We start from the raw sequence: 47,044 nt of genomic DNA, 5'->3' as shown, positions 1-47,044 counted from the left end.
TGGGGACGGCGGCCGGGGGTGTCCAGGGCGCGCCGCGGAAGGCGTCGATCATGGCTTTCAGTTCGCTCTGGCCGTGTTTGCGGCCGCTGACGAGGTAGCTGTAGACGGTGAGCCGGTCGCGGGTGGCGGTCTCGGAGGTGAGCCGGCCGGAGATGTTCTCCTGGGTCCGCCAGGGCCTGAGATCCCTCTCACTGATGTTGTTCGTGGGCCAGACGCGCAGGTCACCGACGAAGCGGAGCACGTCTTCCTCGCGGTCGCGCAGGCACTCGAGCAGGTTGCGGGCGGGTGGCTGTTTCCCGCTGGCTGCCCGCGGGACGCTCGCGAGGCCGACCTTGACGGCGTCGCGGAACTCGGTGACCCCGACCAACACGGCGGCGAACGGGATCCGGGCCAGGCCGGCGGCACGCGCCTGGTTCCAGGCGTGGACCAGCCCACGAAGGGCCCGCTGAGCCTGCTCGGGCCATGCCTGGTCGGGGTAGGACTCCCGCGCATCCTCAAGATCCCTAAGAAGGTGCGCGGCGCACAACTGGTGCCCACCGATGGTCACGAACAGCACCGCGTCGCCAGCCGGGTCAGCGGCGTCCAGGGCAGGCTCTCGACTACCGTCAGAAGCGGTGCGCCGGGAAGTCTGGTCGGCAAGATCTGACCCCTTCCCGGAAGGATGCCGCATGACGGTGCCCCGTGGCCGCACGCCCCGCCTGTTCGCCCGCGGTTCGTGGCCTGAGGCCAGGCGGATCGTCGACATCCTGCGCCAGGAGACCGTCGGGGGTGTGCTGCTGCTGACCGCGGCCGTGGTCGCCCTGGGCAGACACCTACGAGTCGCTGCGTGGCCTCTCGGTCGGGCCAGGATCGCTGCATCTGGACCTCACCCTGGCCCAGTGGGCCTCCGACGGCCTGCTCGCGGTCTTCTTCTTCGTGGCCGGGCTGGAGCTGAAATCGGAGTTCCTCGCCGGGGATCTGCGTGACCCCCGCCGCGCGGCAGTCCCCGTCGCGGCGGCGGTCGGCGGCGTGATCGTGCCAGCCGTGCTGTTCACCGCCGTGAACCTGCAGGCGGGCCAGGGCGCCGCCCGCGGCTGGGCGATCCCGACGGCCACCGACATCGCGTTCGCACTGGCCGTGCTCGCGGTCATCGGCCGGCACCTGCCATCCGCGCTGCGGACGTTCCTGCTGACGCTCGCCGTCGTCGACGACCTGCTGGCCATCACGATCATCGCGGTGTTCTACACCCATCATCTCGACCCGCTCCCGCTGATGCTCGCCACCGTCCCGCTGGCCCTGTTCACCGCGCTGGTGCAGCGGCGGATCAGGTCGTGGTGGCTGCTGCTGCCGCTGGCGGGAGCGACCTGGGCACTGGTACACGCATCCGGGGTACACGCCACGGTCGCGGGGGTGCTGCTCGGCTTCACCGTCCCGGTGCGCGGCCGGAACAGCGGACCCGGACTGGCCGGGCAGTTCGAACACCGCTGGCGTCCGCTGTCCGCGGGAGTAACGGTCCCGGTGTTCGCCTTCCTCGCCGCGGGAGTGCCCCTCGGTGGCGGCAGCGGACTCGCCCAGACGCTGACCGGCACCGTCGCCGTCGGGATCATCCTCGCTCTCGTGATCGGCAAACCGGTCGGGATCTTCGCCGCCGCGTACACCGTCGCCCGGTTCACCCGCGCCGACCTCGACGAGAACCTGTCCTGGCTCGACGTCCTCGGGCTCGCCCTGCTCGGCGGGATCGGTTTCACCGTGTCCCTGCTCATCGGCGAGCTCGCCTACGGCGAAGGCAGCCTCCGCGACGACCAGGCGAAGGTCGCCGTCCTCACCGACTCTTTGCTCGCCGCCAGCCTCGCCACGCTCGTGCTGCGCGCCCGAACCCGCACCCACCGGCGGATCCGCGAAGCCGAAACCACCGACGTCGACCGCGACGGCACACCCGACATCTACCAGACCACCGCGACGTGAGCCGACGCAGGAAACATCGCCGGCAGCATGACCTGACCTCCGCCGGCTGTCAAAAAGTTTGACAGCAACACCGGTTTTCCGTTCCGTTCCTACCGAGACCCCTATCCCCGGCGTCGCGGGCTGGACAGCGCCTCGGTGGCCTGGTGCACGGCCGCGAGGCCGGGTTTGACGTAGCGCTGGACGGAGCGCAGCGACCTGTGTCCGGTCTTCGCCATGATCACGTTGGCGGAGGTGTTGGCGTCGCCGAGGTGGGTGGCCGCGCTGTGTCGGAGCTGGTGGAGGCGTAGGCCGTCGCCGTACTGGCCGAGCAGGATCCGGGCCCGGTCGTAGCCGAGGCGGGCCCGGCCGGTGTCGGGGCACAGGTCGCGCGGGTCGGTCGTCGCGCGCCGGTGCGGGCCGGGCCGGTGGGCGGAGAGGAATAGCGGGCCGCGGGTCCGGCCGGCTATCAACCGGGGTAGCAGATGGGCGGTGTCGGTGCCCCAGGTGATCCACATGGTGTCGCCGCCCTTGACGACAACCCGGGCCTGCTTGTTCGGCAGGTCGAGGTCCTCGATGTTGAGCGCGAGGACCGCGGAGGCTCTGCTGGCGGACTCGTAGAGCATCCGCCACAGCGTCTTCTCCCGCAGCGGGACGTCACGGCGGCGGCAGAGCCGGTCGATGCGGGTCCGGGAGACGGCCTTGGTGTCGTCGGCGGGTTCGCGGCGCCGCTCGGCGGCCGCGGGCACCGCCGGGGCGGTCCAGTGCCGCCGGGTCGTGCACCAGCCCAGCCAGGAGCCGACCGCGGCGCGGTTGCGGTTCCACGTCGTCGGCTTCGCAGCGCCCCACAGCTCGGCCAGAGCGTCGCCGATGTCGTCGGCGACGAGGTCGGCGAGCGCTTGGTCCGGGCCGAGGAGTTCGGCGACCCGGTCGAGCACGTTCGTGTAGGCGCGCAGCGTGTGCGGATTGCCCCTGACCGCCGGCGCGTCGAGGAACGCGTCGACGGCGGCGCGCACCGTCGGCCCGCCGGCCGGGCCGGGTCCGAGTCGGCGGGCGTCGAGCTGGGTCACCGTCGCCGCCATACGGCTCCGCCTCCGTCGTCTCGGTCGACCTACCGGATAACGCGCGCGAGTCGTGTCCTCGCGGTCGCTGCGTTTCCGCTGGCCGCCAAGGCCCGGCGTGGATCAAGTTACCGGATAATGGTCCGTTATCCGGTAGAGCGACTGGATCACCGGAGCGACGCGTCCAACTGACAGATCAGTTCTCCGACCCGCCCACCGCCACGCGGGGCGACCGGGTAGCGCCTCAGGACGTCCACCACCACGGGACGCGCGAGGACCCGCGACTGCGCGATGTGGTCGGCCCCGACGGTGGGATCGTCTCCGGCGGCGAGTTCGAGCGCTCGTGCGGCATGAGCTGCCGCTCCGAGGATGTGCTTGACCTGAGTAGCGTGTGCCAGGGGATGGAGGAACGCCGCTCCGACCGCGTGGCCGGCCGCGCGCGCAGCGTCGCTCGCCGCAGCCTGTCCTGCCTCGCGGGTCTCCTGAGCCGCCCGGTGTGCCGCCCACGAGCTGTCACGCATCGCCTTGGTCCGCTCGGCTCCCTGCGCGAACACCTGCGCAGCGTCGATCGCAGCTCGTGGGCGCCGATCGTCAGGGCGTTCACGTTCGAAGACCGCCAACGCGGGCCGCGCGCACGCCGCCGCGTAGCGGGGTGTCGGTAAGACTCGTGTCATCAGGTACATGGGATTGAGTTCGCCCAGTTCGCTGCCTGACCGCCCTCGCCCCCTTCGATCACCCTGACCGAGGGGGCGGGACCGGCTGGTCGGGTAGCAGCTCGGCGAGCGCGGTCCGCACAGCGGCCCGGCTCACCCCGTGCGCGCGTGCCAGGGCCGCGATCGAGGTGCCCTGGTCACGGAACTCCGAGCGCACCTCCTCGAGCCGGGCGCCGGCCAGTGCGGGCGGCCGGCCGCGGTAGCGGCCTTCGGCCTCGGCGGCGGCGATCCCCTCGGCGGTCAGCTCGTTTTGCAGGTCGCGCTGGAACTGCCCGACCGCGATGATCACGTTGATGATCAGCGCCGTCGTCGCGTCATTGGCGGCCAGGTCGTGGAAGTTCGACAGTGGCCCCGACAGGACCCGCAGCACGACGCCGCGGGCCTGGCACCAGTCGCGTACGGCGTGGATGTCGACCAGGCCGCGGCAGAGCCGGAACAGCTCCGACACCGTGAGGGTGTCGCCGGGGTGCGCGGCGGTGGCGATCCGGGTGAACGCGGGCCGTTCCAGCGCGGGGATCTTGGAGGTGGTTGCCGGGTCCTCGAACAGCAGCACGCCCGTCGCCGGGTGGAACCCCTCGGCGACGCCCCCGGTCCGTACCAGCAGGCCGGCCTCGGTGAGGATGTGCCGCTGCTGCAGCAGCGACTGGCTCGCGGTGGACGAGCGGGAGTAGACGATCCGCACCGGGTGCTCCTCGGGAAGGACGCACCCCCGTTCTAGCTGTCGGGAAATCCTGTCGTCAATCCGCGCCCGGAATCGGCCGCCCGGCGTGGCGTTTCATCCACTGCTGTTCGGTTTTTCGGGCTGTCGGGGGCCGAGTCGGCGGCCTGTCGGGAAACCGTCTAATCCCGACACCTCTCAGTGTGGGCGCTGTGACTGAGCACTTCAGGTGGCGTGGTCCGCCAGACCGGGCGCCAAGGTGCTGCGACTCCTCTGGCGTCAGGGACAAGCGCCACGAGATGATCATCTCTATGGCGGATGTGATTTTCTTCGATCTGGACGGCACCCTGGTCGATCATCGAAGCGCGGTCTTGGAAGCGATCGGTCAGATCGTCCAGGCCGCGCCGAACGCGGCGGCTCCACCGGAGGAGCTGGTGACGCTGTGGTGGACGCTGGAGGGGCGCCACATGCGGGAATACCTGGCCGGTCAGTGCTCCTTCGCTGAGCACCACCGACGCAGGCTCCGTTCCTTCCTGCCGATGCTCGGCGAGCCGGTTCCGGAAAGTCCCGGTCTTCTGGACGCCTGGATCGCCGACCGCTACCTCACCGTGTTCGAGGAGTCCTGTGCGAGGTGGGTACGGCGGCGGCGATCACCGTCCGATAATCGCCGCCGGAACTGCCGCGACGTCGCTCTCGCGTCGCTCACGACTGGCCGTCGCCAGACGAGCCCGCAGGGTCGTTCAGGGCCTGCGGCCGTGGAAGGTACGGCGCAGGTCGCTCACCCAGGCGTCGGGATTTTCCCAGGGGATGAAGTGGCCGCCGTGGTCGTGGGCGTTGACGTTGACGTGGTTGAACCAGTCGGCCTGCGAACCGGTCTTGAACGCCTGGACGCGCTCGCCCGCCGTGTGGATGCCGGGCGGGTTCTCATAGGTGACGAAGGTGAGGCCGACCGGGGCCTGCACGACTGGGGTGCGGTCGTGGGCGGGGGCCCAGGGGTAGCGGTTGGCGTTGGTGTAGTAACGCATCGACGTGGCGATGGAGTTGTTCACCCAGTAGATCGTGGCGTGGGTGAGCAGGTCGTCCTTGGTGAAGACGGACTCGACGTCGCCGCCGTTGTCGCTCCAGGCGTTCCAGCGTTCCAGCAGCCAGGCGAGCAGTCCGGCGGGTGAGTCGCTCAGCCCGTGGGCCAGGGTGGCGCCGTCGAGCATGTGCACGGCGAGGTGGGACGCCGAGCGGTGGTCCAGCTCGATGATCCGGGCGCGGACGTCGGGGGGCTGGTCGTCGGTGAGGGGCCGGTTCCGGGCGAAGTCCCAGGCGCGGGGGCCGGTGAAGAAGTCGAGCGGCAGCCCGGAGCCGATGTGGATGCCGTACAGCTCGTCGGCGTACTTGTGGCCGAGCTGGCTGGAGACGATCCCGCCGATGTCGCAGCCCCCGGCGGCGTACTTCTCGTATCCCAGGGTCTCGGTCATCAGGGTGTGCCAGAGGTCGGAGACCTTCCAGAAGTTGACGTCGGAGAAGCCGGTGAGCGGGCCGGGGAAACCGAAGCCGGGCAGGGATGGCACGAGGACGTCGAACGCGTCGGCGGGGTCACCGCCGAACGCGGCCGGGTCGGCGAGCGGGTCGATCACCTTCGACCAGTGCCAGAACGTCCACGGCCAGCCGTGGGTGAGGATCAACGGGATCGGGCGGGGGCCGCGGCCGGGCCTGCGCATGAAGTGCACCGGGACACCGGCGACGCTCACCTGGTAGTGCTCGTAGGCGTTGATGGCGGTCTCTGCCTTGCGCCAGTCGTAGCCGTTCCTCCAGTAGGCGACAAGCTCACGCAGATAGCTGTCCGGGACGCCGTAGGACCAGTCCTCATTCCCCTCGTCCAGCGGCGGACGGGTCTGTGTGAGACGGGCGCGCAGGTCATCGAGGACGTCGTCGGACACATGGATCGGGGCGGGCTCCAGGGGGAAGGCGTGCAGGGGTGTCATGGCGTGATTCTCCTGCTGGATGGCGGGAAGCGGTGTCGTCGGCCTGAGCGACGCGGCGTCTGCTCTACCGACGCCAGGCGAAGGAACACCGCGGTGAGCTGCTCCATGCCCGCATACCGCGCTCGCCCCGACCACCTCACCGCGCACGGCCTGAACGCCATCGGATCAGCGCTGGTCAGCCGTATCCGCCCGATTTTCGGCGGATACTTCGGCGACCCCGGTACGAGAGGAAGATCCGCCCATGTGGGGAACGCGTCGCGATCAATCGGCCCACCCGCGCCTGTCGATGTCCACATCGCCGGCGTGCATCCTCCCCTCGGACACCGCACCTCCTGGCTGCGAAGTCACTCAGGGCTGAGCCGGTCTGAGCTGGACGAACAGGCTTTCGGCGTCGGCGCACAACGTGTCGCCGTCGAACAGACGACCGGTGAGAAAGAGTTTGCGGCCCTCGACCCGGTCGACCGTCGCGTCCAGGCGCAGCGGCACGTCGACACGGGTCAACGAGCGGAAGGTGACGTTCACGTACACCGACCGGGCGAAGGGCCGCCCCGTGTTGGCCAGCATGGCCAGCGCCTCGTCGAATGCCAGTGGTAGGGCACCGCCGTGGACCGCCCCGTTCAGGGTGAGATAGTGCCGTCCGAACGTCACCCGGCCCGAGGCCCGCTCGCTGTCGCGGACATCCCAGATCAGGGCGGGTGCCATCGTCTGGCCGCGGCCGGGGAGATCCAGACGGAGCCCCGTCGCCCTCGCGGACTCCGGCACGGTGAACGGCGCCAGCCGGGTGCTGATCCGCGCGAACTGATCGGCGACCTGTGTCAACCACCTCGGACGGCGGCCGAACACCGGCGAAGGCCCGCAGGTGCAGGCCGTCGGGCTCACCGGAACCGCAACCGAAGCACCGCACATAGTGCGAGGGCAGTTCCACTCCTGCGGCGGGGGCCTCGGGGTGCCGTTCCGGCACTGTCAGATCCGGCGGGAGGTCCGCACGGTACTCCGTCACGCGACGGACATTACCGAAACACCTGCTGCTCGGCCTACTCGGTGAGGACACCCGGGGCGGCAACGACCTACTCACCCGACTCGGGGCCGGTTCCCCGAGCCGGCCCCGTGGGCGGTGAGGGTGGCCACGGTGCGGGCTTCGACGCGGCGTGCGTCGTGACGGAACCTGCCCGCATGACGCCGGCGCCCGTCGACGCGCTTCGTGTGGACGTACACCGTCCGGGATCGTTCCACTTGTGTGATCGTTCTACAGGCGGCGACTGCTTGGACTGCTCCGCGCCGCCGCCCTGGCCAGGCGCGTTCTGGTCTTCGTCCCGGTTCCCCAGAGGAGGATCATGTCGGGTGTAGCGATCATGATGTGGCTCGGGCTTCTAGCGCTCGCGGCTCTGAACATCTACGGCAGAGTCAGGAACGGTCCTCCCTCGGACGAGAAGTGGAAGAGGGACCAGCAGGCCTATTGGGATACCCGCGACTCCAACAGGCGGCAGGACGAGCAGTACCGGCAGATGAAGGAGCGGTGGCGCCGGGGGTACTGAGCGACAGCATGATCGTTGCGGGAAGCCAGGACTGCGCCGGCGTGGTTGCCGAAAGTTCGATCGTTACGTGACGACCGTGCTGGCGGGTCGATCAACGTTGACAGTGTCGTCCGCGGCCGTCAGGACCACGTTGCCGAGATCCGAGGGCAGGTCGTGGCGGATGGCCAGCCCTGCAAGATCCGGATGCTGCTCCTGCAGCAGGTCATGGACCAGGTCTGCGGTGATCTTGATCTCGGAGTCGGTCATACGAAGCCACGCTACTGGGGCAGGCGCCGACTCTGGCTCCGCTCGTGATCCGCGACTGGCTAGCTGCCCGAGCCGGTAGCCGACGGCGGTACCTCGACGACAAAGAACAGGAAGTTGGGATTGGTCGAAAGGTCCTGGAAGCCGTCCGGGAACAGCTCACGGGCGGCCGGGTCGGGCTGCGGCTCGCTGATGACGCCGAAAGACGCGCTCCGGCCGCGGTCTGGAGGGATCGGCGTGATCAGTCCAGTCGGCGGGCCCTGTCGGTCGCTCTGAGACCGTCGAGGGTGAGCGACAGCAGCCGGTCTGCGGTGACACCGTCGGGGACGGCTGCCGAGGCCTGCTCGCATGCCCAGGCGAGGCCGCTGACCAGGGTGAGCAGCTCGAGGGCGGCCAGGTCGGAACGGATTTCCCCGGCGCGCTGTGCCCCGGCGAGCAGGGTCGAGCCTGCCGTGCGCATGGCCGCGCAGGCGGCGTGCAGCTCGGTCGAGGTGTCGCGCAGGGTCTGCATCAGCGTGGCGGTGAGCCCCCGGTAGGCGCTGGTGAACTCGACGAATTCACCGAGCCAGACGGTCAGCGCGGTGCCGGGGGCCGTGGTGGCCGCGAGTTCGTCGGCTCGCGCGGTGAGGCGGTCGAACCGGTCGTGCAGGACGGCTTCGAGCAGGGCTTCCCGGGACGGGAAATGGCGGTAGAACGTGCCGGTCCCGACGCCGGCCCGCCGGGCGATGTCTTCCAGGGACGCCCCGGTGCCGTGTTCGGCGAAGGCGAGGCGCGCCTGTGCCAGCAGCCGCTCGTAGTTGGCCCGGGCGTCGGCACGCAGGGGCCGCGCCCTGGTCGCACCGCTCACCGCTGATCCCTCCCCCGCCTGAGGACCGGAGGCTACCTCCACCCCGCACACACATGCGGAGGCAGTCTCCTGTTACGGTGGCGTCCGCTTACAGGAGGCAGCCTCCGGTTTGGTCGGGGGTGGTGGAGGGGAGCAGTGGTGGCGGTAGCGGAGACCCGGCGGCAGCTGGGCAGGTTCGGGGTGTGGGTGGCCCCGTTCCCCTTGCTCGAGACGTCGGTGGCGGTGCAGCGCGCACAGTTCGCCCGGATCGAACATCTCGGGTACGGCTCCCTGTGGAGTGGGGAGACGCCGCCGGGTGCGCCGACCGGGGGCCGGGAGGCGTTCACCCAGCACGGGTTGATGCTCGCCGCGACCGAGCGGATCGTCGTCGGTACGGGCATCGCGAACATCAGCACCCGCACGGCGGGTGCGATGCACACCGGTGCCGCGACGCTGGCCGAGGCGTATCCCGGCCGGTTCGTGCTCGGTCTGGGCGGCCAGTCCGGTGACCGGCCCCTCACCCGTCTACGGGAGTATCTCGACGCGATGGACCAGGCCGCGCGGGCGTTGGCGCAGCTGCCGGCTCCGGCCTATCCGCGTGTTCTCGCCGCGCTCGGGCCACGCGCCCACAGACTGGCTTCCGATCGCGCCGACGGCGTGCACCCGTTCCTGCAACCGGTGGCGCACACGGCGGCGGCCAGGGCGGCCGTGGGCCCGGACCATCTGGTGATCCCCCACCAGGCCGTCGTGCTCGACACGGACGCGGACACGGCCCGGGCACGGCTGCGGGCGGTTTTCGCTCTGGGTGTGGGCGCCTCGGACTCGCCTTACACCGTGCACTACCGGCGGCTCGGCTACAGCGAGGCGGACCTGACCGGGCAGCGCAGTGACCGGCTGGTCGACGACGTCCTGGCCTGGGGTGACGAGGCTGCTGTCGCGGCCCGGCTGATCGCGCATCTCGACGCCGGTGCCGATCATGTGCTCGTGCACCCGTTCGCGGCGGACCTTCCCGCGGCGGTCGACCAGCTCGAACGGCTCGCTCCCCTGTTGCGCGAGGCAGCCTGACCGACCGCGGACCCGACGGTGCACGGACGCGGATCGCCTTCGCGACGTGCGGGTGATCTACACCTTCGACGGCCTTCGACGGCAGGTGACACCGGGCCGGGAACGGCTGGCTGGTCAGGGGAGATCGGCGGCGAGGACCACCAGGTCGTGGCGCTGCCAGGCGATCCTGGCCCGGAAGCCGGCAGCGTGCAGCCACCCGATCTGTTCACGCGCGCCGCTGGGCTTGTCGTGGGCGGCGTTGGTGGGAGTGCGGGCGTCCCGGGGATCGTCGGGGACGACCACATCACCGAGGACGAATCGGCCGCCTGGGCGCAGGACGGCCGCGACCCGCGTGAACAGGTCCGCCTTTGCGGGGCCGTCGAGGTGGTGCACGGCCAGCGCGGACACCACCAGGTCGAACGGGCCGGCTGGCAGCGGGTCCTGCAGCCGGCTGACGTGCAGGTGGGCGGTGGGTAGCCGCGCCCGGGCCCGGTCGAGCATCGCCGCGCTCTCGTCGAGGGCTACCAGGTCGGCGTGACGACGTCCGGGAGGCGACCGCGACGAGTAAGAGCCAGCTGTTCCACTACTTCCCCGGGGGGAAGGAGGAGCTGCTGCTCGCGGTCGCCCGTTTCGAAGCCGACCGGGTGCTCGCCGACCAGCAGCCGCAGCTCGGTGCGCTGACGTCGTGGACGGCGTGGGCCCAGTGGCGGGAGAAGGTCCTGGACCGGTACCGGGCACAGGGCCGCAGCTGCCCGCTCGGTGGGCTGCTCACCCAGGTCGGCCGCGCCACCCCGGGCGCGCAGGCGGTGATCGGTGAGCTGATGGACCAGTGGGAGGCCGAGCTGGCCGCCGGGGTCCGCGCGATGCAGCGCGCCGGGGAGGTCGACGCCGGTCTGGATGCCGCCCGGGAGGCCGCGGCGCTGCTTGTGCCGGGGTGCAGGGTGGGGTGCTGATGCTGATGTCGACGGGCCGGATCGGCTACCTCGAGGCGGCGCTCGACGTGGGGGTCGACCGGCTGCGCCGGCCGCGGGGCGGTGTGGAAATGGTTGGCGTGGGCGTGCGGGCCGCGGCCAGGATTGCACGGTGATCGAGGACTTTCCCGACGGTGGCGGCTTTCCCGATTCTCCCGCTGCTGGCCGAGGCGCTGCCGCTGGCCGCGACTGGGGAGGGGTAGCCGGTCCTGGACGCGGTGCGCTGGTTGCCGGAGCTGGTCGGGCGGCGGCGGATCCGCCAGCATCCGCGTTCACCGCAAGAAGGCCCAGCACTAGAAGTCACTCACCAAGCGGGGCAGGTCGCCGACCTGCCCCGCTTGACTGCGGAACGGCGGATACCGCGATCCGCTGCACCGCTGGGCCCTCGCGGTGACCGCAGCCCCAAATTTCACCCAGTGCTACATGTCGGTTGGTCGTAGCTATCCGAAGGCCGACTACAGAGAGCTACTTGCCATTTGGTTCGCCATTCGTTAACGGCACACAACCGCCGCACCGTCAGTTCGACCTGCACCGGCTGGTCGCCGACCGGAGTGTCGGCCAGGCACCGGTCGCAACTGCTGTGTACACGACCCGACGAGAACTCGCAGTCTGGACACGAGACGCTGCCGTCACGAGTTCTGGCGATGATGTGCACCACACCGCTCTCCGTGAACACCCGCTCCACCAGTACCGCCCTGAGGTGCGGAAACAACACCGCGACGAGGTCATCACACCGCACCACGGTCCCAGACTACGTTCAGTCACGATGCCAGAACCTCGGTGATCGTCCTGACGGAATGTGTTCCAGATCCCAGTTGTCACTGACACAGCCAGATGGGCCTTCTCGGTGTGGTCGGTCAAGGCAGGATCTCGACGTACCCGTCGGTTCCGTGCACGCGGATCCGCTGCCCGTCCCGGATCAGCCGGGTGGCCTGCTCCACGCCCACGACGGCCGGCAAGCCGTACTCCCGGGCGATCACTGCGCCATGGGTCATCAGGCCGCCCACCTCCGTCACCAGGCCTACGATTCCGACGAACAGCGGCGACCAGCTGGGGTCCGTGAAGGTCGTGACCAGGATGTCGCCCGCTTCGAGATCGGCCTCCGCCATGTCAAGGATGACGCGGGCCCTTCCCTCGATGGTCCCGGCGGAAACCGGGAGGCCGATCAGGGCGCCGGCCGGCACGTCGTCGCGCTGGTACGCCCCGGTGACGGCCTCACCATCCGATGTGAGCACCCGGGGCGGTGTGAGCGCGTGGTACGACCGGAACGCGTCCTTGCGCTGCTGGATGAGCTGGTCATCCACCTGGTTCGAGCGCACGACGTCGTGGAGTTCCTGGAACGTGAGGTAGAAGATGTCCTCCTTCTCAGGAAGCACGTTGGCCTGCACGAGGCGCTCGGCCTCCTCCAGCAGGGCCTGCTTGTAGACGAAGTAGCGACTGACGATGCCGTACTTCGGGTACTCCCGGTACCCGATGAAGGTTCTGACCCGGTCGATCATCCGCTTGGCCTCGTCGGCTTTCTGGTCCCCGTCCGGTAGGGCCCGCAAGCGTGACAGCACGTCCTGTTCCTTCTTCTGCGCCTTCTGCCGCCCTTGCTCGAAGCGCCGCTCGGCGGCGCCCGGCTCGAAGTTCCTGACGTTGTTGAGGATCACGGGCACGAGCGTGGTGGGGCGCTCGCGCCAACGTGGCCTCGTGATGTCGATCTCGCCGACGCAGCGCATGCCGTACCGGTCGAGGTAGGCCTCTATGGCGTCGCGCGCTTCGGTCCCGCCCGCGAGCTTCGCCAGCTCGTCCAGGAAACCCTCGTCCTCGACGCCCTGCAGGAACGCCACCACCTCCGACTGCGGGCGGATCACGTCCGCGACATCGAGCAGCGCCAGTCCCATCTCCGACGTGACGTTGTCGGGGACGGACAGCGTTAGCGTGTCAGCCGCGTTCTTCTCGCCCAGCCACTCCTGCAGCTTGTCGTTGAGCCACCACGTGGCCTCCATCCCCGCCATGATCGCCTGAAGGTTCAGCGGATCACTGAGGACTCGCTTGTGCTCCTCGAAGGCCTCCAGCAGGAAGTCGAACAGCGCCGGTCCGGTCGTCGTCCGGATGTCGCTCCCCAGGGCGGCGATGGACACCTGGCTGCGTTCGATCAGCTCGGTGACGATGGCCGGATCGGTCTCGATCGGATCGGTCTCGATCGGGACGGACGCACCGCTGGCCGGCGGCCCGCCGGGACCCGCGTCCGGGAGCGACGGGACGAAACCGTCGCGGTCGAGGACGGTCTCCAGAGCGTCCCTGATCAGCGGATCGCCTCTCCCCATGACGTCCAGGAGGCCGGCGCGGCTCGCGGGCGAGGCCAGGCGCCGGGTGACGTCGACGAACAGCCTCCCGCCGGCCTCGTGCATCGGCACCATGGCCGTCAGCTGCCACATCGTAAGCCCCAGGGGCTTCATGGGGTCGGTCATCATCTGCCCATGACCAACGGAGACGTAGACGTGATTCTCCTGGTCGCCGGTCTCGGGGATGGGGAACAGCGTCGTGATCGGCCGGCTCTGAACGATCTGGAAGCCATCATCGACCAGGCACCATTCGATGTCCTGCGGGCGGCCGAAATGCGCTTCGATCCGCCGCCCGAGCTGCACGAGCCGCACGACCTGCGCATCCGTCAGCGCCGGCTGCTCCTGCCGCTGCGAGTCGATCGCCACTTCCTGCGTACCGCCAGCCGGCAGGGCGTGAACGGCACGCTGTTTGGCGGCGATCGCCTTGGCGACGACTTCGCCGTGTCGCACCTTGAAGACGTCCGGGTTCACCAGGCCGGAGACCAGGGCCTCGCCGAGGCCGAAGCCGGCGTCCACGGTGGCGACCTTCCGGTTGCCCGTGACGGGGTCGGCCGTGAACAGGATGCCGGCCGCATGCGGGAAGACCATCTGCTGCACGACCACGGCCATGTGGACCGTACGGTGGTCGATGCCGTTCCGCTGGCGGTAGGTCACGGCCCGCTCGGTGAACAACGAGGCCCAGCACCGGCTGACGTGCTGGAGGATCGCCGTCGGCCCCACCACGTTCAGGTACGTGTCCTGCTGGCCGGCGAAGGAGGCCGTCGGCAGGTCCTCTGCCGTCGCGCTGGATCGGACGGCGTAGGCGGCTTGCTCGCCGAACTGGGCGAGCGCGCGGGTGATCGCCGCCGCGAGATCGCCCGGGATGGCAATCCCTTCGATGGTCCGACGAATCTGCGCGCTGAGCGTGCGGATCGCCTCCCGGTCGTCCGGGTTCAAGCGCGACAGCTGATCGAGCCGATCGTCGATCGACGGCGCCTCCGCCATGATCCGCCGGAAGACGTCCGTCGTCACGCAAAAGCCGGCCGGCACGCGGATGCCTTCAATCCGCGACAGCCCGCCCAGGTGCGCGCCCTTGCCGCCAACGACCGCGACCTGCATCTCGTCAACCTCTTGAAGATCCAACACGTACTGCTCGATCATTGCGATACCTCCGAGGCAGCCGTGCTCCGTCGCACTGCACTGGTCGATCGAATCACCGGCGCCGCCAGCTCTGTCGAACCTCTTGTTGGGCACGTCCTCATCGCTGGTTGCCTTCCCTCCGACGAGTCGGGCGGCCGCTCCGCCCAGTCGGGCGGCGCGCACACCCGCACCTCCGCCCCTGGCGCCCGCAACCGCACTGCGCAGTCCGACGTCACCGCGTCCCCCATACGTCGACAACAACACCCGCACGTCGTGCCCTCATTTCCGCAGGTTGTGGCCTCGGCCGACGATTCTGCGGCACGACCTGGGTCTTGCCGCAAGCCCGCCAGTGCGCTATAAGTTAAGAGTGGCGAGGAGAGAGATCTCCTTGCCACTCTCTTTTGCCGTCCGCTGGAGCTGACAAGCTTCTCGCGAAGCGGCGGCGCGCCGCGTACGGCGGTACGCGTCGTTGGCCCAGGCTGATGCCCCATCGGCCAACAGATGCAGCCGCGGAACCAGAAGTTTTTTCCCTTGTCGGCAAGGCCCGAACGCTGTCGAGCCCGCCGCCATCTCCCGGAGGCCGTCGCGCCACGCGAGCGCTGGGCCAAGCTCGCCAAACGGACGCTTGACGGTCGCCGTGGCTCAAATCGGCCGACACCCAAGCGAACGGCCCCACGCCACCCCGCCCAGGTCCTCGCCCGCTGCCCGGAACTCACCGCCGCCGACCACCTCGTCCGTGCCTTCGCCGAGGTGCTAACCACCCGCACCGGCCAGCACCTCAAGGACTGGATCGTCACCGCGAGCGCCGAGGACCTCCCGGCCTCCACTCCTTCGCCACCGGCCTGGAGAAGGACTGGGACGCCGTCATCCAGGGCCTGACAACCCACTGGAATTCCGGTCCCGTCGAGGGCCGGGTAAATCACATCAAAATGGTCAAGCGTCAGATGTTCGGCCGTGCCAAACTCCCGTTGCTCCGCAAGCACGTCCTCTTGACCGCCGCCCGTCCATCGCCACAGTCAGTAACCAGTGAAGAGGTCTAGTGATCGTCCTCACGGAATGTGTTCCAGATCCCGCTTGCCGGTTACGAAGCCCGGGCCCGGCGGTCGTCGTCCGGCAGACGCCACCAAGCGGGGGAGGCCAGCACGGTGGCCCAGGCGCGGGCCTGGGGCAGCCACACGTCGGGGTCGCGCCCTGCGAGACGCCGGCGCGGCTCGCGCACGGTGCTGTACGGGCGCAGCTTCATTCGTTCTCCACGGTGGATTGCGCAGCCTGGTCGGCCGGGGCCCGGGGGCCCGGTATGGAGGCCGTGGCGAGGTTGAGGCGGGCCGCCCATGTCGAGGTTCACCTCACCGTATGGCCGTACGTGGGACCAGAACAGCGGGGTCAGGCCGCGCCGGTCGGTGGGCGTGAGGAGGTCGGCCCACTCCGGTTCGCCGAGGATGTCCTGGAGCATCAGGGTGTTCACGTAGACCAGGGCCGATTGCAGGATGCGCAGGCACAGCACGAACATCTCCTGCTCGTCGCGCCGGTTCGAGGCGATCTCCCCGCCCTTGCCGTAGGCGATCACGGAGTTCGCGCCGTTGGAGGACTCCATCACGTTCAGACCCTCCTCGACCTCCCGCTGAAGGTCCCGAAGCCGCAGGTGCGGGTCAGCGCCGGAGTCAGCTGCGGGTAGGCGTCCGGCTCGCCTGCCACGGGGCGGTACAGCTTCACCTTGTTGATCCGCTTGATCCTCGGCAGCAGGTCGAAGTTCAGCAGCCTCGTGACGCCGAACCCGATTTCCGACTGGCCGTGCGAGTCCGTGTAGTTGGCCTCGACATCCATCGTGGTGCCGCGCCGCATCGCGCCCTCGATCATCGCGGCGACCTCGGAGGCGGTGCAGTTGATCAGCTGGGAGTGGATGGCCAGCGACTTCTTCTCCACATGCCAGTAGATGAGCACCCCGCGGCCGCCGTAGCGCGAGTGCCACTCGGTGAACAGGTTCTGGTCGTAGGCGCGCACGTGGGTGGAGTCGGTGATGCCGAGCGGTGGGATGAGCCAGAGGCACATCCCACCGAATCAGGCCGTGGGTTCCCACCCGCCCCGCCCGACCGTCCGCAGCGGCGTCGCGACAAGGTGCCCGCCCCGACTCTCGCGGAGGGCAAAATTCACCGATACGACTGGATTGGCGACGGATCCTGGACCGAAGACCCGGCGCTTCACCGGCAGCCGAACGAGCCTGCGCATCGAATCCCGTCACGTTCGCCCGCACCGTCAGAGACGCCCAGCATGCCCAGCCTTGCCGGAACGCAACAGCCGGGCCAGGGCCAGCCCGCCAGGGTCGCTACCATCCTGACCTGCACATCACTTGATGATCTGTAAGAAATGAAGGTCTCGGTGGGGGCGGCGGTTCCGGGCACGACCAGGTTGGCTTGCCGCGCCCCCGAGCCCTACTGCCATCCTCGTTTATCTTCTGTGGGGAAATTTATGCGCTTAGGTAGTTTGACGAGACCATTAGGGTTGGCGGCCACCATTCTCGTGGCCGCCGCGACCAGTTGCTCGACGCTGGGAGACGGGGGCGAGGCGGCGGCTGCCTGCAACAGCCCCGGTGTCACATCCGAGCAGGTGAAGCTCGGGTTCGTCGTCTCCGACTCGAGCGCCGCGCTGTCCTCGGCCCGCTCCGGGGTCGACGCCAGGATCGGCCTGGCCAACGAGCAAGGCGGCATACACGGCCGCCGCATCGTCTACCAGTGGCGCGACGACGCGAACTCCCCATCGCAGAACGCCCGCGTCACCGAGGAACTCCTCCGGCGTGAGTCCGCCTTCGGACTTGTGACGGCCACCTCCGCGATCGGTGACTCATTGGACAGCCTCACGACGCAGGGGGTCCCCGTCGTAGGTCTCGCCCAGTCGGCCTGGGCCAAGTACCAGAACTTGTTCTCCTACCAGTACGAGCCCTCACCCGAAACCGTCGGCCGCTACATCCAGGCCAGCCGCGGCACGAAGGTCGCCTTCGTAACCACGGGGGCGTCGGCGTTCACGTTGGATATCATCTCGCGGTACAAGGCCGCTTTCGGGTCGATTGGGCTCGCCTCGACCGAGACCATTTCCTACGCGAGCAGCAGTGACAGCCCAGCCCGGGTGGCCCAAAAGCTGGCCGACTTCGGCGCCGACTCCTTGATCGGCTTCACGGCTCCCCAGGACTTCGCCGCCATCGTGCACGCCACCCGCGCCGCGAACCTGAACCTCGCCACCAGCGTCTCGCTCACCGGGTACGACCGCGGCCTGTTGCCCACGCTGGGCCCAGCCCTGGCGGGAGTCTCGTTCCCCGTGTACTTCCGCCCCTTCGAGGCCGGCGGTGCCCCCATCGACCGCTACCGCAACGCGATGACGCGCTTCGCGCCGGAGACCATCCAGCCTGAGCAGCAGTTCGCAATGCGCGCCTTCATCTACACTGACCTGTTCCTGCGCGGACTCGAACTGGCTGGCGACTGCCCCACCCGTGAGGGTTTCATCAGCGCACTACGGGGTGTGACCGACTACGACGCGGGGGGCCTGATCGAACCAGTCGACCTGAGTACCAACGCCGGCCAGCCGCTCAGCTGCTACGCATTTGTCCAGATCAACCCGGCCGGCGACGCGTTCCAGGTCGTCCGCGAACGCCTCTGCGCCGACGGCACGGGCAGCTGAGAGGAAGACCGCCACCGCTGCTACGAGACGGGCACCGTGCCTTCGCCCTGCGTGAGACAGGTGCGGGGCGACGGTGACCCGAAGCAGCGTGTTCGAGGTGATCCGCTCGCCGCAGGTCCGGCGTGCCCGCTATAGCTGGCACAGGAGGTCTCCCGCACCCGGCCCGGAGTGGACGCTACTCCGGGCCGGACCCGAGAGTGTGGGAGATGTACGCCGGCGGGACACGGCCGGGCGTCCCGACGCCCTACTACGGCCCCCGGGCGCTGCCCAGGGTCATTGCAAAGTCGTGTTTGTGCTGGTGCGGAGAGTGGCCATGACCTGGGGGCCGCTGCCGGTACGGGCCCGGTGGAGGTCTTCACCCAGGGTGACGTCACGGACCCAGTGCAGGCGGACCTCGATGGACCAGTGGCCGCGGATCCAAGTGGCGAGTTCGGCCGGTAGGGCGTCCTCGGCGGGCAGGGTGCAGATCGCGTAGACGGTTCACGGTGACCAACAGGTGTGCTCCGCGGCCGTGGAGGTAGTCGGCGTACGCGGTCTGCGCGTGCATCGCATCGACGGTGACCAGGACGTCGGTCAGGTCGGGGATCTGGTCGAGAACCGTGGAGAACAAAGGGATTTCGTTGGTTTTCAGGTTCGGACAGGTAACGCAGCAGGACCAGGGTGCGCACCGCACGGCCGAGTTCGCGAAACGCCCGGTACAGCCGGTTCTTGCGGGAGTCATGGCCGAGCCGGCGCAACAGCGTCACCGACGACAGCGCGGCGGGCACGGCGGGTCCTCGCCGAGCACCGGGTGTGGGTCGCGATGACCAGCTTCGCCGGTCCCACCGGCGGTGGTTTCGCTCGCACGGCGGGCCGCTCGGCGATCTGGGCCCCCGACGGCACCCTGCGCGCCCACGCCGGCCCGCGGCCGGGCCGCCTGGCACGCACCACCCACCAGGAGCAGCCTGACCCGGCCTGACCTGGCGGAAGCGGAACCGGCCAGCGGAAATGGGTTGGCGTGGGCGGGCGGGCCGCGGTCAGGATTGCGCGGTGATCGACGACTTTCCCGACGGTGCCGGCCTTCCCGGCGGTCTGCTGCTGCGCTCTCCCATCCCCGAGGATCAGCGGCGGGTGCTGGCCGTGTTGGACGTCTGGTGGGCGGGTTTCGGGGGTGCCGCCGGGTCGCGGGAACGCAGCCTGCTGCTCCCCCGGTTGTTCTTCCAGCATTTCACCGACAGCAGTTTCGTGGTGGAACAGCCGGACGGTGCGCTGGTGGCGTTCCTGATCGGTTTCCTGTCCCAGTCGCAGCCTGAGGTCGCCTACATTCATTTCGTCGGGGTTGATCCGGCGTTGCGCCGCCGCGGTGTCGGGGCGTTCCTCTACCGGCGGTTCTTCACGCTGGCGGCCGCGCGGGGCCGCACCCGGGTGCGGTGTGTGACCAGCCCGGGTAACGCGGCGTCGGTGGCGTTCCACACCGGTCTCGGGTTCCAGGTGGACCCCGGCGACGCCGCGACGGCCGACGGGGTCCCCGTCCAACAGGACTACGACGGGCCGGGACTGCCTCGTGTCACGTTCACCCGGATCCTCACCGGCCCGCAGGAGGAGCGGTGAGGATCCGGGGGGAAGCAGTGAGCGCTGCGGGCGGGGTGCCCGCCTCGGCCGGGGGTGTGTGGTCAGTGGGGGCGGTCGGTGAGTAGGCGGGTCAGCAGGGCGGTGAACTGGTGGCGGTCGGCGGGGGGCAGGCCGGCGAGCAGATCGTCGCCGATCGCGGCGGTGACGGCGTCGAGGTGGTGCAGGTGGGTGGTGCCCTCGTCGGTGAGGGTGATGACGGTGCGGCGCCGGTCGGTGGCATCGGGGGTGCGTTCGACCAGGCCGCGGGTGCGCAGGTCGGTGAGGAGTCCGGCGGTGTCGGCGCGGTCGAGGGCGGCGCGGCGGGCGAGGGTGGCCTGGCTGGCCGGGCCGAACTCGTCGAGGGCGGCGAGCAGCGCGTAGTGGGCGGGGTGGGCGCCGAGCGCGGTGAAGGCGTGGGAGCTGCGCCGCTGCGCGTGTTTGGCGAGCTGCGCGATCAGCCAGTGGGTGGCATGTCGCAACCGGGCGGGCGCGGCGTCGGGTGACGTCGAGGCCATACCGGAAAGCCTAGCCACGGCGTTGGGGGACGGTGGCTGGTTGTGAGGGTGGGTGGTGGCGCACCGGTTCGGGTGGGCCGGCGGGTGCACGGGCGCGGTGGGCGGGCGCGGCCTCGGCCGGCGGCTCGCCGGGCCGCGGCGCCGAAGAGTGGGGCTGTCGGGGGTGGTCGCCGGCTCTGCGGTGGGGTCGCGGCGGGAAGGGCCGGTGGTGCTGCTCATCGTGGTCGCGGTGCTGCTGCTGGTGGTTGTCGCGGGGTGGGTGCGGGCCGATCGGGCGGCGGCGCACACCCGCCCGGGCGGGGACGGGTTCCTTCACCACCCCCTATGATCATCTGCAGGTGGGGGACCGGTGGGTGTGGTGCGGGTGGGAGGCGAGCGGGTGGCAGGCGGGCAGCATGACGGCGGTGAGACCGTCCGGCGACAGGTCGGTGCCGGGCCGGCGCCGGGCGGCGATCCGACCCCGCCAGCGACCACGACCGCGGCGGCGGGCGCCGGGCGGGCCGCGGACGTGGCGGACGTCATCGACGCGACCGACGTCGTGGACGTCGTGGACGCGGTGGAGATCGTCGCGGCCGGGCCGGTGGCCGTGCCGGGCGCGGTGGGGCTCGACGGGCCGCTCGCCGGCCGGGTCGGGGACTACGCGCGGGCGTCCCGGTCGGCGGCGACCTGGCGTGCCTACGACGCCGACCTGCGTCATTTCCGGTCCTGGTGCGAGGGACGTCCCGTGCCGCTGGTCGCCGTGCCCGCCTCCGCGGTGACCGTCGCCGGGTACATCACCGAGCTGGCGGACGCCGGGTATGCGCCGTCGACGATCCGCCGTCGCCTCGCCGCGATCTCGGTGGCGCATCAGCTCGCCCATGCCGAGAATCCGACGGGGTCGGCGGAGGTGTCGGCGGTGTGGAACGGGATCCGCCGGTCGCGGGGGGTGCGCCCGGCGCGCAAGGCCGCGTTGGACACGACGTTGCTGTCGCGGGTCGTCTCCGGCCTCGACGACTCGCAGTTGGCGGATGTGCGGGACAGGGCGCTGCTGCTGGTCGGGTTCGCCGGCTGCCTGCGTCGCAGTGAGCTGGTCGGGTTGGACACCGCCGACCTGGTGGAGACCGACGACGGGCTGGTCGTGACGGTGCGCCGTTCCAAGACCGACCAGGAGTCCGCCGGTGCGCAGGTCGGGTTGGCGTACGGGTCGTACCGGCCGACGTGCCCGGTGCGGGCGTGGCGGGGATGGGTGGCGGCCGCGGCGGCGGCGGGGACGCCGCTGGCTGGCGGGGCGGCGTTTCGGGGGGTGAACCGGCACGGGCAGGTCGGCGCGGGCCGGCTCTACCCGGGGTCGGTGGCGCGGATCGTGCAGCGTCGGGTGGCCGCGGCCGGGTTGGATCCGGCGGATTTCGCGGGGCATTCGCTGCGGTCGGGGTTCGCGACGGCGGCGGCGCGGGCCGGGGTGACGGACCGGTCGATCATGCGGCAGGGCCGGTGGCGGTCGGCGGCGTCGTTGGAGTCGTATGTGCGGGCCGGGCGGCTGTTCGACGCGGACAACCCGTCGGGTCGGGTCGGTCTGTGATCCGCCTGTGAGCTGACCGGCGCCGGCCGGCCGGCGGGCGTTGCGGTGGGTGGTCGGGGTGGGTCGCGGGTGGTGGGCGGCGGCCGGCGGAACGGGGCGTGGGTCTCAGGGCGCCCCCTGCCGGTTGTCCGATGTGCCATGCTGGGCGCCGGACGGTCGGGGAGGAAGCCGGTGTGAATCCGGCGCGGTCCCGCCACTGTTACCGGGGAGTCCCCCTCAGCGGAAGGTCACGGCGGCCCTGCGGGCCGTTGGAAGGCCGAGGGTGGATGGTGATCCGGCAGCCAGGATACTTCCGCCGTCCGTGCTGGCTTCGAGGGCGAGGACACCCCGGGGAGGACATCGGCATGCCCACGACTGTGTGCGGCCGCGCGGCGACGGCCGGGTGGCGTTCGACGGCCCGTGCGGGGGTGGCGGGCCGGTGGTGACGTTCCCGTTCTCCGCGCTGGTCGGCCAGGATGATCTGCGGTTGGCGTTGCTGCTCAACGCGGTGTCCCCGACGGTGGGCGGGGTACTGGTCCGCGGGGAGAAGGGCACGGCGAAGTCGACGGCGGTCCGCGCGCTGGCGGGGTTGCTGCCGCCGGTGGCGGTGGTGCCGGGCTGCCGGTTCTCCTGCGATCCGGCGGCGCCGGTGGTGCACTGCCCGGATGGCCCGCACCCGACCAGCCTCGCCGACGGTCACGGTGCCGGCGGGGTGGGGGTGTCGCGGCCGGCGCGGCTGGTGGAGCTGCCGGTCGGCGCGTCGGAGGACCGGGTGACCGGCGCGTTGGACCTGGACCGGGCACTGGCCGAAGGGGTGACCGCGCTGCGCCCGGGGCTGCTCGCGGCCGCGCACCGCGGGGTGCTCTACGTCGACGAGGTGAACCTGCTCGCCGACCATCTGGTGGATCTGCTGTTGGACGCGGCCGCGCTCGGGGTGGCGCAGGTGGAACGCGACGGGGTGTCGGTCAGCCATCCGGCGCGGTTCTGGCTGGTGGGGACGATGAACCCGGAGGAGGGTGAGCTGCGCCCGCAGCTGCTGGACCGGTTCGGGTTGACGGTGCAGGTGGCGGCCAGCCGTGACCCGCGGGTACGCGCGCAGGTGGTACGCCGCCGGTTGACGTTCGAAGCCGACCCGGTCGGGTTCGCCGCCGTCTGGGCCGGCGCGGAGGCGGAGCTGGCGGGGCGGATCGCGGCCGCGCAGGCCCGGTTGGGCCGGGTGGAGCTCTCCGACGCCGCGTTGGACGCGGTCGCCGCGGTGTGCGCGGCGTGTGACGTCGACGGGATGCGCGCCGACGTGGTGCTGGCGAAGACGGCGATGGCGCGCGCGGCGTGGGAGGGTCGGGCGGAGGTCAGCCCGGATGACATTCGGGTCTCGGCCCGGTTCGTGCTGCCGCATCGGCGCCGCCGTGGCCCGTTCGACGCCCCGGGTGGGGACGGCGGCGCGCTCGACGACACGGTCGAGGAGGTGCTGCGCGACCGGGTACACCCCGGCGACGGCCCCCCGGACGGGGACGGGCCGGATGATTCTCCTGGTGGCGGGTCGCCGGGTGGTGGCCAGCGGTGGCGTGACGACACCGGCGGGTGGGACGGGTCTGGCGGAGACGGGTCGGGGGTGGATGTCCCGGCGGGTGGTACCGGTGACCTCACCGGCGCCTCGGCGAGGGCCGGTGGCGAGTCCGCTGATCTGAGCGGGCCGGCGGCGGGTGGGCCTGAGGGTGTCGGGCCGGCGGGTTCTCCCCCGCCCGGTGCCGCCCTGTCGTCCGCGGCGCCGGCGGGCGGCGGTGGGCCGGCAGCGGAGGCGGGTGGCCCGGCGGGCATGGCCCGAGCAGCCCAGACAGCGCAGACGCATGTGGACGGCGGCGCGGCGCGCGGCGGTGGGCCGGCGCCGGCGGCTGGGGTTCCCGGTATGCCGTTCCGGCCGCGGCTGCTGTCCGTCGCCGGGCTGGGCGCGGGGGCGGCCGGGCGTCGTTCGGCGGCACGCACCTCCCGCGGGGCGGTCGCCCGGACCGGCGCGGACGCCCCCGGGTTGCACCTGCCGGCGACGCTGCTGGCCGCCGCCCCCCACCAGCACGACCGGGGCCGCACCGGCCCGGCGCTGGTGCTCGACCCCGCCGACCGGCGCGGCGCGCACCGCCGCGGCCGGGAGGGGAACCTGGTGCTGTTCGTCGTCGACGCCAGCGGGTCGATGGCCGCCCGCACCCGGCTGCGCCGGGTCAGCACCGCGGTGCTGTCTCTGCTTGTCGACGCCTACCAGCGCCGCGACCGCATCGGCATGATCACGTTCCGGGGGGTGGATGCGCAGGTGGTGCTTGCGCCGACGTCCAGTGTGGAGGTGGGGGCGGCGCGCCTCGTCGGGTTGCGGACCGGGGGGCGGACCCCGATCGCGGCCGGGTTGGAATGCGCCGGGGTGGTGCTGCGCGCCGAGGCGCGCCGCGACCCCGACCGCCGTCCGCTGCTGGTGCTGGTCACCGACGGGCGGGCCACCGCCGGGGGTGATCCGGGTGCGGCGGCGCGGGGGTTGCTGCGCGCGGCCGGTGGGGTCGCCGGGCAGGGCGGCGGCGCACGCGGTGGGGCCGGGGCGGCCGGCCGGGTGCGCCGGGGTGGGTTGGCGAGTGTGGTCGTGGACTGTGAGACCGGCCCGGTGCGCCTCGGGCTGGCCGGGCGGCTCGCCGCCGTGCTCGGCGCCGACCTGGTCGACCTCGACGCCCTCCCGCAGGCCGGCGGCGTCCCCGGGCGGGTCGCCTGATGGCGCCGCAGGGGCAGCCCGCGCAGGTCCCCGACGACGGGCTGACGACGCGGCAGCGCCGGGACCGTCCGCTGCTGATCGTGCACACCGGGCAGGGGAAGGGAAAGTCGACGGCGGCGTTCGGGTTGGCGTTGCGGGGCTGGGCGCAGGGCTGGCCGGTCGGGGTGTTCCAGTTCGTGAAGTCGGCGAAGTGGCGCATCGGGGAGGAGAAGGCGCTGCGGGTGCTCTCGGCCAGCGGTGAGGGTGGGACGGTGACCTGGCACAAGATGGGCCAGGGGTGGAGCTGGGTGCAGGCCCGCCTCGACCCGGCCGCCGACCCGGCGGGCGCGGCCGCCGAGGGGTGGGCGCAGATCGCCCGCGATCTGACCGCCGGCACCTACCGGCTCTACGTCCTCGACGAGCTGACCTATCCGCTGCGCTGGGGGTGGATCGACCTGGACGAGGTCCTCGCGGTGCTCGCCGCCCGACCCGACGGGCAGCATGTGGTGATCACCGGCCGGGAGGCGCCGGCCGCGCTGGTCGACGCCGCGGATCTGGTCACCGACATGACGAAGGTGAAGCATCCGATGGACGCCGGGCAGAAGGGGCAGCGGGGCATCGAATGGTGAGCGCCGGGCTGATCCCCCGGCTGGTGCTCGCCGCCCCGACGTCCGGCGCGGGGAAGACGACGGTGGCGACCGGGCTGATGGCCGCGCTGACCGCCCGCGGCCTGCGGGTGTCGGGTCACAAGGTGGGCCCGGACTACATCGACCCGGGTTATCACGCGCTGGCGACCGGCCGGCCCGGCCGCAACCTGGACGCGGTGCTGTGCGGGCCGGATCTGATCGGCCCGCTGTTCGCCCACGGGGCGGCCGGCGCGCAGCTGGCGGTCGTCGAAGGGGTGATGGGCCTGTTCGACGGGGTCGCCGCCCCTGCTGCCGGGCAGGAGGCTGATCACGGGTCGACCGCGCATGTCGCCCGGCTCCTCGACGCGCCGGTGGTGCTGGTCGTCGACGCCGCCGGGGCCGGGCGGTCGGTGGCCGCGCTGGTCTGCGGGTTCGCCGCGTTCGACCGGCGGGTACGCCTCGCCGGGGTGATCCTCAACCGGGTCGGGTCGGACCGGCACCGGCAGATCCTCACCGGTGCGCTGGCCGGGATCGGGGTGGCGGTGCTGGGCGCGGTGCCCCGCGACGGCGCGGTGCACACCCCGTCGCGGCATCTGGGGCTGGTGCCGGCGGCGGAACGCAGCGCGGCGGCCGCGCAGGCGGTGCGGCGTCTCGGTGCGCTGGTCGGGTCGGCGGTCGACCTGGACGCGCTGATCCGCCTCGCCTCCTCGGCGCCACCCCTGCCGGTCGACCCGTGGGATCCCGCCCGGCAGATCGCGCAGGCCACCGCCGCCGGTGCTGCGGGTCGGGTCGGGCAGCACACCATCAACGCGGGCGCGGGGGGTGTGGTGCCCGGGGGGCGGCCGGTGCGGATCGCGGTGGCCGGCGGGGCGGCGTTCACCTTCGGCTACACCGAGCACGTCGAGCTCCTCACCGCCGCTGGCGCGCAGGTGCTCACCGTCGACCCGCTGCGCGACGAGACCCTCCCGGACGGCACGGACGCGCTGGTCGTCGGTGGCGGGTTCCCCGAGGAGCATGCCGGCGCGCTGGCGGCGAACAGCCGGCTGCGTGGGCAGGTCGCGGCGCTGGCGGCCCGCGGCGCGCCGCTGGTCGCCGAATGCGCCGGGCTGCTCTACCTGGGCCGTTCGTTGGACGGGACGGCGATGTGCGGGGTTCTCGACACCGACGCGGTGATGGGCCCGCGGCTCACCCTGGGCTACCGGCATGCGGCCGCCGCGGCTGACAGCCCGCTGGTGGCGGCGGGGACGGTCGTCACCGCCCACGAGTTCCACCGCACCCGGCTGAGCGTCGACCGGGCGGAGCTGCCCGGGACACCGGCCTGGCAGGTGGACATCCCACCGCCGCGGTTCGGTGACAGCGACCCCGCCGCCGGTGCCGGCGGGCGGGTGGACGGCGGAGTGGACGGTACGGCGGTGGGTGGGCGACCTGAGGGGTTTGTCCGCGGCGGGGTGCACGCCTCCTACCTGCACCTGCACTGGGCGGGCCTACCCGCCGTGCCGGCGCGGCTCGTCGCCGCCGCCGGTACCGCCCGCACCCGCCCATCCGGCGGCACCCCACCCGCCGGCGGCGGGCACGGCCATGGACGGGACGCCGGTGGCAATCCCCCGGCGTCCCCTGGAACAACGGAGGTGTCATCGCGGTGAGCGGCACGGTGAACCCCCGACTCGTCGGTGTCGGTGTCGGCCCGGGCGACCCGGACCTGGTGACCTACCGGGCGGTCCGCGTTCTGCGGGAGGCGACCGTCGTGTTCGTCCCGGTCAGCGACGGCCACGGCCCGTACGGTCCCGCGCCGGGCAGCCCCAGCCCCACCGACCGGCCCGGGACGGCCACGGGTGCGGGGCCGCCGGGGCGGGCGGAGGTGACGGTGCGCGCCCACGTCGACCACGACCGGATCGTGACGCTGCCGTTCCGGATGGCCGGCGACGCCGACTACCTCGGTCCCGCCCGTGCCGTCGCCGCCGCCCTACGTGGCGAAACCACCGGCACCGCGGACGGCGCGCCCGACGGCGGGCCGCCCGGCACCTTGGCCGGCCCGGCGACAGCGCCAGACACAGGACCTGGGTCTGGGTCTGGGTCTGGGTCTGGGATCACGGTGGCGTTCGCGACGATCGGAGACCCGAACCTGTACTCGACGTTCACCGCCCTCGCCGCCGCAGTGCGCACCCTGCTCCCCGACGTCGAACTGGACACGGTGCCGGGTATCACCGCGATGCAGGACCTGGCCGCCCGGTCGGGCACCGTGCTCGCCCACGGCGCGGAAACCCTCGCGCTGCTCCCGCTGACCGCCGGCGTCGACGCCTACCGCAGCGCGGTCGCCGGCTTCGACACCGTCGTCGCCTACAAGGGTGGGCGTGCCCTGCCCGCCGTCCGCGGGGTGCTCGCCGACGCCGCCCGGCTCGACGGGCCGGCCGGGCACGCCGTCTACGGGGCCGCGCTCGGCCTGCCCGAGCAGGACATCCGTCCCGCCGCCGACCTGGAACCGGGCGAGACCGGGCCCTACCTGTCCACGGTCCTGGCGACGCGGCGGGCACGGTGGCCACGATGAGCCACCCCGGCCGCGGCACCGGTCAGCCAGTGGACGGCGCCGGGCCGGGACGCGGGCGGGTCAGTTTCGTCGGCGCCGGCCCGGGTGCCGCCGATCTGATCACCGTGCGCGGCGCGGCGGTTCTCGCCGCCGCCGACGTGGTGATCTGGGCGTCCTCGCTGGTGCACCCCGCCATCCTCGACCATGCCCGTGACGGCGCCGAACTGATCGACTCCGCGGCGTTGCCGTTGGAGGGCGTCGAGGCGGTCTACCGCCGTGCCGCCGAGCAGGGTCTGCACGTCGCCCGGGTCCACTCGGGGGATCCGGCGCTGTGGGGGGCGGTGCAGGAGCAGCTGGAGATCTGCGACCGGCTCGGCCTGGACAGCGACATCGTGCCCGGGGTGAGCAGCTTCACCGCGCTCGCCGCGGCGTTGCGCCGGGAGCTGACCGTCCCCGAGGTCGCCCAGTCGGTGATCCTGACCCGGCTCGGGGGTGGGAAGACCCCGATGCCACCCGGGGAGGAGGTCCGCGACCTCGCCCGGCACGGCACGACGATGGCGCTGTTCCTGTCCGCGGCCCGTTCCGGGCAGCTGCGCGACGAGCTGCTCGCCGGCGGCTACCCGCCGGACACGCCCTGTGTCGTCGCCTACCAGGTGAGCTGGCCGGACGAGCTGATCGTGCGCTGCACCCTCGACACGCTCGCCGACACGGTCAAGGCGCACCGGCTGTGGAAGCACACCCTGGTGCTCGTCGGCCCGGCGCTGGTGGCCGGGGGGCGACGCTCCCACCTGTACCACCCGGGGCATTTTCACACCTACCGGCGGGCGCAGTCCGGTGCGCGCACGGTGCTGCGCGACGCCGACCGGGCGCTGGCCGCCGCCGGCGCCACCCAGCTCCCCGCCAGCCCACACCCCGCCGCCCCGGCCCCGGCCGTGCTGGAACGGGAGCGGGAGCGGGGGGCGTCGGCCGAGCCGGTGGCACCGCAGGGCGCGGCGGTGGACGGCGCGGGCCTGGTGGCGCTGGTGGCGGTGACCGCCGCCGGGCGGGCCGCGGCCGGTGAGCTCACCCGCCGCTGGCCCACCGCCCGGCTCTACCCGGGCCGGCCCCGCGACGCGATCACCGCCGCGCTCGCGGACGGCGTCACGGGCATCGTCTGTTTCCTGGCGACCGGGGCGACGGTCCGCCTCCTCGACGGGCTGCTGCGCGGCAAGGACCACGACCCGGGTGTGGTGTGTGTGGACGAGGCGCGCCGGTTCGCGGTCGCGTTGTGCGGTGGGCACGCCGGTGGCGCGAACCGGCTCGCCGAGCAGGTCGCCGACGCCCTCGGCGCCACACCGGTGATCACCACGGCCAGTGACGCCACCGGGGTGAGCGCCCTGGACGGGTTCGGCGCCGAGCTCGGGTTCACTGTCGAACCGGGTTCGGAGCTGGCCGCCGTCGGCACGGCCGTCCTGTCGGGTCATCCCGTCGCCCTGCACGCCGACGCGGTGTGGCCACTGCCGCCGCTACCCCCGTCCGTCACCACCACCATCACCGGCGCTGTTGATGGTGGGGCGGTGGGCGTGGAGGGGACGGCGGTGGCGTCGATTCATGTCACCGACCGGCTGCTGGGCGCGCCGCCGGACGGAGCCGGCCCGCGGGTGGTCTACCGGCCCCCGAGCCTGGTCGTCGGGGTCGGGGCGAGCCGCGGCGCGCCCGCCGACGAGATCGACGCGCTCATCGACACCGCGCTGGCCGGCGCCGGGCTGTCCCCGCTGGCGGTGACCCATCTGGCGTCGGTGACCGCGAAAGCCGACGAGGTGGGGCTGCTGGAGGTGGCCCGCCGCCGCGGCTGGCCGCTGGTGGCGCACCCCCCGCAGGCCCTGGCCGTGGTCACCGTGCCGCACCCGTCGGAGGTGGTGCGCGCCGCGGTCGGCACGCCGAGCGTCGCCGAAGCCGCCAGTCTCCTCCCCGCCAGCCCGCCAACCGGCGAGCCAACCGGCGTACCGGCGGTGACGGCGCAGCTGGTGGTCGCCAAGCAGGTCAGCGCGCACGCGACCGTCGCTGTGGCCCGGCACCGGCCCCGCGGCCGGCTCGCCGTCGTCGGGCTCGGTCCCGGGGACCGTCGGCTACTCACCCCCGCCGCCCGCGCCGAGCTGGCCCGCGCCCGGATCGTGGTCGGGTTGGACCAGTACGTGCGGTCCGTCGCCGATCTGCTGCCCGCCGGGGTCACCGTGCTCGACAGCGGGCTCGGTGACGAGCAGGCCCGCGCCGAGACCGCCGTCGCACACGCCCGCGCCGGGCATGCCGTCGCGCTCATCGGCAGCGGCGACGCCGGGGTGTACGCGATGGGCAGCCCCGCGCTCGACCTGGCCGACGGGTCGTTCGACGTGGTCGCCGTGCCGGGGGTGACCGCGGCGCTCGCCGCCGCCGCACTGCTCGGCGCCCCGCTCGGGCACGACCATGCGCTGATCAGCCTGTCGGACCTGCACACCCCGTGGGAGCGGATCGTGGGCCGGGTCCGCGCGGTCGCCGAAGCCGACCTGGTCGTCGCGTTCTACAACCCGCGCAGCCGCACCCGACGCCACCAGCTACCCGACGCCCTCGACGTGCTCGCCGCGCACCGTAGCGCCGGCACCCCGGTGGGGATCGTCACCGACGCGTTCCGGCCCGGGCAGCGGATCACCGTCACGACCCTCGGTGCCCTCACCGACCGCACAGCCACCCAGGACGGTGCGGGTGGGGCCGGTGAGCGGGAGCGGCTGCTGGACCTCGTCGGGATGACGACCACGGTCGTCGTCGGCTCGAGCCAGACCCGGCTGCGCGCCGGCCTGGTCGTCACCCCACGGGACTACACGTGGCGCTGACCCGCAGCCGCCGGGCCCGCACCGGCCGACCCGCCGCAGGAGGCACGTCCAGGTGAACGCCACCCCGCCGCACCCCGGCACCGTCCCCACCGCCACCGTTTCGGATCCGGCGGGTTCCGCCGCCGGGCCGGCGCTGCTGATCGTCGGGCATGGCACCCGGGACGAGGCCGGCGCCGAGCAGTTCCGTCGGTTCGTCTCCCGGGTGCGCCAGCGGGCCGGTGGGCTGGCGGTGGACGGTGGGTTCATCGAGCTGTCCGCCCCGCCGGTCGCCGACGCGGTCAGCCGTCTCGTCGACGCCGGCCACCGGCGGCTCGGGGTCGTTCCGCTCACCCTGGTCGCCGCCGGGCATGCCAAAGGCGACATTCCCGGGTCGATGGCCCGGGAACGCGAACGCCACCCGGGGCTGCGCTACGCCTACGGGCGTCCCCTCGGCCCGCATCCGACGATCCTGCGGCTGCTCGCCGAACGTGTCGACGTCCTCTGCCCACCGGACCGGCGGGAGCAGACCACGGTGCTGCTGGTCGGGCGGGGTTCGACCGACCCGGATGCCAACGCCGAGGTGTTCAAGGTGGCCCGGCTGCTGTGGGAGGGCCGCGGCTACGGCGGGGTGGAGGTGGCGTTCATCAGCCTGGCCGAGCCGTCGGTGCCGGCCGGGCTGGAGCGGATCCACCGGCTCGGCGGCCGGCGGATCGTCGTCGTCCCCTACTTCCTGTTCACCGGGGTGCTGCCGCGGCGCACCGTCGAGCAGGCGGCCGGCTGGGCGGGGGGGCACCCGGAGGTGGAACTGGCCTGCGCGGGCCTGCTCGGCGACAGCGCCGCCGGCGCCGGCGGGGAGGGTGACGGGCTGGTCGAGCTGGTGTTGGAGCGCTACCAGGAGGCGCTCGGCGGGGACATCCGGATGAACTGCGACACCTGCCTGTACCGGATCGCGCTGCCGGGGCATGCGCACCGGGTCGGGCAGGCGCAGACCCCGCACGACCATCCCGACGACCCGTCGCACTCCCACGGGCCGCACGGCCATCACCACTCGCATTCCCCTGACCCGCACGGCCACGGTGATCCGCACGCTGCGGGTGGGTCGGTGGGACGGGCGGGGCTCGCGGTGACGCTGCGCGCCGACGACTGACCGCAGCGGACCGGGCTGGGCGCTGCGCACCACCGATGGCAGCCGTGCCGCCCACGCCGAGCACAGTGTGGCGATCACCGACGGCGGGCCGCGGATCCTCACTCTGCTCCGACATACCCCCACCTGGGGGTTGCGCGGGGGTGTGCGGGCTGTTGTGCGGGGAAGGGGCCCGGCGAGCAGGGCCGTAACACGCCACAATCCCGCCGAAACCTGTACTCCACACCTGGATGTGGACAACAATCGACGCACAGACAGGCCGATCCTGGCACCAGCGGCGCGATGGTGACAGGCCAACGCGACATCACACATCCGCCCCCCACCGTGAGCCTGAACACGGTAGCGTGCGCTCGTCACCGATCCGACCGGACCAGTGACGCACAGCGCCGGCCAGGCGGCCGCCCCCGCGGGCGGCCAGCACGGCGGTCGGAGCCGCGCCACGGACCGTCCCGACACCCCGCGTCACCGACGCATCCCACGGGGTCGGGGGCGGGCCGTGACGGTGCACCACCGGCACTCCGGCGCGGCCGGGGGGACAGTCGCCCGCCCTCCCAGGGGCCGGACGGGAAGGACGTGGATGAGCCGAGTCGAGCTACCCGACTCCACCCGTCCCGACCGGCTCGGCCTGCCCGCCGCCGCCCGCGCCGCCGCCATGCTCTCCCGGGAGATCGCCTACGCCGACCCCGACCCGCTGACGATGGCCGAGCTCGACGACCGGCTGCACCGGTTCGCCACCACCCTGCTCACCACCCCGCACACCGCGCTGCTGCGCCCGGTGATCGCCGACTGGCGCCGCGTGCAGGCCGCACTGGGACGCCGACTGTCCCCCGCGACGCACCGTGAGCTCACCGGGGTCGCCGGGTTCCTGTCGTTCTACCTGGGTGTGCTCGCCGTCGAGGCCGGGGATGATCCGTCGGCGCGGCGGTTCGCCACCCTCACCGACCAGTTCGCCACCCAGCTCGACGACCCGCTGCTGACCGGTACCGCCGCCACCCTGGACTCCCTCGTCGCGTTCGTCGGTGGCCGCTATGACGCGGCCCGGGGTGCCGCCCGCCGTGCCGCGGCCGCCGGCCATCCGTATCTGCACGGGTGGGCGGCCGCGTTGGAGGCGGGTGCGGCCGCGACGCTCGGTGACATCGACGGCGCCCTGGCCGCGCTCGCCCGGCTGTCACAGACGCCGTGTGTGCAGGGGCTGCGTCATCCGGGGTGGCCGGCGTTCGACGAGGTCCGGGAGGCCTGCGTCGTCGCGGACGTCGTCAGCCGCATGGGCGGTGAGGGCGCGGCCGGCCTGAGCCGGGCCGCGGTCGACCTGACCAGTTCGGGCACCCCCGAACGGGGGTGGGCACTGGCCGCGCTCGCCGGTGCGCTGGCACCCGACGACCCGCCGGAGGCCAGCCGGCTGCTCGGTGAGATCGTCGAGATCCTGGACGTGCACCCGTCGCGGTTGCTGTCGAGCCGGGTCAACGACCTGGTGCGCGCCGCCGGCTACCCACGGCCGCTGGCCCCCCACCCTGGCCAGGCCGGCACCTCCGCCTGACCCGGCAGCCGCGGCGCCGGGTGCACGGGCACGGCCCGTGCACCGGCCACCCGTGCTCCCCGTGCCGGTTGCGCCGGGTCAGGCGGACAGGCGGGTCGGGGTGGCGGGCAGGTCCGTGGCGCGGCCGGCGGCGAGGCGGTCCCGGCGCCGCGCCAGCAGCCGGTCAGCCAACGCGTCGGCGCGTTCGATGTCGTCCAACGTGGCCCGGGTGCGCTCCTCGACCTCGAGGAGCGCGGCGAGCAGCTCGGCGGACAGCCGGGTGCGGGCGGCGACCCGGGCCACGCTCGGCGGTAACGTCCCCGCACCCCGCCCACCGGCCGGCGGCTCCGACCCGCCGACCCCACGCACCACCATCCCGGCCGGCGCCGGCGAGCCGTGCCCGGCCCGGGCGGTGGGGCGGGACGCGGCGCGGGCCGGGGGCACCGGGCGTACGGTGCCGGCCGGGTCGGCCCGACGGGCCGGCGTGCCCGGGTCCGTGGCCCGGCGGGCGGGCACGGGGGTGGGTAGTGAGCCGGAGCGGCGGGAACGGCGCAACAGAGCCATGTACTCAGTGATACCTGTGACGTTCGGTGATGCAACGCCTTGACTTCACCGCCCCGGCCGGGACGACCCTCACCCCACAGGTCATCCACAGGTCCACCCCCGCTACCCACCGGGCCATGAACAGGGTTATCCACATAACGACCCTCATGTGAAGGAGCTCACATGGCGGAGGGGGTGGGTCAGCGGTCCCAGGGTGAGCGTGGCCGGGCCGCCGCCGGTGGTTCGGTGGCCTCCCAGATCCGCCGCCACCGGGCCATCCCGGGCGCGCCCGCCGGTGCCCGCCGGGCCGGTCCGGCTCCCGCCGCCGGCCGCGCCGACGCACCCGACGAAACGGAAGGACCGGTGTCACCGCCCGCACCGGCCCCCGCAGCCGGCGACGCGGCGTCGGGGGAGCGTAGGGACGCCCACCAGCTCGTCGTGTCCTCCACCCCGAGCCGGGTCACCTCCGCCGCCAGCCGTCCGGTGAACGCCCGCACATCCTCGCCGTCACCGGGACGCAGCGGACGACCGAACCGCACCGACACCCGCGGCCGGCCCGGTACCGGCCACGCCCGGCCCCGGGGCATCGCCGCGTACGCACCGCGCAACGCCGCCGGTACCACCGCCACCCCGGCCGTCATCGCCAGATAGCCCGCCCCCAGCCGGAACCGGCCCCGCGACCCGTCCGCCGAACGGGTGCCCTCGGGGAACACCACCAGGTTCCACCCGCCGCGCAGCAGCTCCAACGGTGTCGACGACGGCGCCCCACCGCGACGCTCGATCGGCACCGTCCCGAACGCCAACGCCGAGGACAGGCCCCGCCAGGTGCTGTCGAAGAAGTAGTCCGCCGCCGCCGTCACCGCGGTGCGTTCCCGCACCGCCCGCGGCAACGCGCACAGCAGCATCGGCGCATCCAGATGACTGGAATGGTTCGACACGATGATCACCGGGTCGTCGCCGAGGGAACCGAACACCTCCGCGCCGGCGACCGTCGGGGTCAACGCCGCGTGCAGCAGCGGGTTCATCGCCGCTTCCAGGAACACCGTGCGCGCCGCCCGTGCCGGCCCGCCGCGCGCCCACGCCGTCGGGAACTCCCGGGCGCTCACCGGCCGCCGGTGCCCCTGCGCCGAACCCGGGACCAGCGACCGGCCACCCCAGCGGAACCCGTTCGCCAGCTCCCGGACACTCACCCCCGGCCGCGGCGGGCCACCGAACGCCCCGGTGCGGCTCATCGCACGTCCGCGATCGCGTGCGGCGGGGAATGCAGGTAGGTGATCGACGGGTCACGGCCCACCGTGCCCGACACCATCTCCAACGCGTCGGCGAACGTCGACGCCGCCCGGAACCCCATCCGCGCGCACGCCGCCCGATCCCCCCCGACCCACACCACATCCCCCAGATGGTCCATGCCGTGCGCCGCCCAGTACCACATGTAGAACGGGTGGACGCCGTGGTAGGCGTGCGACGTCCGGTACAGGTGCACATACCACGGGTCGGTCGCGTACTGCTTCTCGAACTTCGCCTCGATCGTCGCCGGGTCCGTCGACTCGGCGAGCACCTCGGAGAAGAAGTCCACATAGGACGGATGGTGCAGCTGGGAGAACTCCGGGGTCACCGGATGGTAAAGAATCATCGCGCCCTGGTGACGGACCAGCGGCCGCCCCCGGTACATGTTGAAGAAATACCCCAGACCCATGCACGTCGCCAGGATCGGGTTCATCACCGAGTTCACGTTGTACGGGCCCACATACGGCAGGCCCACCACCAGCACGTCGGACTGCCCGTCGACCTCGACGAGCTGCTGGCGGTGCACACTGGCGATCGTCTGATCGTGGGTGGCTTCGGTCTCCCCGGCGAACACCCCGGTCACCTGGTAGTCGGCGAGCAGATCATGGAAGATCTTCCGCCGTGGCCGGGTCGGCATCGCCGCCAGCCCCCGACTCATCCCGTAGGCCATCGCCTGGTCCTTGACCGACCACTCCCACTCGCGGCGGGTCAGGAAGCTGTACCGGTCGGGGAAACAGGCGTTGTTCAACGTCGTCTCCACGTGGAAGATCTTCAGATGGTCGGCGAGGAACCGGCCCATCCGCCACGCCGACGAATGCATCTCCGACCGGGTGTGGTCCATGAACGACCGCGACCGCAGCATCGTGTGACTGTTGTGGTGGTGGCGCAGGCTGTTGTACGACGCCAACCCGATCGGCACCGACTTGTGCCCGCCGTCCATCGCGACCAGGTTCACGTTCACATAGACCAGCAGGTCACTTTCCGCCGCCCGCCGGTTGATCTCCACGTCCTCACCGTGGTCGGTCACCCCGATGTGCAGCAGATTGTCGCGGTCCTCGGCGTCGTGGTTGTACAGGTTGTCCGGCCAGAACGACCGGAACACCCGCTCCCCGACGATGTGCTCGATCTCCGCCGCCGTCATCCGCCGGTGCAACGCGTTCGCCGCGATCAGCTGCACGTCGTCCACACCCGCCGCCGCCGCCAGCGTCAGCACCTGTTCAATGATCCGCTGCCGCACATCCGGACGGCGCATCCGCGGCAACGGGATCGACAGATCGTCGAACGCGATCGTCAACCGCATCCCCGGCCGCAGCAGCACCCGCAACGGCTCACAGTTGAACGGATGCTCCAACGCCGCGGCGATCGCCGCGTCCACGTCCGCCACCCCCGGAAGCGACTCCGGCGGATACACCACCCGGGTACCCAGCGGGAACCGCTCAAGCGTCAGCCCCTCACCCTGGTGCACCAGCAGCGGAGGTGTGCGCTCGTCGACCTCGAGCACGAACCCCGGTCTCACCTGCACGTTCCCCTCGTCCGTGTGCCGCCCCGGCCGGCCCCGGCGCCCCCGCGCCCGCCCGCCCCGCGGCGAGGACCGCCGCGCGGGGAGACAATCCCGTATACCCCGACCGTGCCACTCCCACCGGCGCCCCCACGCCCACCGGACCGCACCGGCGCGGCGCGCGTCGCGCTCACGCCGACGCCGCCGGATCAAAAACGATCTTCACGGCGCCGAGACGCCCCGCGGACAACGCATGGTCCAACGCCTCCCGCCACCGGGCGAGCGGATACACCGCCGACACCACCCCGTCGAGCGGGGCCGTGGCGGCCAGCGCCAACGCCCGCCCGAAATCCGACTCCACCGGCTCCGCCGCTCCTGCCGGTTCGGTACCGGCCCGGCCGGGCCGGGCGCCGCCGGACGACGCGTACGTCCCCACCAGCTCCAACTCCCGGAACCACAGCGGGGTCAGATCCACCGACCCCGCCGGCACCCCCGACAGCACCACCCGGCCACCGGCCCGAGTCACCCGCAGCGCCGTCGACAGCGACGACGCGCTGCCCGCACAGTCGATCGCCACATCCACCCCGCCGAGCAGATACTCCCCACCCAGCTGCGGGGTCAGCCGCAACGCCCGGTTCGCGCGACGCACCCCACCGACCGCGTCGTCGGGGGCGAGCACCTCGTCCGCGCCGAAACGACGCGCCAGCTCCACCTGCCGGCGATGCTTGGCGACCATCGTCACATGCTCGGCCTTCGTATAGGCGCGGATGGCCAGCAACGTCAGCAGGCCCACCGCCCCCGACCCGATGATCAGCACCCGGTCCCCGGAACGCACCCCGCAGCGACCCGCGGTGTGCACAGCGGTCGCCAACGGCTCGACCAGCACCGCCCGGGAGTCGGGCAGCGTGTCGGGCACCGGATGCAACTGGCTGTGATGGGCGACCAGCGCCCGGCTCCACCCGCCGCCGGTGTCCGCGCAGAACCCGGTCTGCAACCCCGGCGCCAGATGCCCCACCGTGATCCGGTCACACCGTGACGTCCGGCCCGCCGCGCAGCCCACGCACAGCTCCAACCCGCGGGCCGCGCAGCCCAGCACCGGGTCGATCACCACCCGGGCACCCGCGTCCAACCGGCGCCCGTCGGCGAGCGTCACCGCCTCCTGCAGGTCACCGACGATCTCATGACCGGGAGTGAACGGCATCGACACCAGCGGGGAGAAGTAGAACGAGCTCTGCCCCGTCACCGTCGCCAGATCCGACCCGCAGATCCCCGCCAGCCGTGGCCGCACCGTCACCCACCCCGGCCCCGGCAGACCCGGATCCCCCCGGTCGACCAGCCGCAGCGGCGCCGCGGTCGTCGCCGCCGCCCCCGACAGCCGCGGGAACCGGCCCGACACCACCCGCGCCGCCGCGTACCGCGGCAGCGACCGGTACAACTCCAGACCGCGTGTCACCGGCCCTCACCCCCTTCCACCCGCACAACACCACTCCCACCCGACCCCGACCCCGACAGGCCGCCCGCGGCAACCCGGGCGCGGGCCGCCGCGGCGAACAGGCCCCGCTCGGCGCGGCTGGCGGCCATCAACCGCGGCTCACCCGGCGTCGACGGCCACTCCTCGATCGGCCAGCCCGCCCCCCGCGCCACCTTGTGCAACGCCACATCCGGGTTCACCGCCACCGGATTACCCACCGTGCGCAACATCGGCAGATCCGACAGGCTGTCCGCGTACGCCCACGACGCGGACAGGTCCGCCCCCCGGCGCCGCGCGTAATGATCCACGAACGCCGCCCGAGCATCCCCGACCAGCGGCGACGACAACAACCGTCCCGTGTACCGGCCATCCGCGCCGACTTCCAGGCCGGTCGCGACAATCTCGTCGAACAACGGCGCCAGCGGACGGGTCAGCACATCGACCGCCCCGGTCAGCAGCACGGTGCGATGCCCGGCCGCGCGATGCTCCCGCACGCGGCGCACCGCCGCCGGTTTCACCCGCCGCAACACCACATCGGCGGCGACCTCGTCGACGACCCGCGCCAGCTCCACCGGGTCGGCGCCGGCGTACCGGCCGTACACCGAACGAATCAGATGCCCCCGGTCACGGCGCTCGGCACGCAGATACCCCGGCAGTGCCCGCGCCAGCGACACCAGCTCCCGGGCCCGTTCCCCGACGTCGCCGTCAGCCAGCCGCAGCCACAGATACGACTCGACCACCGTCGAGGACACCAACGTCCCGTCCAGGTCGAACACGGCCAGCACCCCCTCACCGGCGGTGAGGTTGCGGGCCATCCGCCGCGCCGGGGCGGCATCCCGCGGCCGGCGCAGCACCTGCGTCACCGCCGGGCAGTGCACGTCCTGCAGGTAGTGCCGCCAGTCGAAACACGCCGGATCGAACCCGAAATCGACCTGGTCGGCCGGGTCCATCGCCGCGTGCAGCGCCGCGGTGGCGTCATCGACGTAGACCAGCTCGGCCTTCGTGTACGCCCGGTACACATCGGAGTAGCGGCGTAGGAACGCCACCCGCCCCTCGGTACGTTCCAGGTCGACGGCCAGCCGGCGGACCCGCTCCGAACGCGGCGCGTGCGCCAACGCCCGGTTCGCCCACTCCACCGCCTTCTCCCCGCGGCGCAGCTTCGCCTCCACCGCCACCGCCCCGGCGAACGGCCACTCGGGAACCCCGATATGCCCGCGGCCCCGCCGCGGCAGCGGATCGGCCAGGAAATAGCCCCGCACATAGTCGTAGAGGTCACGGAACAGCAGCGGGTTCCGGAACCCCGAACACACCGTGTAGTAGGCCGGGCGCTCCGGCGGCGGGGGGCTCGCCGCCGCCGCCAGCAGCGCGTTGACGACCAGATCCACCGGGATGATGTCAACGACGGCATCCGGGGACGCCGGGAAGTCCGGCAGCTCCCCGCGGCCGAACGCCAGGATCAGCGGCTCGGCCATCTTGAACCCCTCGATCCACCCCGGGAACGGCTTCGCCAGCGCGCTCTCGATGATCGACGGGCGGACGATCGTCAACGGCAGATCGCCGTGGGAGTCCTCCAGATACCGCTCACCCAACGCCTTGGTGAACGTGTACGCGTCCGTCCAGCCCAGCACCTGCGCACGTTCGGAGCCCGCGGCGACCAACCGCGCCGCCACCCACGCCCGCCGCGCCGCCTCCGCCTGCGCCGACACCGTCTGCGCGCCGGCCCGCACATGCTCGGCCTCCGCCTGCTCGCGGAACCGCGCCGAGTTCTCCGGCGAACGCGACGCGTCCTCCGCGGCCTGGCGGGCCCGCGCGGCCGACGCCTGCTCCGCCGCCCAGTCCACCTCATGGGCCAGCCGGCCCTCGGCGATGTGCCCCGAACGCAACCCGGCGACATAGGCGGTCGACACGTGCACCAGATGCGGACGGGCCCCGGCGGCGCGCACCGCGCGCAGCAGCTCCTGCACCCCGCCCAGGTTCGTCGCGAACCCCTCGTCGATCGCCGGGTCGAACGACACCTCCCCGGCGCAGTGGATCACCACGTCCAGGTCGGCGGGCAGCTCACCCATACTGGCCAGGTCACCCTCGATGACCCGCACCTGCGCCGCCAGCCGCGCCGCCAGCCCCTCACGGCCCAACCGTTCCCGCAGCCCGGCGAACGCCGGCTTACGGGTCATCCGCTCCAACCGGGCCATCCCCGAATGGCTGCCCCGGGGCCGCACGAGCGCCACGACCTGGGTATCCGGGAACTCCGAGAGCAGCCTCTCCAACAGCGCCTCACCGACGAACCCGGTCACCCCGGTCACGAACACACGCCTGCCCGCGAGCCGCTCGCGCAGCCCCACCGGTCACCTCCGCACTCGCCGCAGCCCCACCGGCGTCCCCGACGGACGCCCGGTGCGCAACAGTAGGCGACACCGGACCGTCCACGAACGAACCCGTCGGTCACCTGCGTGTACACGCACGCTGCCAGATCAGGGGCAACCTACCGTCACCGCCGGTCCGACCACGCCGCCGGCCCGCGCCGACCCGCCCCGAACCCGCCCCCGTGACCGTACGCGGCACCCCCCGCGCCCCCCGGAAATGCCCGTCCCACAAGGTCAGGGACCCTCGGCGAGGGTGGCCAACGCCATGGTCAGCCGGTCCACCGACCCGCCCAGCCCGTACCGGCCCGCCAGCGCCGCCAGCGCCGCCTCATCCACCGGCCGGACGGGCAGCACGTCGGCGACCGGGCCCAGCGGCACATCGCGGACCACCCCGACCACGGTGACCGCGGCGTCCACATAGTCACGGGCCGCGGTCAGCCGGCGGCGCGCCCCGGCCGGGAACCCGTCCTCACCCCCGGCGTCCAACGCGGTGAGAATCGCCCGCAGCGACCCGAAACGGCCCAGCAGCGCCGCCGCCGTCTTCGCGCCGATCCCCGCCACCCCCGGCAGACCGTCACTGGGATCACCACGCAGCACCGCGAAATCGGCATAGGCCCGGCCCGGAATCCCGTAGCGGGCACTGATCGACGCCTCGTCGACCACCGCGAACCGTTCCACCGCGTACCGCACCACCACGCCGGTGTCGTCACACACCAGCTGGAACAGATCCCGGTCCCCGGTCAGGATGTCCACCGGCCCGCCACCAGGCCGGCCGCTGTGCCGGGTCGCCAGCGTGCCGATCACGTCGTCGGCCTCGAAGCCGGCCGCCTCCACCCGGGCGATCCCGAACGCGTCGAGCACCGCGTCGATCACCGGTAGCTGCGCCGCCAACTCGTCCGGCACCTCCTCCTCCACCCCACCCGCCCCGGCCGCGGGGCCGGGGGTGGCGTCGGCGACCCGATGCGCCTTGTACGAGCCGATCAGCGCCACCCGGAACGCCGGCCGCCAGTCGGCGTCGAAACAGCACACCAGCCGCCGCGGCCGCACCTCGACGATCTGCCGGGCCAGCACGTCCAGCAGACCCCGCACCGCGTTCACCGCCATCCCGTCAGGGGCCCGCACCGACCGGGGCACCCCGTGAAAAGCCCGGAAATACAACGACGGGGTGTCCGCGAGCAGCAGCCGATCCACACCCCCACCACCCCCCACCCGCGGCGCGACGCCAGAGGAATCACCGTGAAAGTTGGTCACGTTGTCAGACTGGCATGTGCTGCCGACAGATCATCTCGACCCCGGCCAACCCAGCCCTGACAACAGCCACCGCCACCCCACCGGATGGCACCGGACACCCACCCCCACCCGACACCAGGCACGCAGCCAGGCTGCGTAGCGGCAGCAGCCGTCCACCGTCCGTGTCGACCGGTCCCGAACCCGCACCCGCACCCGCACCGAAAAGTCCCGCCGGGACCAGACATCGCCGTCCGCGCCCCCTCCACCGCCGCGATCTGCGTAACCTCCGGATCGTGCTGGAGGACCTAGACCGTCAGATCGTGCAGCTGCTGTGCCGCGACGGCCGGATGAGCTTCACCGACCTCGGTCGCTCCACCGGCCTGTCGGTGTCCGCCGTACACCAGCGGGTCCGGCGCCTGGAGCAGCGCGGCGTCATCACCTCCTACGTCGCGCTCGTCGACCCCTCCCAGGTCGGGCTGGCCCTCACCGCCTTCGTCTCCATCAAGGAGATAGACCCCAGCCAGCCCGACGACGCCCCCGACCGGCTCACCCACCTGCCCGCCATCGAGGCCTGCTACAGCGTCGCGGGGGAGGAGAGCTACCTGCTCAAGGTCCGCGTCGCCGACCCCGCCGCCCTCGAAAGCCTCCTGCAGGAGATCCGCGCCGCCGCGAACGTGTCGACCCGCACCATGGTCGTGCTCTCCACCCCCTACGAAAACCGCCCACCCAACCTGTGAGCCCACCCGCACCCCCACCGGCCATCGGCCCGGTGCCGCGCACACCGCCCACCGCGGACCACAGGTGAACGCCACCCACCCGGCACAGTAGGGACCGTGAGCCCCCACCACCTGCCGGCAGCCCGACGCGTCCTCTACCACCACGGACACGTCCACAGCCCCACCCACCGGCACGCCACCGCCCTACTCACCGACGGCCCCACCATCACCTGGATCGGCACCGACGACCAGCCCGACGCCAGCGGCCCGCCACCAGCCGGCCCGGTCGACCACACCGTCGACCTGCGCGGCGCCGCCCTCACCGCCGCCTTCGTCGACGCCCACCTGCACACCACCGCCACCGGACTCGCCCTCGACGGCGTCGACCTCACCGACAGCCCGTCCCTGCGCCACACCCTCGACCAGCTCACCCGCGCCGCCCACCACCGGCCCGGCCAGCCACTGCTCGGCACCGGCTGGGACGAAACCCGCTGGCCCGAACAGCGACCCCCCACCAGCGGCGAACTCGCCCGCGCCGCCGGGCCCGTCGACGTCTACCTCGCCCGCGCCGACGGCCACACCGCCGTCATCTCCCCGCACCTGGCCACCCGCAGCGGCGCCCACCACGCCACCGGCTGGCTCGGCGACGGCCTGTGCCGCGACGACGCCCACCACCTCGCCCGCACCGCCGCCTACCACGACCTGCCCCCCACCACCCGCCGCGCCGCCGCCCGCCGCGTCCGCGCCCACGCCGCCACCCTCGGCATCGCCGCCCTGCACGAGATGGCCGGCCCGCAGGTCTCCTCCGCCGACGACCTCGCCGCCCTGCTCACCCTCGCCCGCGACGAACCCGGCCCCACCATCACCGGCTACTGGGCCGGTGAACTCACCGTCGCCACCGCCCTGAACACCGAACCCGGCCTGGGCCCCGTCGGCTACGGCGGCGACCTGTTCGTCGACGGCTCCCTGGGCTCGCACACCGCCGCGCTACGCAGCCCCTACACCGACCAGCCCACCCACCGCGGGCAGCTGCACCGCGACGCCGACGACGTCCGCGACACCGTCCTCGACGCGGTCGCCGCCGGCCTGCAGACCGGCTTCCACGCCATCGGCGACGCCGCCCTCGACACCGTCCTCGACGGGGTGCGCGCCGCCGCCGCCCGCGTCGGCACCGCCACGATCAACGCCGGCACCCACCGGGTCGAACACGCCGAGCTGCTGCACCCCGAACAGATCACCGCCATGGCGCGCCTCGGGCTCGTCGCCTCCGTGCAGCCCGCGTTCGACGCCCGCTACGGCGGCCCCGACGGCCTGTACACCCGCCGGCTCGGCACCGACCGTGCCAGCGCGATGAACCCGTTCGCCACGCTGCACCGCGCCGGGGTCGTACTCGCCCTGTCCTCCGACAGTCCCGTCACCCCCCTCGACCCGTGGGGAGCGGTACACGCCGCGGCCACCCATCACACCCCGTCCGCGCGGATCAGCGGGGCCGCGGCGTTCACCGCCGCCACCCGCGGCGGCTGGCTGGCCGCCCGCGCCGGCGCCGACGGTGCTGGACGGATCACCGTCGGCGCGCCCGCGACCTTCGCGATCTGGGAGACCCCCCACCCGCCGCGGCCCGCCGGGCCGCCGGCCACCCAGCCCGCCGGGCCACTGGATGTTCTCCTCGACCAACTTGACCGCACCGGCAGCGCGCCACGCTGCCTGCGCACCGTGCTGCGCGGACAGACCCTGCACGACCTGCTCTGAGCCCGCCTGCTGGACCAGCCGCGGGTCAGGTCACCGCAGCGCGGTGGGGGCTGGTGTGGGCCGGTCGGGATCCGGACCGTCCTTCGAACCGGAGCCGCCGCGCTACCCGCCACGACACCGTTGTCTAACGGACGGTCCGGAACCCCACCGGCCCCGCTACCGCACCCGACCCCGCCGGATCGGTCGGGTACCCAGGGCCGAGCACCGCGCGATTCGACCACACCCCGCACAGACTGGGAAGCGCACCGGACCGCACCCGAAAACCCCCGGTAGTCCCAATGTGGTCCCACTCCGGGATGTGGTCCCACTCCGGGGGTGTGGAGTGACCCGCCGCACCCGACACCCCACCCGCCCAGCTCACACCCCCGCCACCACCACCCACACCCCACCCGGCCATCCACACCCACCCAGCCCGGCGTGGTCGACACCGCCCCCGTAACCGACACTGGACCGGTGACTGACGCGCCCGCCACACCCGCCCTCGAGCCCGGCCCGCTCGACCCCGCCCCGGCGGGCGCACCCCCCACACCCCCACACCCCACCGGCCGCGCCCTACCGCGCCGCCTCACCCGGCCCGCCCTGGCCGTCCTCGCCGGCGCCCTGCTCTACCTCGCCTTCCCCCCGGTCGGCCTGTGGCCGCTGGCACCGGTCGCCCTGGCCGTTCTCACCCTGACCGTCCGCGGGCGGCGTCTACGAGCCTCCTACGGGCTGGGAATGCTGTTCTCCCTCGCGTTCCTGCTACCCCTGCTGCGCTTCGTCTCCTTCGTCGGCGCCGACGGCTGGATCGTGCTGTCCACCGCCGAGGCCGCCCTCCTCGCCCTCGTAGCACCCGCCACCACCCTCGTTCAGCGGCTACCCGCACCGTGGCTGTGGACGGGCGCCATCTGGGTCGCCCAGGAGGCGCTACGAGGCCGTGCGCCCTTCGGGGGCTTCCCCTGGGGGCGGATCGCGTTCAGCCAGCCGAACAGCCCCTACACCGCCCTCGCGGCGCTCGGCGGCGCGCCTCTGGTCACCTTCGCCGTCGCCACCACCGCCGCGCTGCTCGCCACAGCCCTCACCCACGCCACCACCGCCCGCGCCACGGGTACAGGAGCCGCCGCACGGGCCACCGGCGGCACGGCGACCCGCATCCGGCCACTACTGGCCACTCTCACCGGTGCTCTCACGCTCACCCTCGCCGGCCTCGCCGTTCCCCTGCCCACCACCGCCCAGCACGGCACCCTCAACGTCGCCGCCGTCCAGGGCAACGTCCCCGAAGCCGGCGGCCTGGGCGCCCTCGGCGAGGCCTTCCAGGTCACCGACAACCACGTCACCGGCACCGAGAACCTCGCCGCCGCCGTCCGCGCCGGCCGCACCCCCCAACCCGACCTCGTCCTGTGGCCGGAGAACTCCTCCGACATCGACCCCCTCACCAACCCCACCGCCCACGCCGCCCTCACCCACGCCGCCACCGTCGCCGGCGCACCACTACTCGTCGGCGCCGTCCTCGACGGCCCCGGCCCCCGCCACGTCCGCAACGCCGGCCTCATCTGGACCACCGACGGCCCCACCGGCGCCATGTACGTCAAACGCCACCCCGTCCCCTTCGCCGAATACCTCCCCGGCCGCGCCCTGCTCGAAAAACTCATCAGCCGCTTCGCCGACGAGATGCCCAACGACTTCCTCGCCGGCACCAGCACCGGCGCCCTACCCGTCGCCGGCACCGTCATCGGCGACGTCATCTGCTTCGAAGTCGCCTACGACGGCCTCGTCCGCGACAACGTCAACCACGGCGCCGAACTCCTCGTCATCCAAACCAACAACGCCTCCTTCGGCCGCAAAGGCGAAAGCCAACAACAACTCGCCATGAGCCGCCTGCGCGCCGTCGAACACGGCCGCGCCACCATCCAGGTCTCCACCAGCGGTCAGAGCGCCCTCATCACCCCCGACGGCACCATCCTCACCCAGACCGGGCTCTACGAAGCCGGCGTACTGTCCGCACAACTCCCACTACGCACCACCCACACCCTCGCCACCCGCCTCGGTATCGTCCCGGAGGCGGTGCTCACCGCCCTCGGCGCACTCGCCATGATTGCTGGACTGACCCACCCCCGGCGCACCCGCCACCACCCCGGCGACACACCCGCCGACAACGACCCGACCAGCACCACCCACCAACCCACCCCGACATCCACCGACCGGACCGGCGACGACCACCAGCACCCGGGGGAAACGCACCAACCCGCCGCCGGCACCGACCAGAAGAGGAGAGGCGTGGAAGCCACCCGCGTCGTCGTCTGCGTCCCGACCTACAACGAACGGGAGAACCTGCCGGACACCACGCGCCGGCTACGCCAGGCGAACCCCGCGGTCCACCTGCTCGTCATCGACGACGCAAGCCCCGACGGCACCGGGAAAATCGCCGACGAGCTCGCCGACGACGACGACCACATCCACGTCCTGCACCGGCCCGGCAAATCCGGCCTCGGCTCCGCCTACATCGCCGGCTTCACCTGGGCCCTGCAACACGGCTACGACATCATCGTCGAAATGGACGCCGACGGCTCCCACCAGCCCGAACAGCTACCCCGCCTACTCGACGCCCTCACCGACGCCGACCTGGCCATCGGCTCCCGCTGGGTCCCCGGCGGCACCGTCCACAACTGGCCCCGCAGCCGGCTCGTCCTCTCCCGCGGCGCCAACGCCTACGTCCGCGCCGCCCTCGGGGTGCCCCTCCACGACGCCACCGCCGGGTTCCGCGCCTACCGCGCCGACGTCCTGCGCGCCCGCGACCTCGACCAGGTCGCCTCCCAGGGCTACTGCTTCCAGGTCGACCTCGCCTGGCGCGCCTGGCAGGCCGGGTTCCGCGTCGTCGAAGTCCCCATCGACTTCGTCGAACGCGAACGCGGCGCGTCGAAGATGAGCCGCGCGATCGTCGCCGAAGGATTCTGGCGCGTCGGCTGGTGGGCCCTGACCTCCCTGCGCCGCGGCCCCGCCAGCACCAGCCAGCGCACCGGCGCGGGCGCGGCGATCCCCACCCCCGCCCGGCCCACCGACCCCACCACGGACAGCCTCACCACCCCGACCGCCACCGGACCCGACACCGTCGACGCCGGCCGGCCCTGAAACGTGGCGTTTGGG

General features: G+C 72.6%; 37 protein-coding genes, 2 pseudogenes and 1 riboswitch. Of the genes and pseudogenes, 20 read left to right on the top strand and 19 right to left on the bottom strand.

Features of this window, described 5'->3' with window-relative positions:
- Positions 1-547, bottom strand: a 547-nt coding sequence (locus AC559T_RS25385; protein WP_498870317.1) for an IS66 family transposase, incomplete at its 3' end; no start/stop codon positions are given.
- Positions 548-822: 275 nt separating this feature from the next.
- Here AC559T_RS25385 and nhaA point away from each other — a divergent pair.
- Positions 823-1,944, top strand: coding sequence for a Na+/H+ antiporter NhaA (gene nhaA, locus AC559T_RS25380; protein WP_498870319.1), 1,122 nt, complete (start codon positions 823-825; stop codon positions 1,942-1,944).
- Positions 1,945-2,045: 101 nt separating this feature from the next.
- Here the strand turns inward: nhaA and AC559T_RS25375 are convergent, their stop codons facing one another.
- The 5 genes from AC559T_RS25375 to AC559T_RS25355 form a co-directional block, all read right to left on the bottom strand.
- Positions 2,046-3,002, bottom strand: coding sequence for a tyrosine-type recombinase/integrase (locus AC559T_RS25375; RefSeq protein WP_498870316.1), 957 nt, complete (start codon positions 3,000-3,002; stop codon positions 2,046-2,048).
- Positions 3,003-3,148: 146 nt separating this feature from the next.
- Entirely contained in the window at positions 3,149-3,655 is a 507-nt protein-coding gene (locus AC559T_RS25370) for a putative immunity protein (RefSeq protein ID WP_498870315.1), read from the bottom strand.
- 58 nt (positions 3,656-3,713) lie between these two features.
- Entirely contained in the window at positions 3,714-4,376 is a 663-nt protein-coding gene (locus tag AC559T_RS25365) for a recombinase family protein (RefSeq protein WP_498870314.1), read from the bottom strand.
- Between the two features lie 716 nt (positions 4,377-5,092).
- Entirely contained in the window at positions 5,093-6,328 is a 1,236-nt protein-coding gene (locus tag AC559T_RS25360; protein WP_498870313.1) for an epoxide hydrolase family protein, read from the bottom strand.
- A gap of 348 nt (positions 6,329-6,676) precedes the next feature.
- Complete coding sequence (locus AC559T_RS25355) at positions 6,677-7,147, bottom strand: PaaI family thioesterase (protein WP_498870312.1); 471 nt, start codon at positions 7,145-7,147, stop codon at positions 6,677-6,679.
- Positions 7,148-7,662: 515 nt separating this feature from the next.
- On the opposite strand from AC559T_RS25355, the gene AC559T_RS25350 reads away from it, so the two are divergent.
- Positions 7,663-7,863, top strand: a complete 201-nt coding sequence (locus AC559T_RS25350) for a hypothetical protein (RefSeq protein WP_498870311.1) — start codon at positions 7,663-7,665, stop codon at positions 7,861-7,863.
- A gap of 63 nt (positions 7,864-7,926) precedes the next feature.
- Here the strand turns inward: AC559T_RS25350 and AC559T_RS25345 are convergent, their stop codons facing one another.
- Both AC559T_RS25345 and AC559T_RS25340 read right to left on the bottom strand, forming a co-directional pair.
- A complete protein-coding gene (locus AC559T_RS25345) occupies positions 7,927-8,109 on the bottom strand; it encodes a hypothetical protein (protein ID WP_498870310.1) in 183 nt (60 codons plus the stop codon).
- Positions 8,110-8,347: 238 nt separating this feature from the next.
- Positions 8,348-8,953, bottom strand: coding sequence for a TetR/AcrR family transcriptional regulator (locus tag AC559T_RS25340; RefSeq protein ID WP_498870309.1), 606 nt, complete (start codon positions 8,951-8,953; stop codon positions 8,348-8,350).
- Positions 8,954-9,091: 138 nt separating this feature from the next.
- Here AC559T_RS25340 and AC559T_RS25335 point away from each other — a divergent pair, with 138 nt between their 5' ends.
- Positions 9,092-9,997, top strand: a complete 906-nt coding sequence (locus AC559T_RS25335; protein WP_498870308.1) for a TIGR03620 family F420-dependent LLM class oxidoreductase — start codon at positions 9,092-9,094, stop codon at positions 9,995-9,997.
- A 114-nt stretch (positions 9,998-10,111) separates the two neighbouring features.
- On the opposite strand, the gene AC559T_RS25330 is transcribed toward AC559T_RS25335, so the two are convergent.
- Positions 10,112-10,477 (bottom strand): class I SAM-dependent methyltransferase, encoded by a 366-nt coding sequence (locus AC559T_RS25330; RefSeq protein ID WP_498870307.1) that lies wholly within the window; start codon positions 10,475-10,477, stop codon positions 10,112-10,114.
- Positions 10,478-10,620: 143 nt separating this feature from the next.
- Between AC559T_RS25330 and AC559T_RS25325 the strand changes: the two genes are divergently transcribed.
- Together AC559T_RS25325 and AC559T_RS25320 are read left to right on the top strand one after the other, a co-directional pair.
- Positions 10,621-10,929, top strand: coding sequence for a hypothetical protein (locus AC559T_RS25325; protein ID WP_498870306.1), 309 nt, complete (start codon positions 10,621-10,623; stop codon positions 10,927-10,929).
- The gene (locus AC559T_RS25320; RefSeq protein ID WP_498870305.1) at positions 10,923-11,063 is read left to right on the top strand and encodes a hypothetical protein; all 141 of its coding nucleotides are present in this window, start codon (positions 10,923-10,925) and stop codon (positions 11,061-11,063) included. The genes AC559T_RS25325 and AC559T_RS25320 overlap by 7 nt, the downstream gene beginning before the upstream one ends.
- 741 nt (positions 11,064-11,804) lie before the next feature.
- Here the strand turns inward: AC559T_RS25320 and rph are convergent.
- Both rph and AC559T_RS25310 read right to left on the bottom strand, forming a co-directional pair.
- Entirely contained in the window at positions 11,805-14,417 is a 2,613-nt protein-coding gene (gene rph / locus AC559T_RS25315) for a rifamycin-inactivating phosphotransferase (protein ID WP_498870304.1), read from the bottom strand.
- A gap of 1,060 nt (positions 14,418-15,477) precedes the next feature.
- Positions 15,478-16,412 (bottom strand): annotated as a pseudogene (locus tag AC559T_RS25310) (Tn3 family transposase); the annotation flags it as partial.
- Between the two features lie 450 nt (positions 16,413-16,862).
- Here AC559T_RS25310 and AC559T_RS25305 point away from each other — a divergent pair.
- Positions 16,863-18,065, top strand: coding sequence for an ABC transporter substrate-binding protein (locus tag AC559T_RS25305; RefSeq protein WP_498870318.1), 1,203 nt, complete (start codon positions 16,863-16,865; stop codon positions 18,063-18,065).
- A gap of 626 nt (positions 18,066-18,691) precedes the next feature.
- On the opposite strand, the pseudogene AC559T_RS25300 reads toward AC559T_RS25305, so the two are convergent.
- Positions 18,692-18,808 (bottom strand): annotated as a pseudogene (locus AC559T_RS25300) (Tn3 family transposase); the annotation flags it as partial.
- 59 nt (positions 18,809-18,867) lie between these two features.
- Between AC559T_RS25300 and AC559T_RS25295 the strand changes: the two are divergent.
- A complete protein-coding gene (locus tag AC559T_RS25295; protein ID WP_200835499.1) occupies positions 18,868-19,023 on the top strand; it encodes a hypothetical protein in 156 nt (51 codons plus the stop codon).
- Between the two features lie 71 nt (positions 19,024-19,094).
- Complete coding sequence (locus AC559T_RS25290) at positions 19,095-19,655, top strand: GNAT family N-acetyltransferase (RefSeq protein WP_498870303.1); 561 nt, start codon at positions 19,095-19,097, stop codon at positions 19,653-19,655.
- Between the two features lie 62 nt (positions 19,656-19,717).
- Here the strand turns inward: AC559T_RS25290 and AC559T_RS25285 are convergent, their stop codons facing one another.
- A complete protein-coding gene (locus AC559T_RS25285; protein WP_112109042.1) occupies positions 19,718-20,170 on the bottom strand; it encodes a MarR family winged helix-turn-helix transcriptional regulator in 453 nt (150 codons plus the stop codon).
- A gap of 55 nt (positions 20,171-20,225) precedes the next feature.
- Between AC559T_RS25285 and AC559T_RS25280 the strand changes: the two genes are divergently transcribed.
- The 9 genes from AC559T_RS25280 to AC559T_RS25240 all read left to right on the top strand — a co-directional run bounded on the left by AC559T_RS25280 (position 20,226) and on the right by AC559T_RS25240 (position 33,088).
- The gene (locus tag AC559T_RS25280) at positions 20,226-20,498 is read left to right on the top strand and encodes a hypothetical protein (protein WP_498870302.1); all 273 of its coding nucleotides are present in this window, start codon (positions 20,226-20,228) and stop codon (positions 20,496-20,498) included.
- A 228-nt stretch (positions 20,499-20,726) separates the two neighbouring features.
- The gene (locus AC559T_RS25275) at positions 20,727-21,728 is read left to right on the top strand and encodes a site-specific integrase (RefSeq protein WP_373693998.1); all 1,002 of its coding nucleotides are present in this window, start codon (positions 20,727-20,729) and stop codon (positions 21,726-21,728) included.
- Positions 21,729-21,890: 162 nt separating this feature from the next.
- A riboswitch (cobalamin riboswitch) is annotated at positions 21,891-22,019 on the top strand.
- 127 nt (positions 22,020-22,146) lie between these two features.
- A complete protein-coding gene (locus tag AC559T_RS25270) occupies positions 22,147-24,453 on the top strand; it encodes a VWA domain-containing protein (RefSeq protein ID WP_498870301.1) in 2,307 nt (768 codons plus the stop codon).
- Positions 24,453-25,061 carry a cob(I)yrinic acid a,c-diamide adenosyltransferase gene (gene cobO / locus AC559T_RS25265; protein WP_112105571.1) on the top strand — a complete coding sequence of 203 codons (609 nt, stop codon included), beginning with the start codon at positions 24,453-24,455 and terminating at the stop codon, positions 25,059-25,061. Before AC559T_RS25270 ends, cobO begins: the two co-directional genes overlap by 1 nt.
- Positions 25,055-26,701 carry a cobyrinic acid a,c-diamide synthase CobB gene (locus AC559T_RS25260; protein WP_498870300.1) on the top strand — a complete coding sequence of 549 codons (1,647 nt, stop codon included), beginning with the start codon at positions 25,055-25,057 and terminating at the stop codon, positions 26,699-26,701. Before cobO ends, AC559T_RS25260 begins: the two co-directional genes overlap by 7 nt.
- On the top strand, positions 26,698-27,603 hold the full coding sequence (locus AC559T_RS25255; protein WP_498870299.1) for an SAM-dependent methyltransferase: 906 nt from the start codon (positions 26,698-26,700) through the stop codon (positions 27,601-27,603). Before AC559T_RS25260 ends, AC559T_RS25255 begins: the two co-directional genes overlap by 4 nt.
- Positions 27,600-30,428, top strand: a complete 2,829-nt coding sequence (cobM, locus tag AC559T_RS25250) for a precorrin-4 C(11)-methyltransferase (protein WP_498870298.1) — start codon at positions 27,600-27,602, stop codon at positions 30,426-30,428. The genes AC559T_RS25255 and cobM overlap by 4 nt, the downstream gene beginning before the upstream one ends.
- A gap of 52 nt (positions 30,429-30,480) precedes the next feature.
- On the top strand, positions 30,481-31,554 hold the full coding sequence (locus AC559T_RS25245) for a sirohydrochlorin chelatase (RefSeq protein WP_112108955.1): 1,074 nt from the start codon (positions 30,481-30,483) through the stop codon (positions 31,552-31,554).
- 574 nt (positions 31,555-32,128) lie between these two features.
- Positions 32,129-33,088 carry a hypothetical protein gene (locus AC559T_RS25240; protein ID WP_112108956.1) on the top strand — a complete coding sequence of 320 codons (960 nt, stop codon included), beginning with the start codon at positions 32,129-32,131 and terminating at the stop codon, positions 33,086-33,088.
- Between the two features lie 78 nt (positions 33,089-33,166).
- Here AC559T_RS25240 and AC559T_RS25235 read toward each other — a convergent pair whose 3' ends face one another.
- The 6 genes from AC559T_RS25235 to AC559T_RS25210 all read right to left on the bottom strand — a co-directional run bounded on the left by AC559T_RS25235 (position 33,167) and on the right by AC559T_RS25210 (position 41,420).
- Entirely contained in the window at positions 33,167-33,631 is a 465-nt protein-coding gene (locus tag AC559T_RS25235; protein ID WP_498870297.1) for a hypothetical protein, read from the bottom strand.
- A gap of 179 nt (positions 33,632-33,810) precedes the next feature.
- On the bottom strand, positions 33,811-34,842 hold the full coding sequence (locus tag AC559T_RS25230) for a lysophospholipid acyltransferase family protein (protein WP_498870296.1): 1,032 nt from the start codon (positions 34,840-34,842) through the stop codon (positions 33,811-33,813).
- Positions 34,839-36,419 carry an NPN-dependent hydroxyacid isomerase, LarAH14/15/16 family gene (gene larAH, locus AC559T_RS25225; protein WP_071064314.1) on the bottom strand — a complete coding sequence of 527 codons (1,581 nt, stop codon included), beginning with the start codon at positions 36,417-36,419 and terminating at the stop codon, positions 34,839-34,841. The genes AC559T_RS25230 and larAH overlap by 4 nt, the downstream gene beginning before the upstream one ends.
- Before the next feature lie 166 nt (positions 36,420-36,585).
- The gene (locus tag AC559T_RS25220; protein ID WP_071064316.1) at positions 36,586-37,848 is read right to left on the bottom strand and encodes a zinc-dependent alcohol dehydrogenase; all 1,263 of its coding nucleotides are present in this window, start codon (positions 37,846-37,848) and stop codon (positions 36,586-36,588) included.
- Positions 37,845-40,208, bottom strand: a complete 2,364-nt coding sequence (locus tag AC559T_RS25215) for an HAD-IB family hydrolase (RefSeq protein WP_131627288.1) — start codon at positions 40,206-40,208, stop codon at positions 37,845-37,847. The genes AC559T_RS25220 and AC559T_RS25215 overlap by 4 nt, the downstream gene beginning before the upstream one ends.
- 255 nt (positions 40,209-40,463) lie before the next feature.
- Entirely contained in the window at positions 40,464-41,420 is a 957-nt protein-coding gene (locus AC559T_RS25210; protein ID WP_071064320.1) for a 5'-3' exonuclease, read from the bottom strand.
- A gap of 332 nt (positions 41,421-41,752) precedes the next feature.
- Here AC559T_RS25210 and AC559T_RS25205 point away from each other — a divergent pair, with 332 nt between their 5' ends.
- The 3 genes from AC559T_RS25205 to lnt all read left to right on the top strand — a co-directional run bounded on the left by AC559T_RS25205 (position 41,753) and on the right by lnt (position 47,029).
- Positions 41,753-42,196 (top strand): Lrp/AsnC family transcriptional regulator, encoded by a 444-nt coding sequence (locus AC559T_RS25205; protein ID WP_071064322.1) that lies wholly within the window; start codon positions 41,753-41,755, stop codon positions 42,194-42,196.
- A 96-nt stretch (positions 42,197-42,292) separates the two neighbouring features.
- Positions 42,293-43,924 (top strand): amidohydrolase, encoded by a 1,632-nt coding sequence (locus AC559T_RS25200; RefSeq protein ID WP_498870295.1) that lies wholly within the window; start codon positions 42,293-42,295, stop codon positions 43,922-43,924.
- 453 nt (positions 43,925-44,377) lie between these two features.
- Entirely contained in the window at positions 44,378-47,029 is a 2,652-nt protein-coding gene (lnt, locus tag AC559T_RS25195) for an apolipoprotein N-acyltransferase (RefSeq protein WP_498870294.1), read from the top strand.
- The last annotated feature ends 15 nt before the right edge of the window (positions 47,030-47,044 follow it).

Source organism: Frankia sp. Hr75.2, from assembly GCF_949319125.1.
Lineage (GTDB): Bacteria > Actinomycetota > Actinomycetes > Frankiales > Frankiaceae > Parafrankia > Parafrankia soli.
This window is presented reverse-complemented; position numbering and strand designations above follow the sequence as displayed.

Coding starts and splice junctions, on each gene's coding strand:
- AC559T_RS25375 (WP_498870316.1), bottom strand. CDS start 3,002: ATGGCGGCGACGGTGACCCAGCTCGACGCCCGCCGACTCGGACCCGGC.
- AC559T_RS25370 (WP_498870315.1), bottom strand. CDS start 3,655: ATGACACGAGTCTTACCGACACCCCGCTACGCGGCGGCGTGCGCGCGG.
- AC559T_RS25360 (WP_498870313.1), bottom strand. CDS start 6,328: ATGACACCCCTGCACGCCTTCCCCCTGGAGCCCGCCCCGATCCATGTG.
- AC559T_RS25350 (WP_498870311.1), top strand. CDS start 7,663: ATGTCGGGTGTAGCGATCATGATGTGGCTCGGGCTTCTAGCGCTCGCG.
- AC559T_RS25345 (WP_498870310.1), bottom strand. CDS start 8,109: ATGACCGACTCCGAGATCAAGATCACCGCAGACCTGGTCCATGACCTG.
- AC559T_RS25330 (WP_498870307.1), bottom strand. CDS start 10,477: ATGCTCGACCGGGCCCGGGCGCGGCTACCCACCGCCCACCTGCACGTC.
- rph (WP_498870304.1), bottom strand. CDS start 14,417: ATGATCGAGCAGTACGTGTTGGATCTTCAAGAGGTTGACGAGATGCAG.
- AC559T_RS25305 (WP_498870318.1), top strand. CDS start 16,863: ATGCGCTTAGGTAGTTTGACGAGACCATTAGGGTTGGCGGCCACCATT.
- AC559T_RS25295 (WP_200835499.1), top strand. CDS start 18,868: ATGACCAGCTTCGCCGGTCCCACCGGCGGTGGTTTCGCTCGCACGGCG.
- AC559T_RS25285 (WP_112109042.1), bottom strand. CDS start 20,170: ATGGCCTCGACGTCACCCGACGCCGCGCCCGCCCGGTTGCGACATGCC.
- cobO (WP_112105571.1), top strand. CDS start 24,453: ATGGCGCCGCAGGGGCAGCCCGCGCAGGTCCCCGACGACGGGCTGACG.
- AC559T_RS25260 (WP_498870300.1), top strand. CDS start 25,055: ATGGTGAGCGCCGGGCTGATCCCCCGGCTGGTGCTCGCCGCCCCGACG.
- cobM (WP_498870298.1), top strand. CDS start 27,600: ATGAGCCACCCCGGCCGCGGCACCGGTCAGCCAGTGGACGGCGCCGGG.
- AC559T_RS25240 (WP_112108956.1), top strand. CDS start 32,129: ATGAGCCGAGTCGAGCTACCCGACTCCACCCGTCCCGACCGGCTCGGC.
- AC559T_RS25235 (WP_498870297.1), bottom strand. CDS start 33,631: ATGGCTCTGTTGCGCCGTTCCCGCCGCTCCGGCTCACTACCCACCCCC.
- AC559T_RS25230 (WP_498870296.1), bottom strand. CDS start 34,842: ATGAGCCGCACCGGGGCGTTCGGTGGCCCGCCGCGGCCGGGGGTGAGT.